General features: G+C 72.6%; 56 protein-coding genes, 1 tRNA gene and 1 pseudogene (1 of these 58 only partly in view). 29 read left to right on the forward strand and 29 right to left on the reverse strand.

Annotated features, from left to right (window positions below; translation table 11 throughout):
* Positions 1 to 429 precede the first annotated feature (429 nt).
* Positions 430 to 873 carry a DUF4240 domain-containing protein gene (locus ACIP64_RS06035; RefSeq protein ID WP_401582413.1) on the reverse strand — a complete coding sequence of 148 codons (444 nt, stop codon included), beginning with the start codon at positions 871 to 873 and terminating at the stop codon, positions 430 to 432.
* Positions 874 to 1,070: 197 nt separating this feature from the next.
* On the opposite strand from ACIP64_RS06035, the gene ACIP64_RS06040 reads away from it, so the two are divergent.
* From ACIP64_RS06040 to ACIP64_RS06050, 3 genes are all read left to right on the forward strand, one after another.
* Positions 1,071 to 1,490, forward strand: a complete 420-nt coding sequence (locus tag ACIP64_RS06040; protein WP_401582415.1) for a hypothetical protein — start codon at positions 1,071 to 1,073, stop codon at positions 1,488 to 1,490.
* 177 nt (positions 1,491 to 1,667) lie between these two features.
* On the forward strand, positions 1,668 to 2,195 hold the full coding sequence (locus ACIP64_RS06045) for a hypothetical protein (protein WP_401582416.1): 528 nt from the start codon (positions 1,668 to 1,670) through the stop codon (positions 2,193 to 2,195).
* Positions 2,196 to 2,235: 40 nt separating this feature from the next.
* Positions 2,236 to 2,553 carry a hypothetical protein gene (locus ACIP64_RS06050; protein ID WP_401582418.1) on the forward strand — a complete coding sequence of 106 codons (318 nt, stop codon included), beginning with the start codon at positions 2,236 to 2,238 and terminating at the stop codon, positions 2,551 to 2,553.
* A 159-nt stretch (positions 2,554 to 2,712) separates the two neighbouring features.
* Here ACIP64_RS06050 and ACIP64_RS06055 read toward each other — a convergent pair whose 3' ends face one another.
* Positions 2,713 to 3,291, reverse strand: a complete 579-nt coding sequence (locus ACIP64_RS06055) for a DUF6461 domain-containing protein (protein WP_401582420.1) — start codon at positions 3,289 to 3,291, stop codon at positions 2,713 to 2,715.
* Between the two features lie 28 nt (positions 3,292 to 3,319).
* On the reverse strand, positions 3,320 to 4,123 hold the full coding sequence (locus ACIP64_RS06060) for an SMI1/KNR4 family protein (RefSeq protein ID WP_401582421.1): 804 nt from the start codon (positions 4,121 to 4,123) through the stop codon (positions 3,320 to 3,322).
* Between the two features lie 199 nt (positions 4,124 to 4,322).
* Between ACIP64_RS06060 and ACIP64_RS06065 the strand changes: the two genes are divergently transcribed.
* Both ACIP64_RS06065 and ACIP64_RS06070 read left to right on the forward strand, forming a co-directional pair.
* Complete coding sequence (locus ACIP64_RS06065) at positions 4,323 to 4,826, forward strand: hypothetical protein (protein ID WP_401582423.1); 504 nt, start codon at positions 4,323 to 4,325, stop codon at positions 4,824 to 4,826.
* Positions 4,827 to 5,028: 202 nt separating this feature from the next.
* Positions 5,029 to 6,006, forward strand: coding sequence for a helix-turn-helix domain-containing protein (locus tag ACIP64_RS06070; protein WP_401582424.1), 978 nt, complete (start codon positions 5,029 to 5,031; stop codon positions 6,004 to 6,006).
* Between the two features lie 43 nt (positions 6,007 to 6,049).
* Here the strand turns inward: ACIP64_RS06070 and ACIP64_RS06075 are convergent, their stop codons facing one another.
* The 3 genes from ACIP64_RS06075 to ACIP64_RS06085 form a co-directional block, all read right to left on the reverse strand.
* Positions 6,050 to 6,826, reverse strand: coding sequence for a DUF427 domain-containing protein (locus ACIP64_RS06075; RefSeq protein ID WP_401582425.1), 777 nt, complete (start codon positions 6,824 to 6,826; stop codon positions 6,050 to 6,052).
* 58 nt (positions 6,827 to 6,884) lie between these two features.
* Positions 6,885 to 7,322, reverse strand: a complete 438-nt coding sequence (locus tag ACIP64_RS06080; RefSeq protein WP_360916652.1) for a VOC family protein — start codon at positions 7,320 to 7,322, stop codon at positions 6,885 to 6,887.
* A gap of 160 nt (positions 7,323 to 7,482) precedes the next feature.
* Positions 7,483 to 8,445 (reverse strand): TIGR03619 family F420-dependent LLM class oxidoreductase, encoded by a 963-nt coding sequence (locus ACIP64_RS06085; protein ID WP_401582427.1) that lies wholly within the window; start codon positions 8,443 to 8,445, stop codon positions 7,483 to 7,485.
* 127 nt (positions 8,446 to 8,572) lie between these two features.
* On the opposite strand from ACIP64_RS06085, the gene ACIP64_RS06090 reads away from it, so the two are divergent.
* The 8 genes from ACIP64_RS06090 (at position 8,573) to ACIP64_RS06125 (ending at position 12,846) form a co-directional block, all read left to right on the forward strand.
* Positions 8,573 to 9,139 carry a helix-turn-helix domain-containing protein gene (locus tag ACIP64_RS06090; protein ID WP_401582429.1) on the forward strand — a complete coding sequence of 189 codons (567 nt, stop codon included), beginning with the start codon at positions 8,573 to 8,575 and terminating at the stop codon, positions 9,137 to 9,139.
* Positions 9,140 to 9,235: 96 nt separating this feature from the next.
* Positions 9,236 to 9,310 (forward strand) — tRNA-Trp (locus ACIP64_RS06095).
* 97 nt (positions 9,311 to 9,407) lie between these two features.
* Complete coding sequence (locus tag ACIP64_RS06100; protein ID WP_401582431.1) at positions 9,408 to 9,722, forward strand: hypothetical protein; 315 nt, start codon at positions 9,408 to 9,410, stop codon at positions 9,720 to 9,722.
* A 33-nt stretch (positions 9,723 to 9,755) separates the two neighbouring features.
* On the forward strand, positions 9,756 to 10,226 hold the full coding sequence (locus tag ACIP64_RS06105; protein WP_401582432.1) for an NUDIX hydrolase: 471 nt from the start codon (positions 9,756 to 9,758) through the stop codon (positions 10,224 to 10,226).
* 121 nt (positions 10,227 to 10,347) lie between these two features.
* Positions 10,348 to 10,926 (forward strand): RNA polymerase sigma factor, encoded by a 579-nt coding sequence (locus tag ACIP64_RS06110; protein ID WP_401582434.1) that lies wholly within the window; start codon positions 10,348 to 10,350, stop codon positions 10,924 to 10,926.
* Positions 10,923 to 11,492 carry a hypothetical protein gene (locus ACIP64_RS06115; RefSeq protein WP_401582436.1) on the forward strand — a complete coding sequence of 190 codons (570 nt, stop codon included), beginning with the start codon at positions 10,923 to 10,925 and terminating at the stop codon, positions 11,490 to 11,492. Before ACIP64_RS06110 ends, ACIP64_RS06115 begins: the two co-directional genes overlap by 4 nt.
* Positions 11,493 to 11,870: 378 nt before the next feature.
* On the forward strand, positions 11,871 to 12,143 hold the full coding sequence (locus ACIP64_RS06120; protein WP_401582437.1) for a hypothetical protein: 273 nt from the start codon (positions 11,871 to 11,873) through the stop codon (positions 12,141 to 12,143).
* Between the two features lie 112 nt (positions 12,144 to 12,255).
* Complete coding sequence (locus ACIP64_RS06125) at positions 12,256 to 12,846, forward strand: hypothetical protein (protein ID WP_401582439.1); 591 nt, start codon at positions 12,256 to 12,258, stop codon at positions 12,844 to 12,846.
* 51 nt (positions 12,847 to 12,897) lie between these two features.
* On the opposite strand, the gene ACIP64_RS06130 is transcribed toward ACIP64_RS06125, so the two are convergent.
* Complete coding sequence (locus ACIP64_RS06130) at positions 12,898 to 13,797, reverse strand: LysR family transcriptional regulator (RefSeq protein ID WP_401582440.1); 900 nt, start codon at positions 13,795 to 13,797, stop codon at positions 12,898 to 12,900.
* Positions 13,798 to 13,912: 115 nt separating this feature from the next.
* Here ACIP64_RS06130 and ACIP64_RS06135 point away from each other — a divergent pair, with 115 nt between their 5' ends.
* Together ACIP64_RS06135 and ACIP64_RS06140 are read left to right on the forward strand one after the other, a co-directional pair.
* On the forward strand, positions 13,913 to 14,944 hold the full coding sequence (locus ACIP64_RS06135; protein WP_401582441.1) for a DUF4331 family protein: 1,032 nt from the start codon (positions 13,913 to 13,915) through the stop codon (positions 14,942 to 14,944).
* Between the two features lie 104 nt (positions 14,945 to 15,048).
* Positions 15,049 to 15,621 (forward strand): GNAT family N-acetyltransferase, encoded by a 573-nt coding sequence (locus ACIP64_RS06140; RefSeq protein ID WP_401582443.1) that lies wholly within the window; start codon positions 15,049 to 15,051, stop codon positions 15,619 to 15,621.
* Between the two features lie 213 nt (positions 15,622 to 15,834).
* Here the strand turns inward: ACIP64_RS06140 and ACIP64_RS06145 are convergent, their stop codons facing one another.
* Positions 15,835 to 16,122, reverse strand: a complete 288-nt coding sequence (locus ACIP64_RS06145; RefSeq protein WP_401582445.1) for a hypothetical protein — start codon at positions 16,120 to 16,122, stop codon at positions 15,835 to 15,837.
* Between the two features lie 292 nt (positions 16,123 to 16,414).
* Here ACIP64_RS06145 and ACIP64_RS06150 point away from each other — a divergent pair, with 292 nt between their 5' ends.
* The 3 genes from ACIP64_RS06150 to ACIP64_RS06160 all read left to right on the forward strand — a co-directional run bounded on the left by ACIP64_RS06150 (position 16,415) and on the right by ACIP64_RS06160 (position 20,763).
* The gene (locus tag ACIP64_RS06150; protein ID WP_401582447.1) at positions 16,415 to 16,558 is read left to right on the forward strand and encodes a hypothetical protein; all 144 of its coding nucleotides are present in this window, start codon (positions 16,415 to 16,417) and stop codon (positions 16,556 to 16,558) included.
* Positions 16,559 to 16,697: 139 nt separating this feature from the next.
* Complete coding sequence (locus tag ACIP64_RS06155) at positions 16,698 to 18,803, forward strand: restriction endonuclease (protein ID WP_401582448.1); 2,106 nt, start codon at positions 16,698 to 16,700, stop codon at positions 18,801 to 18,803.
* 223 nt (positions 18,804 to 19,026) lie between these two features.
* Positions 19,027 to 20,763, forward strand: coding sequence for a substrate-binding domain-containing protein (locus tag ACIP64_RS06160; RefSeq protein ID WP_401582449.1), 1,737 nt, complete (start codon positions 19,027 to 19,029; stop codon positions 20,761 to 20,763).
* A 17-nt stretch (positions 20,764 to 20,780) separates the two neighbouring features.
* Here ACIP64_RS06160 and ACIP64_RS06165 read toward each other — a convergent pair.
* Positions 20,781 to 23,593: pseudogene (locus ACIP64_RS06165) on the reverse strand (ATP-binding protein).
* A 297-nt stretch (positions 23,594 to 23,890) separates the two neighbouring features.
* Between ACIP64_RS06165 and ACIP64_RS06170 the strand changes: the two are divergent.
* The gene (locus ACIP64_RS06170; protein ID WP_401582451.1) at positions 23,891 to 25,090 is read left to right on the forward strand and encodes an epoxide hydrolase family protein; all 1,200 of its coding nucleotides are present in this window, start codon (positions 23,891 to 23,893) and stop codon (positions 25,088 to 25,090) included.
* Positions 25,091 to 25,162: 72 nt separating this feature from the next.
* Here the strand turns inward: ACIP64_RS06170 and ACIP64_RS06175 are convergent, their stop codons facing one another.
* Positions 25,163 to 26,260 (reverse strand): ricin-type beta-trefoil lectin domain protein, encoded by a 1,098-nt coding sequence (locus tag ACIP64_RS06175; RefSeq protein ID WP_401582452.1) that lies wholly within the window; start codon positions 26,258 to 26,260, stop codon positions 25,163 to 25,165.
* A 456-nt stretch (positions 26,261 to 26,716) separates the two neighbouring features.
* Here ACIP64_RS06175 and ACIP64_RS06180 point away from each other — a divergent pair, with 456 nt between their 5' ends.
* Positions 26,717 to 26,911: a hypothetical protein gene (locus ACIP64_RS06180; protein WP_401582453.1), complete on the forward strand. Its 195-nt coding sequence runs from the start codon at positions 26,717 to 26,719 to the stop codon at positions 26,909 to 26,911.
* On the opposite strand, the gene ACIP64_RS06185 is transcribed toward ACIP64_RS06180, so the two are convergent.
* The 3 genes from ACIP64_RS06185 to ACIP64_RS06195 all read right to left on the reverse strand — a co-directional run bounded on the left by ACIP64_RS06185 (position 26,886) and on the right by ACIP64_RS06195 (position 29,998).
* A complete protein-coding gene (locus ACIP64_RS06185) occupies positions 26,886 to 27,506 on the reverse strand; it encodes a helix-turn-helix domain-containing protein (RefSeq protein ID WP_401582455.1) in 621 nt (206 codons plus the stop codon). The genes ACIP64_RS06180 and ACIP64_RS06185 overlap by 26 nt on opposite strands.
* A 67-nt stretch (positions 27,507 to 27,573) precedes the next feature.
* Positions 27,574 to 29,211: an alkaline phosphatase D family protein gene (locus tag ACIP64_RS06190; protein WP_401582456.1), complete on the reverse strand. Its 1,638-nt coding sequence runs from the start codon at positions 29,209 to 29,211 to the stop codon at positions 27,574 to 27,576.
* 115 nt (positions 29,212 to 29,326) lie between these two features.
* The gene (locus ACIP64_RS06195; protein ID WP_401582457.1) at positions 29,327 to 29,998 is read right to left on the reverse strand and encodes an HNH endonuclease family protein; all 672 of its coding nucleotides are present in this window, start codon (positions 29,996 to 29,998) and stop codon (positions 29,327 to 29,329) included.
* A gap of 559 nt (positions 29,999 to 30,557) precedes the next feature.
* Between ACIP64_RS06195 and ACIP64_RS06200 the strand changes: the two genes are divergently transcribed.
* Positions 30,558 to 31,139: a TMEM165/GDT1 family protein gene (locus ACIP64_RS06200; RefSeq protein ID WP_360916597.1), complete on the forward strand. Its 582-nt coding sequence runs from the start codon at positions 30,558 to 30,560 to the stop codon at positions 31,137 to 31,139.
* A gap of 19 nt (positions 31,140 to 31,158) precedes the next feature.
* Here the strand turns inward: ACIP64_RS06200 and ACIP64_RS06205 are convergent, their stop codons facing one another.
* Complete coding sequence (locus ACIP64_RS06205) at positions 31,159 to 32,127, reverse strand: SDR family oxidoreductase (protein ID WP_401582459.1); 969 nt, start codon at positions 32,125 to 32,127, stop codon at positions 31,159 to 31,161.
* A 115-nt stretch (positions 32,128 to 32,242) separates the two neighbouring features.
* On the opposite strand from ACIP64_RS06205, the gene ACIP64_RS06210 reads away from it, so the two are divergent.
* Positions 32,243 to 32,923, forward strand: coding sequence for a TetR/AcrR family transcriptional regulator (locus tag ACIP64_RS06210; protein WP_401582460.1), 681 nt, complete (start codon positions 32,243 to 32,245; stop codon positions 32,921 to 32,923).
* A gap of 280 nt (positions 32,924 to 33,203) precedes the next feature.
* Here ACIP64_RS06210 and ACIP64_RS06215 read toward each other — a convergent pair whose 3' ends face one another.
* The 5 genes from ACIP64_RS06215 to ACIP64_RS06235 form a co-directional block, all read right to left on the reverse strand.
* A complete protein-coding gene (locus ACIP64_RS06215) occupies positions 33,204 to 33,938 on the reverse strand; it encodes a Mut7-C RNAse domain-containing protein (protein ID WP_401582462.1) in 735 nt (244 codons plus the stop codon).
* Positions 33,939 to 34,003: 65 nt separating this feature from the next.
* Positions 34,004 to 34,663, reverse strand: a complete 660-nt coding sequence (locus tag ACIP64_RS06220; protein ID WP_401582463.1) for an HAD-IA family hydrolase — start codon at positions 34,661 to 34,663, stop codon at positions 34,004 to 34,006.
* A 115-nt stretch (positions 34,664 to 34,778) separates the two neighbouring features.
* Positions 34,779 to 35,726, reverse strand: coding sequence for an SDR family NAD(P)-dependent oxidoreductase (locus ACIP64_RS06225; protein WP_401582464.1), 948 nt, complete (start codon positions 35,724 to 35,726; stop codon positions 34,779 to 34,781).
* Between the two features lie 665 nt (positions 35,727 to 36,391).
* Positions 36,392 to 36,958 carry a hypothetical protein gene (locus ACIP64_RS06230; RefSeq protein WP_401582466.1) on the reverse strand — a complete coding sequence of 189 codons (567 nt, stop codon included), beginning with the start codon at positions 36,956 to 36,958 and terminating at the stop codon, positions 36,392 to 36,394.
* A 55-nt stretch (positions 36,959 to 37,013) separates the two neighbouring features.
* Positions 37,014 to 37,895: a peptidoglycan-binding protein gene (locus ACIP64_RS06235; RefSeq protein WP_401582467.1), complete on the reverse strand. Its 882-nt coding sequence runs from the start codon at positions 37,893 to 37,895 to the stop codon at positions 37,014 to 37,016.
* A gap of 186 nt (positions 37,896 to 38,081) precedes the next feature.
* Here ACIP64_RS06235 and ACIP64_RS06240 point away from each other — a divergent pair, with 186 nt between their 5' ends.
* A complete protein-coding gene (locus ACIP64_RS06240) occupies positions 38,082 to 40,163 on the forward strand; it encodes an MFS transporter (protein ID WP_401582468.1) in 2,082 nt (693 codons plus the stop codon).
* 10 nt (positions 40,164 to 40,173) lie between these two features.
* Here the strand turns inward: ACIP64_RS06240 and ACIP64_RS06245 are convergent, their stop codons facing one another.
* From ACIP64_RS06245 to ACIP64_RS06255, 3 genes are all read right to left on the reverse strand, one after another.
* Positions 40,174 to 40,686, reverse strand: a complete 513-nt coding sequence (locus ACIP64_RS06245; RefSeq protein ID WP_401582469.1) for a hypothetical protein — start codon at positions 40,684 to 40,686, stop codon at positions 40,174 to 40,176.
* On the reverse strand, positions 40,683 to 41,138 hold the full coding sequence (locus tag ACIP64_RS06250) for a hypothetical protein (RefSeq protein ID WP_401582470.1): 456 nt from the start codon (positions 41,136 to 41,138) through the stop codon (positions 40,683 to 40,685). Before ACIP64_RS06250 ends, ACIP64_RS06245 begins: the two co-directional genes overlap by 4 nt.
* A gap of 100 nt (positions 41,139 to 41,238) precedes the next feature.
* Positions 41,239 to 41,559 (reverse strand): antibiotic biosynthesis monooxygenase, encoded by a 321-nt coding sequence (locus ACIP64_RS06255; protein WP_360906524.1) that lies wholly within the window; start codon positions 41,557 to 41,559, stop codon positions 41,239 to 41,241.
* Positions 41,560 to 41,656: 97 nt separating this feature from the next.
* Here ACIP64_RS06255 and ACIP64_RS06260 point away from each other — a divergent pair, with 97 nt between their 5' ends.
* Positions 41,657 to 41,923, forward strand: coding sequence for a DUF2087 domain-containing protein (locus ACIP64_RS06260; protein ID WP_401582472.1), 267 nt, complete (start codon positions 41,657 to 41,659; stop codon positions 41,921 to 41,923).
* On the opposite strand, the gene ACIP64_RS06265 is transcribed toward ACIP64_RS06260, so the two are convergent.
* On the reverse strand, positions 41,920 to 42,543 hold the full coding sequence (locus tag ACIP64_RS06265; RefSeq protein WP_401582473.1) for a hypothetical protein: 624 nt from the start codon (positions 42,541 to 42,543) through the stop codon (positions 41,920 to 41,922). The two genes, ACIP64_RS06260 and ACIP64_RS06265, sit on opposite strands and share 4 nt — an antisense overlap.
* A 106-nt stretch (positions 42,544 to 42,649) precedes the next feature.
* Entirely contained in the window at positions 42,650 to 43,321 is a 672-nt protein-coding gene (locus ACIP64_RS06270; protein ID WP_401582475.1) for a DedA family protein, read from the reverse strand.
* A gap of 536 nt (positions 43,322 to 43,857) precedes the next feature.
* On the opposite strand from ACIP64_RS06270, the gene ACIP64_RS06275 reads away from it, so the two are divergent.
* The 3 genes from ACIP64_RS06275 to ACIP64_RS06285 all read left to right on the forward strand — a co-directional run bounded on the left by ACIP64_RS06275 (position 43,858) and on the right by ACIP64_RS06285 (position 47,544).
* Entirely contained in the window at positions 43,858 to 45,279 is a 1,422-nt protein-coding gene (locus ACIP64_RS06275) for a family 2B encapsulin nanocompartment shell protein (protein ID WP_401582477.1), read from the forward strand.
* Positions 45,280 to 45,439: 160 nt separating this feature from the next.
* Positions 45,440 to 46,210 (forward strand): DUF4097 family beta strand repeat-containing protein, encoded by a 771-nt coding sequence (locus ACIP64_RS06280; protein WP_401582479.1) that lies wholly within the window; start codon positions 45,440 to 45,442, stop codon positions 46,208 to 46,210.
* Positions 46,211 to 46,299: 89 nt separating this feature from the next.
* Positions 46,300 to 47,544, forward strand: coding sequence for a hypothetical protein (locus ACIP64_RS06285; RefSeq protein WP_401582480.1), 1,245 nt, complete (start codon positions 46,300 to 46,302; stop codon positions 47,542 to 47,544).
* Positions 47,545 to 48,133: 589 nt separating this feature from the next.
* Here the strand turns inward: ACIP64_RS06285 and ACIP64_RS06290 are convergent.
* Both ACIP64_RS06290 and ACIP64_RS06295 read right to left on the reverse strand, forming a co-directional pair.
* A complete protein-coding gene (locus tag ACIP64_RS06290) occupies positions 48,134 to 48,343 on the reverse strand; it encodes a zinc ribbon domain-containing protein (RefSeq protein WP_401582482.1) in 210 nt (69 codons plus the stop codon).
* A 40-nt stretch (positions 48,344 to 48,383) separates the two neighbouring features.
* Positions 48,384 to 49,043: an O-methyltransferase gene (locus ACIP64_RS06295; protein WP_401582483.1), complete on the reverse strand. Its 660-nt coding sequence runs from the start codon at positions 49,041 to 49,043 to the stop codon at positions 48,384 to 48,386.
* A 23-nt stretch (positions 49,044 to 49,066) separates the two neighbouring features.
* On the opposite strand from ACIP64_RS06295, the gene ACIP64_RS06300 reads away from it, so the two are divergent.
* Positions 49,067 to 49,702 (forward strand): nucleoside/nucleotide kinase family protein, encoded by a 636-nt coding sequence (locus tag ACIP64_RS06300; RefSeq protein WP_401582485.1) that lies wholly within the window; start codon positions 49,067 to 49,069, stop codon positions 49,700 to 49,702.
* Between the two features lie 118 nt (positions 49,703 to 49,820).
* On the opposite strand, the gene ACIP64_RS06305 is transcribed toward ACIP64_RS06300, so the two are convergent.
* The 3 genes from ACIP64_RS06305 to ACIP64_RS06315 are packed head-to-tail and all read right to left on the reverse strand — an operon-like array spanning position 49,821 to position 54,267.
* The gene (locus ACIP64_RS06305) at positions 49,821 to 50,645 is read right to left on the reverse strand and encodes an HAD family hydrolase (protein ID WP_360906544.1); all 825 of its coding nucleotides are present in this window, start codon (positions 50,643 to 50,645) and stop codon (positions 49,821 to 49,823) included.
* The gene (locus ACIP64_RS06310) at positions 50,642 to 53,071 is read right to left on the reverse strand and encodes a phosphoribosyltransferase (RefSeq protein WP_401582487.1); all 2,430 of its coding nucleotides are present in this window, start codon (positions 53,069 to 53,071) and stop codon (positions 50,642 to 50,644) included. The genes ACIP64_RS06305 and ACIP64_RS06310 overlap by 4 nt, the downstream gene beginning before the upstream one ends.
* 29 nt (positions 53,072 to 53,100) lie before the next feature.
* Positions 53,101 to 54,267 carry an HpcH/HpaI aldolase/citrate lyase family protein gene (locus tag ACIP64_RS06315; protein WP_401582488.1) on the reverse strand — a complete coding sequence of 389 codons (1,167 nt, stop codon included), beginning with the start codon at positions 54,265 to 54,267 and terminating at the stop codon, positions 53,101 to 53,103.
* A gap of 215 nt (positions 54,268 to 54,482) precedes the next feature.
* Here ACIP64_RS06315 and ACIP64_RS06320 point away from each other — a divergent pair, with 215 nt between their 5' ends.
* A protein-coding gene (locus ACIP64_RS06320; protein WP_401582489.1) for a TerD family protein crosses the window boundary here: on the forward strand, positions 54,483 to 54,660 show its start. 755 nt of this gene lie beyond the right edge of the window; only the first 178 of its 933 coding nucleotides appear in the window; the start codon lies at positions 54,483 to 54,485; its stop codon lies off the right edge, out of view.

Below are 54,660 nucleotides of genomic sequence, written 5' to 3' on the forward strand. Positions count from 1 at the left end.
CACCACTCCTCCCGGCCTGACTCAACGAGCCAGACCCCTGAAGGGGGTCAACTTTCAAGCGTCGCTACCGGTCCACTTTTCAGCCGTCGCCGACATACGGGACTGGCCGTCTGCCGAATGCGAGTCGACGATGCGCACTCGTCGCTCTGAAGGGGCTGCAGACTTGCAGCCCAGTGACACATGAATGGCGGACCGGTTCAACCCCATCTAGGCGCCCACCCGGTCGTGGCTGACATCACCGGATGACTTCAACGCGGGGGGGGGATGGCCACAGAAGCAGGCAGGAAGAGACCAGCCATAGGCCGCCCGTGTTGGCACCTCCCTACAGGGCAAACGAAGCCCGGCCCGAACTTACAGGCAGGTGACGGCGGCTGGCGTCCAACTGCACGGCTGGCCGGCCCCCGTGGGTTTGCGCAGCAGAGCCGGGTTCTATGAACGGGCCCAGCCCTTGGTGTTGGAGTAGGACTCATAGGAGTAGCGCGTCCGGCGACCCCACTCCTCGCCGGTGAGGTGCTCGTACGCCCGATCTGGAACGTATAGCAAGCTTTCGGCCCAGACGTTGCCAGTGGCGAAGGGCTCGAACGCTGCCGGATCCCGAAGGACGCGGTCGTACGTGCCTCGGCCGGCAGCAACGACGGCGGCCCGGGTGTACAGGAAGGCGTCGCCCGACACGTTGTGCCCATACTCCCTGCGATCCAGCCGGTACAGCGCCCACGACAACTGTTCTGCGAACTGTTTGACTGTCGCCAAAGGACCCTCGACCAGGCGTGACGTCAGAGCTGCCACGAGTTGCTCGGCGTCCGGGTCCGGCGTCCCCGGCTTGCAGTCCTCGATCAACTGCCAGAAGGCGTTCTCATCCACGATCCAGAGCATGACGGATGGGTCTGACAGGAGGGCGGCCTGCCACAGCCGTGCCACATCGAGCGGTCAGCCACGGTCGACCACCGGTCCCAGGCCCGACGCACGTGCCTGGTCGGCCAAGCCCGTCCCGCCCGGCGTCGGGTGATGCTTGACGACTGCCCCGGACGATCACGAAGCGATGCTCTGAGTACCGTTGTACGGTGCCCCCCGTGAACGAAGAGAACGAGTGGGGGCTGCGGCCTCTCAGCCCAAGCGAGGCCGCCCGCCTTCGGGAACTCGCCAAGGCGGTAGGGGAGGATCTGGGCCAGTTCGGGCTCGCTCTGTACAACCATGAGGCGCCGGATTGGGAGACGGCGGCCGGCGGGCTGGAAATCGAAGTGGACGCCTTCGACGATGCCGCAGGAGGGATCTGGCTCAGCTGGGCGGTACATCCTGCGCTCCGCCGTGCGAGCCGAGAGGCTTATCAAACCGGGAGTCCGAACATTTCCGTGATCAGAGCTGCGGGAAACGTTCACGAACGAATGGCTCCGGCGATCCTGTCCATGCTGCAAGCGCTCGGATACGTCGCCGAGAACAGTGACGACGACTATCGCCCCTTTGCGGTCAAGGTTCTCTCCGGACCCCGTTGATCCCACGGCGGTGCCCTCGGCGTGCCCCGTCGAGCGGGGAATCCACAGGTCGCGCCGCAGGCTGCCCCGGCTCGCTCGTAATGCGGTGGTCGGCCACTACCGCAGCGGACATGATGACGTCAGCCATGCGGTGACCGCCATGGCGAGCGGTGTTCATGTGATCCGTCAGGAGATGTCGTGACCGAGCCCGACTTCGCGGCGGCTGCCCTGCGTGCTGCATTGTCCATCGACCGCACCGGCGCCCCCGGCCGGCGTGGGGCCGCCCTGCTCCTGCTTGGTTACGCCTGCGACGCGACGGTGTCCGAACTGGTCGCACTCGATGTCGCCGACCTGACCCCCGCAAGCTCAGGCCTGGCAGTGAAGATCCGCCGACAGGACGGGGCGCGAGACGACCTGATGTCCCTGTCGCCGAACCGCGCCGACCCCACGAACTGCGTGGTGGCAGCCGTACAGGAACTGCTCTGCAGTCTGCGGGCGGCGGGCCGGACCGCGGGACCGCTGTTCGTGCGGACCGACGGGTACGCATGGGTCAACAAGAGCCCGGCTCAAGGCAAGCGCCCGGCCTACGACCCGACCGGTCGGCTCACGGCTGGTGCCGCCGCGAACATAGCCATCCGTATCGGCCGGGCATCCGGCATCGAGTTCACCTGCGATTGGACAAGGGACCGTCTGCGCCTGTGCTTCTCCACCGCCACTGCTTCGTGACTGTCTGACGTCGCACGCGACGTCAGACGTCATCACGGGCATGACGGGAACACAGCAAGATCAGCTGTCACGGCTGTGGGACGACTTCAGAAGATTGCGGTTCCCCGCGGGGTTCATCGGTCGTGAGCCCGAGGGCGAGTGCACGGCGTTGATGGACACCATGGTCGCAGGTTGCGTCTCCGTGGCATTGGAGCGCCACCTGGACGACCGACGCCGGGATGATCTTCATCATCGCATCACGGTCCTGAGGAGGATCCTCCCGTCCATCGCTGACGACGAGTACGCGACCCAGTACTTCAGCCACTTGCTTGAAGTGGCCGTGCTGGCGGCCGAACTCGACAACGCCCGGGGCCGATAGTCGCGCGAGTGCGTGCCGCATCCTGGGGCCCGCCACGGAGGATGAAGGTGCGTCGCCGTCGCGCTGCACCGCCGAACTGGGCATCCCAGTCGTTCTCGCCTTCCGCGATCTGCCCGCAGCCGTCGGCCGGGCGTACACGGCGCCGCGTGCCGGCCGACGCTAGAAGGGGGCGAAGCTGACGGCGGCGAGAGGGCCGTGCTCCACGACCTCGCGCGGCAATGTCAAGCCGAAGTGGCGTTCGCCCATCTCGAGGATCTTGATTTCCGCGTTCACATCGGGTACGGCACTCCCGTCGGGCAGCAGCAGTCCCACCTCCTGCATGGCCGGCACCAGTCGACCCGGATCGTCCCCGCCGAGTTGGTCGGCTTCGACACCCGGTTCGAAGTCGCCGATGATGCGCCCGTCCTCGGCATAGAGGAACCAACGGGGCGGCCCACCACTGTTGAGGTACACGACCGCCTCGGTCCCCCGAGCGACATCGCGGAGGGTTCTTCGCTCCATACCCTCGTCGCTCCAGTGCTCCAGCGCGAACGCCCACCCACCGCACGTGCCCAGCCGGGCCACCAGTCCCTTCCCGTACGACCATTCCATCGCCTCGTCGGCGGTGAGTCCTTCGCGGATCGTGCCGGGATCGCCCCCCATCCTGCGGACCAGTTCGGCAATTCCCAACCCTCGCGCAAAGGTCAGGCAGTAGGTGTCAAAGGCCTCTGAAATCCATTGGATTCCGCCTTCGGTCACAGGGACTCCTCCGTACGTAAGATGCGTTTCAGTGATCATCGGACCCGCGGCGCTCGTCTTCGCGCCCCTGGCACGCGGGGCTGCAGCGGTTGAGTGCCTCGTCCCAGACGTCCCCGCCGTCCGCCCAGGTCCACAGCCATCTCCGCAGTGAGGCGGTCGCGTGCCTCAGGCCGTCGTGCGCATCCTCGTCCCAGTGGGGTACCCAGCCGTCGTTGTCGTAGAGCAGCACGGGGTTGCCGACCGCGGCAAGTGAGAGGTGCCACTCCATCGTGCAGCCGCCGTAGGCGAGGTGCAGCCACGATGCGGGCACTCCACGCGTACGGTTGCGCTCACGGACACCGACCGCGCTCGGCCAGTCCGTCAGGTGTCCTGGGGCCCTGTTGCCGTCGGTCAGTGAGGCCAGGCCGGAGTCGGGGCCGAAACCTCCGTCGGCCACCTCGGTGTAGACGCGCCGTAGCAGTCCGGGAAGGCGGCGCCCGATTCTGCGCTCTGCCTCCTCGACGTCCGCAACGGATATCGGCGGAAACAGCGGGCCGCGGGGAGCGTCCGCGTAGTAGCCGGTCACCTCCGCGACGTCGGACTTGAGCTGGACCGTCCCATCACTGCTGTACGACCTGAAGACGTCCTGGAGCTGCTCCACGTGCGCACTGCCGTAGCGCACCGCTATCCAACTCACCGGAAGGTCAGCCGTATCGAATCGACGACCCGGATCGCACGCCCGGGCGCGCAGCTTCTCGATCAGCGCGTCGTCGTTCTCCTCCCCCTCGACGCTCAAGTCAGCGAGAAACTCCTGCTTGAGCGGTACGGGGCCATCGTCCGAACGGGGGATCATGTGCGGGAGCCTAGTGTCGAGCTCTGACATGCCTTGGCACGCCGCCGGCGGCCACTGGCTTTGTCGGCGTGCCGCATTGGGCGGTCAGCCGCGGCCAATGACGACTTGCCGCGGTCGCCTGTCGACGGTTCGAAACCGTCGACGTCTGGGATCAAGAAGTTCCTCCGCACAAACAGCTGTGCTTCTTCAGACTGTGTGCATGACCATGCAGAGCGGGCCCTTCAGCAGCGTGCCCCTGCCCACCTTGTTCCCTCACGCCGAGGCGGCGGAACACCTGCGCATGCGACATGCGGCCGCAGCCCTCGATGGCGAACGGCCATCGGGGAACGAGCCGAAGTGGGAATGGTTTCCCCAGCACATCACCTGTCCCGGGGAAGACGTCCGCCGCGGCGTACCCGAGATCCTGCTCACGGAGATCTCCCTGTACGACAAGGAGGCCGACTGGCTGGAGCTCGCACTCGACATCGAATGGACCGTCGAGGGCAACCTGAACGTCTGCGCCGCTCTGAGCGTGGCCTGCTGGTGCGCCGAGAACCACAACGCTCATTTCATCAATCAGCGCAATCTCGCCATTGACCACCACACATCACTGGGTTCTGCGTTCGAAGCAGGGGTTGGCCGACTGATCGAGTGGCTCGCAGAACCATGGGACCCGGAAGTCTGGAGATTTCGTTCAGGGCTCCCCCCGCGCCGGGTCTCCTGATCAGGGGTTGCCGGAAGGCTTGCTCGGGCGTCCCACCCCCTCTTGCCCTGAACCCCCGGCGGCCCGCCGGCGCACCGCAAGGGCGAGAGCGGAAATAAAGGTGCATAATGCAGCAAAATCTGCGAAATGGGCCACTGGGCGCAGTACCGTGGAAGTCTGCCCCGCTACGCAGGCTCCGCGACCGGTTCAGGAGGGCGCTCGCATGGCATATCTACTCGACGCCGCGTCGCTCGCTCCCGGTGATCGCGCGGATGCGATCCGTGAATTCTCGTGGTCCGTCAACGGCCGCATAGAGGTGGAGCTTCCGCAGAACCCGAATCGCCAGCGGGCCCACGTGACCACCAGCGCGCTGGGGTCGGTGAAGATCTCGCAGATCGGCTGGAACGTGGCCCGCCTTCGGCGCACTGGTGCCCCGGTGGACGAGGACATGGTGCCGCAGATTCTCGTCTCCATCCAGGAATCGGGGGTGACCCAGTTCGAGCAGGGGGGCAGGCAAGGACTGATAAAGGCCGGGGATCTCACGGTGCTCGACAATGCGAAGCCCTACGAGGTCTTCTTCCGCGGCTCCGTACATGCGGTTCTCGTGCGCGTTCCCAGGCAGGTCCTTGGGCTGCGGCCGTCCCTGCTCGACCGGATCACAGCCGTACCGCTCAGTTCGGAGCGCCCGGTCGTGGGCGCGACCGCGGCGTTCTTCACCCGGCTGGCCCGTCAGGCCGCGGCCGGCGAAGCCGAGACCGCCCTGTTCACGGAGCCCTCGGTCGACCTGATCAGGGCCGTGGTCACCGTGGTCATGGACCGGGACGACCTGGCCAGGGCGCCCTTGAACAACACACTGCTCGAGCGTGTCCAGGAGTACGTCCGCCTCCATCTGGCGGACCCCGACCTGACCGCCGAGCGCATCGCCGCCGAGCACGACGTCTCCGTACGCTGGCTCTACCTGACCCTGTCCCGGGCGGGAATCACCCTCGGTGAATGGATCAGGACGCAGCGCCTCGAAGAATGCAGGAGGGAACTGGTCTCGCCGGTGCATCAGTTCATGACGATCGAAGCCATCGCCCACCGGTGGGGGTTCGCCAGCCCGGCCCACTTCAGCCGCGTTTTCAAGGCGGCGTACGGAGTGAGCCCCCGCGAGCTGCGTTCGCAGCACGCAGCGGCGGGAGCGGAACTTCACCGGGGATAGTGCCTGCCCGCCCGAGAGTTTCCGGCGGCGGGCACGCATGCCGTCACGTCAACAGCCCGGAGGGCCTCGGCAGCAGTTCTCCGTCGACGTACAGATCAACGCGCTCGTTGAGGAACGCGACCATGCCGGCGATGCGGTTGGCCTGGAATGTCGGCAGGTCGTAGGCCCATGCGATGTCCTCGTGCGGGGCGGCCTCGCCGTCGAACGACCAGTAGCCGCTCGTCGTCCCCTTGTAAGGGCAGCGGGTCACCGTGCCGGAGGGGCGCAGCCTGGTGAAGTCGACGGAGAGACGGTCGAGGTAGTACCGCGTCGGCAGGCCGGTCTCGAACACCTTGACGCAGCGCGGCGCTTCCGCCAGCACGACGCCCTCCAGTTCCACGCGGACGCTGCTGGAGGAGCGGAGCGCGTCCACACGGGAGTAGGGGCTCCGGGGGTGGACGAAGACCGGCTCGTCCTCCTCGAACCAGGAGTCGAGCGCGTCCCACTCGAAGCGGACGGTTCCGTGCAGGGCCTCGGGAGCGCCGTCCTCCCACACCCACGCCGCGCCCTCTCGGACCTCTGCTCCCACCTTGAGGGTGTGGCGCCGTGCGGGTCCGGCGCCGTGCGGCTCGCTGTGTCCTTCGTCGACGAGTTCCGCGTCGACCATGTCGCGGACCGGGATGCTGAACTGGGGATAGGCGGGCCACTCCCATACGTAGAGTGCGCGCCGCGTGTCGAAGGCGACGCGGCCTCCCAGCGTCCCCCTGATACGGCGGGGGACGGGCTCGACATGCCCGACCGGCGCGATCAGGCTCGGGTGCCGGACATTCTCCGTGGTCATCGTGAGTACCTCGATCAGTGGTGGCCGCTCGGCGGGGGCAGGGGTACGGGCCGGTGGGTCAGCCGGCATGGAGACCTCGGAGCAGGCCGGTGGACTGACCCACCTCGATCAGGTAGCCGTCCGGATCGCGCAGGTAGCAGCGGAGTTCCGCACCGCGGTCGAGGGGCTCCGTGAGGAAGTGAGCGCCCTTGGCGACCGCATGGGCGTGGAAGGCGGCCATGTCGGCGACGCGGACATTGAGAAAGCTCGACACCCGCTCGGTGCTCTGCGGCACTTCAAGAGTGACGCCGGGTTTGTCGGGTGTAGGGCCGCCCCCGGGATTCATGATGATCCAGCTGTTGGCCACCTTCACGATCGCCGGGTTCTCCTCCATCACGACCTCGCCGCCGAACACGTCGGCGTAGAAGGTCCGTGACCTCTCCACGTCACGTACGGTCAGGAAGTGCGTGACAAGGAGTCCTTGTTGCGGGGCGGGCAGATCGCCATGAGCCGTCATGGTCCGTCATCCTCACTGTGCAGAACGCGTGATCGCAGAGGCCGCCGCTGTGGCTGCGAACCGGCGGCTGCCTCCTCCGGCACCCGCCGCACCAAAGAGACCGATCACCCCCGGCGTATGTGACACCCGCCGGACCGGCGGCCGACGGTACCCACGCGCTTCAGGGCGCGAAGGCGCCGAGGCGGTCGGCCGCCTCGATCACCTCGCCGAGCAGCTCCAGCCACGGGTCCACGTCCGCGGCCTGCAGGCCCACGCCGAGCCCGAGGCCCTGGCCGCCGGCCAGGTACACCTGGGTCACGCCGGTCTCGCGGGCGGCCACGAGGTCCTCCGCGATCTGCCGGGGCGATCCGCCGAGGAAGGGCCGGCCCTCCCCCATCGGCTCGCGGGTGACCGGGGTCGGCCACGGCACCTGGTTGACCACCATGAGGTCCGCCGGGTCACGGCCCGCCTCCCGGGCGGCGTCATGGAACGTGGAGACGATGCCGCGCAGTTCCTCCACCGAGGAGGTGATCGGGATCAGGCCGTCCGCGATCCGGCCGGCGCGCTTGACGGCGGCCGGCGCGTTCGCGGCCAGCAGCACCGGAATGCGGGCCTGGACGGGCTTGGGGTTCACCTGCGACGGCGCGATCCGGTAGAACTCGCCGTCGTGCCGGACCGGGTCCGGGCCCCATGCGGCCCGCATCGCCGTGATGAACTCCTCGGTACGGGCGCCCTTGCGGCCGACCGGCACGTTCGCCGTCTCGAACTCGTAGTGCTGCCAGCCCTGCCCCAGACCGGCGACGACCCTGCCGCCGCTGAACCGGTCCAGGGTGGCGAGCCGGCGGGCGAGCATCACGGGCACGTGCAGCGGCGCCACGAGGATCGCGGTGCCCAGCTTGATCCGCTCCGTCACGGCGGCGATGTGGCTCAGCGTCTCCAGCGGCTCGTACGTCGAGCCGTAGAACTCCGGCAGCATCTGGGGTTCGCCGCCCGTCCACAGCACGATCTTGTCGAGCGGGCGCAGCAGGCGCTCGAACGTCCACAGGGCGGCGTAACCGAGCCGTTCGGCCTCGACGGCGACCTTGACGATCGTCTCGGGCGAGGTCTGCGGCCCGGCGGTGGGCAGTGCGAGACCGAGTTCCATGGGTCCTCCAACGTGTGGAATGCACAGGCGGGTCGACGGGGAGCCGCCGCGTGAGCGCAGCGCCGCGGACGCCGCCCGGATCTGCCGGCTGTCCTGCCGGACCGGCCTTTTCTCGTATAGTAGACCTGTGTCCAACATAGTAGATCCCCTGGTCGTTCAGATCGCCGCTCGCATCCGCGGTGAACGGGAGCGGCGCCGATGGACCCTGGCGCAGCTCGCGGACGCTTCCGGCGTGTCCCGCGCCATGATCAACCGGGTCGAACGCGCCGAGAGCAGCCCCACCGCCGTCGTGCTCGGCAAGCTCGCCGCCGCCTTCCAGGTCCCGCTCTCCGCCCTGCTCATCCCGGCCGAGGCCGCAGGGGTGCACCGGATCGCCGACGCCGCGGAATGGCACGATCCCGCCACCGGCTATCGCCGGCGCCAGATCACCGGACCGCGATTCCCCGCGGACATCGCCGAGGTCCACCTGCCGCCCGGCGCCCGGGTGCCGTATCCGGCCGCGTCCCTGGCGTTCCAGCGGGAGGCCGTCTGGGTCCTCGAAGGCCGGCTGACCTTCCACGAGGGCGACGTGGTGCACGAACTCGGCCCGGGCGACTCGATCGAGGTCGCCGAGCCCGTGGCGTGCGTCTTCGCCAACACCAGCGATGCCGAGTGCCGCTACGCGGTCGTCCTCGCCCGCGTCGACAGGCCGTGACCTCTGTCCGGGCCGATGCCGGGTCACTGAGCGTGCCGGACCGCGGGCGGTGGGTCGTCAACGCCGGCGGCACGAAGGCTAGGATCGCCCCCGGGCGAAGCCGTAGCGCAGAGGCAGTCGCGCGCGGTCTCCAAAATCGCGAGGACGCCGGTTCGAATCCGGTCGGCTTCGCCCGCCTGGTCCGACATCCCTCCTGGAAGGGCACGGCTGTGGCGTACGCAGTGGGCGTCTTCGACGACGCCTCGCGGCTGACGGCCCCCGCAGCCCCGTGACCGCCGAACTGCCGCTCTTCGCGGAGGTCTTTCCCGAGTCGGCCGCCGACATCCTGCGCCTGCTGGAGCCGGACGGCGGGGTCCTCACTGAGCAGATCCCGACCCTGCGGTTCTACGGCGCATGCGACTGCACACCCGCATGCCGCACCCTCCTGACGGCACCGAAGGGCTCACCCACCCCCTGCCTCTGTGCGTTGGACGAGGACGACGAGGTGGTGATCCTGCTCGGCATCGACCCGACTGAGACGGTCGTCGTCAACGTCGAGGTCCTGGACGGAAGGGACCTGGGCGACGCCGCACCGCGCCCCTGACCGGGAACGAAGCCCTGTGCGAGGCTGGGACGCATGGCCCGCGTCGACTACTTCAACGACCCGAACGCCCCCGAGGCGAACAGCATCGTCCCGTCGGTCACGGCCGTCGCCCTCAACGGCGCCGGGGAGATCCTCCTCATCCGCAGGACCGACAACAACCTGTGGGCACTGCCGGGCGGCGGGATCGACATCGGGGAGTCCGCGGCGGCCGCGGCCGTACGCGAGACGAGAGAAGAGACCGGGTTCGACGTCGAAGTGACCGGCCTGGTCGGCATCTACACCGACCCGGCGCACGTCATGGCCTACGACGACGGCGAGGTGCGCCAGCAGTTCTCGATCTGCTTCCACGCCCGCATCACCGGCGGCGGACTCCGCACCAGCAGCGAGAGCAGGGAAGTGGCCTTCGTCCACCCGGGCTTGCTGGACGGGCTGGACATCCACCCGTCCATGCGGCTGCGGATCGACCACGGACTGGCCCGTCGCGACGCGCCCTGGATCGGCTGACCGCCGCCCACGGTTCCGGGCGGTCCCGCCCCGAAGCCGGCGGACCGAGTTCGCCGGGGGCGGTAAGAATCCTTGCCCGGCCGTACATCTCCTGATTGACGGACGACATCACGGAGGTGCAGTGAAGCGACGACGGACAACCGTCGACGACGCCGCCCGGGACCAGGCGCTGGAGGCCCTCTACACGGCGCATGCCGACCGCGTGCTCGGATACCTGCGGCACCGCACGGACCGGGAGACGGCCGAGGAGATCCTCTCGGAGACCTTCGTGCTGGCCTGGCACAAGTACGGCGCCGTTCCCGACGACGCACTGCCGTGGCTGCTCGCCTCGGCCCGGCGGCTGCTGGCCAACCGGGTGCGGTCCGACCGGCGGTACCTCGCGGCGACCGCGCGCATGGCGGCGTTGGCCGACCGGCCCGGGAGCGAGGAGATCGGGGACGCGATCGGGACCCGCTCCGAAGTGGGCGCCGCGCTGCTGACGCTCTCCGAGACAGACCGTGAGGCGCTGTTGCTGAGCGCCTGGTACGACCTGACGGCGCGCCAGGCGGCCGCGGTCATGGGCTGCACGGCCGCCGCCTTCGCCGTACGCCTGCACCGCGCGCGGAAACGCTTCAGGGCCGCGCTGACCGAGGCGGACCCCGCAACGCCTGTCCCCGGTACTCGCCGGCACCCTCACTTCGCCCGGCAGGAGTCGGTATGAAGAAGACCCCGGGCACGACCCGGCACGCGCCCGATCTCGCCGCCGTCCGGGCCGTGCGCCCCGACGACGGCACCGACGGCTGGGCGGAGTCCGCCGCGGGCCGCCGCGTCCTGCACGACGTCCTGCGACGCGCCGCCGAGGAGCCGTCCCCCGCGCGCGGTCCCCGGAGCCGACGCCGCCTGTTCCTGGTCGCCGGTGTAGCCGCCGCACTGCTCGGGGGCGCCAGTACGGCGGCCGTCGCGACGCTCGGGCCGTGGGGGCAGGACGGGACCAGGGTCATGTGCGCCCGTACATTGACGGCCGAGGCGGACCTCAGTGAACCGCCGCCGGGGTTCGAGAAGGACTTCGATCCGCACGACCCCACGCGTACCTGCGCGGCGGCCTGGGGCACGATGTGGCAGGGCAGGCCGCAGCCGGCCCGGTTCGCGGCGTGCTGGTTCCCGATCTCTCCGCCCGCCCCCGGCGGGCGTGTGCGCGGCGCGCCGGTCGTCTATCCGGCGGACGGCTACCCCACGGACCGGGCGGCCTGCGCGGCCATCGGCTCCACACCCGTGGCGAGCGGTTGAGGACGGCCGGCACACCGCCCCTGCCTTCGTCGGCCGGCCGCCGGGAGCGGCAGGTCCGCGGGGCCGCCGGCCGGTGCCGTCACGGAGGCGGCCTCGTGTACTCCGGCCGCGAAGACGGTCCGTCCGGGGCCCGCCGCGCGCAGCAGGGCAGCAGGGCAGCAGGGCAGCCGACGATGCCGACTCGGCGCGGAAATCGTCAGGTTCCGGTGCGTCGGCGGTCCCCTGGCGTTGTGCCGGATGGGCCGCTGCCGGGCCGGAGTGCGCGTGGCAGTGGGCTGTTCTAGTGTCGGAGGAAGGAGGGGTGGTGCTGCCGAGCCGCGCTCGTCCTACCGCTCGGCGCCTCGAATCCCCGACCAGCCCGGAGAGCAGGTGCCTCCCATGCGTATGTCGGCCCGCTTCGCCGGTGTCCTCACCGGTCTGACCCTCGCACTCGGCGGCGGCGCCTTCGCCGTCCCCGTCGCCCACGCGGACATCCCGGCCTGCACGAACATGGTCCGGCAGACCGGCGTCGAGGTCACGGACGCCGTCAGAACGGCCTGCACCCAAGGTGTGCACGGCGACCTGAGGGGGTGCGTGAACGCGCTGACCGGGGCCGGCGTGCCGGGCGGCGCCGCGACCGGTGCCTGCCGCGCGGCGGCCAACCCCCCGTGACGGGATCGCGGTCGGTGACAGGCCCCTGGATCAGGGTGGGTTGACCGGCCCCCGGGCATCGTGGGCGCGATGCGGTGGCCCGGGCATTCGGGGGCATGCGACGGTTCGGTCCATGGGCAACTCGGCGGCATATCCCGTCCTCCGGACCACCGACGCGACCGCGGCGTTCGCGCAGGCCTCTCGCCTGCGCGCGCTGCTGGCCGAATGCGAGGACGAGGTAGGGCTCTTCGCCCAACTGCGGACGGTCGCGGACCTGCGGCGGATGGCTGCGGTCCTGCCCGAGGCCGCCTTCGAGTACACCGGCAAGCGCAGCGGCCCGGCCGGCGAGGCAGCCCTGCTCGGTATCGAGGTGACGGCGGCGGACGACCCCGCACTGGAGCGGCATCTGCCGTTCGATCTCATGGTGGACGTTCCCGGAGGAGGTGTGGAGGAGCGCTTCGCCGCGGTTCTCGGCCGCGGGACGGCGGCCATCAGCTGGCGCGGCATGTGGCCGGACGATCCGGAGACCGGTCGCCACGGGTCCTTGAAGTACGACGGCGTCCAGGTGGTGTTCCACGGCAACAACCCCCAGTTGGGCCCTCCTTGGGCCGCTGACCACACCGTCCACGTCCATGTGGACAGGCTCGGTGACCTGGCCCGGGCCCGGAAGCTCGCCGCACACATCGGCGGCCAGGTCCTGGGTGGGCCACTGCTCGGATGGTGACGAACCGTGACCCCCGGCACGTTCGGTGGACCACGTCGCCGATGCCGCCGGTCAGGCGCGGGCCGCGATGTGGAGCAGTTCCTCGACCGCGCCGGTCAGCGGGCGGTCCTCGGGCCATACGGCGCGCAGCCGGCGCCGCAGGTCGGCCCCCGTCACCGGGACCTCGACGATGCGGCCCTCGGCCAGGTCGTCCCGGACGCTGATCGCGCTGAGCACGGCGGGACCGGCGTTTTCGGCCACGGCCCTGCGGATCGCGGCGTTGGCGTCCAGCACCATCAGGGGCCGGACCGGCTCGACTCCCGCGCCGGCGAGCACGCGCTCGATGGTCTCCCGTGTGCCGGAGCCCACTTCGCGGACGATCAGGCGGGTGCGGGCCAGTTCGGCCAGGTCCACCGGCTCCTGCCGCCGTGCCCAGGCGTGCTGCGGCGCGACCACGACGGCCAGCCGGTCGGCGCCCACCTGCCGGGAGCCCAGCCCGGAGGGCACCGTGGGCGCCTCGAGGAAACCCAGGCCGATACGGCCACTTGCCGCGAGCGCGGCGACCTGTTCGGAGTTGGTCACTTTGAGGCTGACGCAGACGTCGGGCGACCGCCGCTGAAGCGTGCCGATCCAGCGCGGTACGAAGTGCTCGGCCAGCGTCATGCTGGCCGCCAGGTGCAGGTCGAGGGCGTGGTCCCCGCGCAGCGCGGCAACGCCCACCATCATCGAGTCGACTTCGGCCAGCACCCGCCCCGCCCACTGGCACACCGCCTTGCCCTCGGTGGTCAGCGCGGACCCGCGGGTGTCGCGGCTCACCAGCGTCAGCCCCAGGCGCCGTTCGAGCAGGGTCAGGCGCTTGCTCGCGGCCGGCTGGCTGATCCCCATCCGCTCGGCGGCCCGGCCCAGACTGCCGAGTTCGGCGACCAGCGTCAGCAGCAGGAGACTGCCCAGGTCGGGAGGCGCATCGCTCATAACCTCAGTTTATGAGGGCATTCCCCATTGGGCAGTACCGGGCAGCCGCCCGCCCCGCGAGGATGGCGCAGTAGGGAAAACGCCGAAGAAAAACCGAGAGAATCAAGGACCGACCATGTCGCATCATCTCGACACTCCGCTGGCGGCCCAGAACGGTCAGCTGTTCATCGACGACCTGTATGTCTTTCCCGGTGAGCGCAGCACGGTATTCGTCATGGACGTCAATTCCGACATCACCGGTGTCTACGCCCAGCCGGGATTCCACCCGGAAGCGCGTTACGAATTCAAGGTGCATTTCGACGGCGCCGATTTCGAGACCCTGACCTACCGGGTCTCCTTCGGCGAGCCCGACGAGGACGACCGGCAGACCCTGCGGCTGCACGTCCTGACCGGGGACGCGGCGCGCGAGGACTCCGCCGACGGCGACCTGGTCCTGGAGGGCCGCACCGGTGGGACGGCCGCCGCGGACGGCATCCGCGTCTGGGCCGGGCGCATCTCCGACTCCTTCTACATCGACCTGTCCCTGCTGGCCGTCGTCAACGGCGCGGTGGCGAAGGGGTCGGCGGTGGACCTCTCCGACTGGCGTCCGGGCGAGGCGCGGAACAGCTTCACCGGCACCACCGTGGAATCGATTGTGCTCGAAGTGCCGCACGAGGACGCGCGGCTGCGTCCCGGGGCGCGTACGGGCGTCTGGTGCGCGACCAAGCTGGCCACCGACGCCGGGGGGTGGCGGCAGATCAACCGCGGCGGGCACCCGATGATGTGGCCCATCTTCTGGCCCGGCGACACCGACTTCAGCAACCCCGCCAACACCCGGCACCCCTCCGAGGATCTCGCCGCCGCCGGCGACGTCGTCGCGGGCCAGGTCGCGGCCGTCGTCGCGGCCACCGGGACCAGCGGCGACCCGGAGGGCTACGGCCGGACCGTGGCGCGGGAGTTGTTCCCCGACGTGCTGCCCTACGTCGTCGGAACGCCCGCGACCTACGGCTTCGCCACCCGCAACGGCCGTACCCCGGCCGACAACGCGCCCGAGGCGATGCTGTCCCTGGTGACCAACACGGCGGTGCCGTCGGGACTCAGGCCGTCCGTCTCCGAGCACCTGCGGACCGACCGCTTCCCCTACGTCGTGCCCGTGGCACGGTCGTAGCCGGCCCGGCCGTCCTCCCCTCCGCGGCGCATGCGTCGCGGAGGGCTTCCGCGGCAGGCGATATCGCGTTGCCGGCCCCGGCCGGGCCGCGAGAGCATCCGCGCATGGAGGAGCCTGCCGAAAGCCTCAATGCCGACCGGGTCGAACTGCGCCGGTGGCGCGGGAGCGATCTCGACGCCCTGCACCGGGCGATCGACGAATCCCTCGACCATCTCCTGCCGTGGATGCCCTGGGCGGCAGACCACGGCAGACCGCAGACCGCCGCGTTCCTGGCCCGGGTCCACGACGAGTGGGAGAGCCGGCAGACCTTCGCCTACGCGATCACATCGGGCGCGACCGTGATCGGCGGTTGCGGGCTGCACCGCCGTATCGGTGCGGGCGGCCTCGAGATCGGCTACTGGATTCACCCCCGGTGGACGGGACAGGGCCTCGCCACGGCCGCCGCGGCCGCCCTCGTCCGCGAGGGCTTCCGGCTGACGGGCATCGACCGCATCGAGATCCACCACGACGCGGCCAACCGCGCCAGTGGCGCCGTCGCGCGCCGCCTGGGTTTCACCGAGGTCGAGCGCTTCCCCGTGCCGGAGGGGCCTGCCGCCCCGGGTGAGGTGGGGGTCGACGTCATCTGGCGGACGACGGCGGACGCACGGCACGTCGGCCGGCAACTCGGCCTCCAGTGACCGGGCTGACCGCTGTCGCGGCGGACCCGTACCGCGTAGCGGCGCACGGGTCGCGTCGCCGGCAATGGGTTGCTCCGCAGGCGCGCTCCTGTCCTGCCGTGGGTCAGGCACCCTCGGCCGCGGGGGGGGACCGCCGCAAGACCTCGCGGAACGTGCTGCCGGGCCCCGGGGCGTCGCGGGGATCGTGCCCGTCACAACGCCCCCCGCCCGGTCTCAGTCCGTCAGGGCGTAGAGGACGGCCCCGACCAGGAGCCAGACGAGGTAGACGGCCACGACGACCCCGGTCATGGCGAGTGCCTTGAGCGGTGTCGAGAACTGCTTCCTGGCGATCGAGGTGTTGGCCGCGACGCCCAGGAAGCCGATGCCCGCGCCCAGGGCTCCGCCGATGAACAGGCCCAGCGGCAGCACCGACAGCAGCCACTGCCACCATGTGAGCCCGCGGAACTTCGACCAGACATCGGTCTTGCCGAGATCCGGCGCGGCACCCTTGACCCGCTGCATGTGACGGCCCCTCCCCCACTGTTCGAGGGCCGTAGTGTGCCACAGACATATGTCGGTCCGGGTACCGCGGAAAACCACCTGCGGCGCCGGCACACCGCACGCGACCATCAGGGGATCCCCGCCCGCCGCCGCGTGACGCCCACGACAGGACCTCGCGATGATCTACGACCTTCTCCTCGTCGACCCTCGCCGCCGCCCTGGCGGCCGTACTGGACGTGCCGGTGAGCGGGGTGGACTTGGGGCACGAGGACGGTGACGGGGCGCCGCACGGCTCCTGTCGGCCCTGTCCGAGGTGGACGACGTCTTCGCCGCGTCGACCGTGGACGACCCCGGGCACGTCCTCGTCCGTGAGCTGGCAGGTCACGACGGCGACCGGGTCGAGCGCGGCTGGTGGTGGTACCGGCGCCCGGACCCGTTGCCGTGGCGGGACGCCTGATGCCGCGCGGGAGGCAGAAGCGGGTGTCCGGCCCATGGGAGTGAGGCCGGATACCGACTAGGGTGTCCGATTGTTGCCGGTGGGGAGCCGGCGGACGGTTGCGGGTGGGACGACGGTGTCCCGGGGGAGGACCAGCGGCATGAGTCGTCGTTCCAGCGGGTTGGCCGGCATCTGGGCCGAGGCGCAGCGCCAGCAGCAGCGGCAGCGCGAGGCGCAGCTGCGTTCGCAGGTGCAGCGCCAGAGGGATGCGGAGCGGCAGCAGCGCGCCTACGAGCGGGACATGGCGCGCGGGCATCGTGAGCAGCAGGCGGCGTACCGGCGGCACCGCGAGGCGGACGCACACCGGCGGACCGAGGAACTGGACGCGCGGGTCGCGTCCCTGGCGGGCCTGCTGGCTTCCGGCTGCCGGGCCCCGGCGTTCCGGTCGGCCTCGCTCACCCGGCCGGAGCAGGTCGAGGCGTTCGCTCCGGGCCCCCTGGCCCTCCCTCTCCCGATGCCGGACCCGAACCAGTACCAGGCCCAGGGCGGTTGGGGACTGACGGCGCACCGCCGTGACCGGGCGCAGGACGAGGCGCGGGCCCGGTTCGAGCGCGACTGGCACGCCGCCCAGGCCGCCGAGGCCGAGCGGCAGCGCCAACTGGCGGCGTACCGGCAGCAGTACGACCAGTGGGCGGCCGCCCAGCTGGGGGAGATACGCCGGCACAACACCGCGATGGCTCAGATGGCCACGGCACTGCGCAACGGGGATCCCGAGGCGGCCGTGGAGTACTTCTCCGCGGCGCTGTACGCGTCCTCGGCGTGGCCCGAGGCGATGCCGCGGCAGTTGTCCGCCGCCTACGACCCGGCCGGACGGCAGCTGGTCGTGAACTGGGAGCTGCCGAAGTACGGCATCGTCCCGGAGGCGAAGTCGGTGCGCTACATGCCGTCCACGGACCAGGACAAAGAGACGGCCCGCCCGGTCGCCCAGCGGCGGGCGCTGTACCGCGACGTGCTGGCGCAGTGCGTGCTGCTGGTGCTGCGCGAGCTCTTCGCGGCCGACGAGTTCGGGGCGCTGGAGTCGGTGGCGCTGAACGGCTTCGTGGACGACCACGACCCGGCGACGGGCCGGCGCGCCGAGCTCGTCCTGGCGACGGTCATGGCCGCGCGCCCGGCCTTCACCGCGCTCGACCTGGAGCAGGTGAACGCGGTGGACTGCCTCGTGGACGGCCTTCGCGGGCAGCTGTCGGCGCGCCCCGACCAGCGCACCGCGGTGCGGCCGGGCCGGGTGCCCGGCGACGTCGGCGGGGACGTCGTCTCGCACGGCGGGGACGACGAGCCGGACCTGTACACCATGGATCCGATCGCCTTCGAGTCGCTGGTCGCGGACCTGTTCCGGGCGATGGGCATGCGCGCGGTGACGACGCAGCGCTCGAACGACGGCGGTGTCGACGTCGAGGCCGACGATCCCGCCCCGATACGGGGCGGGAAGATCGTCGTGCAGGTGAAGCGCTACCGCAGCACGGTGCCGCCGACCGCCGTCCGCGACCTGTACGGCACCGTGCAGGACGCCGGCGCCAACAAGGGCGTGCTCGTCACCACCTCCGGGTTCGGCCCGGGGTCCCGTACGTTTGCCAACGGCAAGCCGCTGGAGCTGGTGTCCGGGGGCGAACTGGTCGACCTGCTGCACCGCCACGGCCTGCGCGGCAGGCTGGGCGACGGCGCGCCCGCGCAGCGGCCGGCCCGCACGCCTCCTCCCGCGGCGCCGGAGGTGGAGCGGCCCGCCGACCACAACGTCCTGGGGATGTCGTGGTCCGGCGCTGTCGCCCTGGACATCTGCGCGCTCGTCTGCCAGGGCTCCCGGGTGCTGAGCGACGACCACTTCGTCTTCTACAACAACCCCCGGACGCCGGAGGGTTCGGTCCGCTCGGTCGAGGAGGCCGCCCCCGACAAGGCGGCGATCCGGGTCGCCTTCGACGCGCTGCCGGAGCGGGCCGACCGGCTGGTCCTGGTGGCGGCGGTCGATCCCGTCGCCAATGCCGACGCCGACCTGTCGGGTTTCACCGATGCGGGCATCCGGCTCCTGGACTCCTCGGGCGCCGAACTCGACCGCCTGGAGGTGTCCGACGGCCGCCCCGGCGAGACCGCGCTGGTCCTCGGCTCGTTCCGCCGCCGCGCCACCGGCGACTGGGACTTCGTCATCGGCGGCAAGGGCTACCCGGGCGGCCTGGAGGCACTGGTCCAGGAGTACGGCATCGAGGTGGCGTAGCGAGCTGCCGGTGGTGCCCGCGCCGGCCGTACCGGCCGCGGGCGGCTCCCGGGGGCTCAATTGCGTTCCGGCGGGGGCGCGTTCGTTCGTCCTTCACCTTTCCTTCGGCCGTGGTTGCCGCAGGCCGCGCATCCTTGCGCGGATGCGGCCGGGACCCTGGGGAGGCGGTGCCGGATGTCGCGCGGGCACGGGCAACCGTGCTCCAGAACGAAGAGGGCGGACGATGGCACGGTCGAACCGGGCGGCAGTACGGAGCAGTTCCTCGCAGGCGCGGGTCAGGCGCGGGTTGAGGGGCACGGCCGCCACGGCGACCGCGGTGTTCGTCGTCGCTCTCGCCGGCACCTCACCCGCCGAGGCCGACTCCGCCGCGCCGGTCTCCGGGGCCGGTTCGACGTGGGCGCAGAACACGATCGACCTGTGGCGGGCCGGGGCCGCCCGGCACGACGTCCGGGTCGCCTACAGCGCGACGGGCTCCGCCGACGGACGGAAGCAGTTCCGTGACGGTACGGCCGACTTCGCGGTCACGGAACTGCCGTACGGCACGGACGCCGACGACACGCCGCCCACCAGGCCCTACGCCTATGTCCCCGTCGTGGCGGGCGGAATCGGCTTCACGTACAACCTGCGTGTCGACGGCAAGCGCATCACCGACCTGAGGCTGTCCAGCGCGACCGTGACGGGGATCTTCACCAGGACCATCACCCGGTGGAACGATCCCGCGATCCGCGCCGACAACCCGGGCATCACGCTGCCGGACCTCGCGATCACCCCGGTCGTCCGGTCCGACGACGCCGCCACCACGGCGGGGCTGACCCAGTGGCTGGACCACGAGCAGCCCGCGGCGTGGAGCGCCTACTGCGCGGCGGCCGGACGCGGTGCGGACTGCGGCACGACCGCGCTCTTCCCGACCGTGCCGGGTGACGTGGCCCTGGCGGGCTCGAACGGCGTGACCGGCTATGTCGCCCTGCCCGCGAACAACGGCTCCATCACCTACGCGGAGTCGAGCTACACGCTGGCCACGAACCTCACGACGGCCAGGCTGCTGAACGTCTCGGGCTACTACACCACCCCCACGGTCGGCGCCGTCGCGGTGGGCCTGTCCACGGCCACGACCGGCCCCTCCGGCATCGTCGACGCCACCGCCGCGTACACCAATCCGGACCCCCGGGCCTACCCGCTCCCCCTCGTGGGCCATCTGATCGTCCCGACCGCGGCCGACGACCGGTTCACGGCCTCGCAGGGGCAGGAGCTCGGCGCGTTCGGCTTCCACGGCCTGTGCCACCAGCAGGACGCCGCGCGCATGGGCAACGCCCCGCTGCCCCCCGGGCTGGTGCGTGCCGGTCTCGACACGGTGCGCCGCATTCCGGGTTCCTCGCTCGACCGGGACCAGGTGTCGGACTGCGTCGCCGCGGCCGCGGTCGTGCTCCAGAACGCGCCCCAGCCGCGGGCGTGCGACCGCATGGGCGGCCCGCCGTGCGACGACAGCGCGCCGGGGCACCGGATGGCGACGATCTCGACGACCCTCGAACCCGGGGCGCTGCTGCTCTCCGTCGCGGGCGACCCGCACGTGGAGCTGCCGACCCCGGTGCTCGACGCGTCGGGCGAGTTCCTGCACACCACGGGGCAGTTGGCGCCGGTCACGGTCACCGACACCCGGCCCGGCGACATCGGCTGGACGGTCACCGCCCAGGCGGGCGACTTCGCCGACCTGGCCGGCAACACCATCGACGCGAACCACCTGACCTGGACCCCCACCGTCCTCAACCACGGCAACGTCCGGACCGTCACGGCGGGCGACCGGATCGCGCCCGGGGACGGCACCGGCCTGAAGGACATCCGGACCCTGGCCACCGGCGTCGGCCCCGGCACCGCGGACCTCGGGGCCGGGCTCGCCCTGGACGCCCCGACGTCCACGCCGCCCGGCACGTACACCGCGGTCCTGACCCTGACCCTCATCTGACACCGCGCGCCGGCCCCTCACGGCGGGGAGAGCACCGAGCGGAGCTGTCTGCGGGAGCTGACTCCGAGCTTGGCGAACACGTTCCCGAGGTGCCACTCCACCGTGCGCGGGCTGATGAACAACCGCGCGCCGATCTCACTGTTGGTGTGCCCGTCCCTGGCCAGCCCGGCGACCTGGGACTCCTGGCCGGTGAGTTCGGTCGCGGTGTCGGCCGCCCGCTTCCGTACGGTCTCTCCCGTCGCCAGAAGCTCGCGGCGGGCGCGTTCGGCGAAGCCGTCCGCCCCGAACGCGCCGAACGCCTCGTAGGCGGTGCGCAGTTGGGTACGGCTCTCCTGGCGGCGGTTCCGTCGGCGCAGCCATTCGCCGTACAGCAGACGCGCGCGGGCCAGGTGCACGGCGATCCGGCAGCGCGCGAGGCGGTCGATCGCCTCCCGGTAGAGCGCGTCGGCGGCCCGGTCGTCGCTCAGCAGGGCGCGTGAGCAGGCCTCGACACCGAGCGCCCACTCGGTGCCGCCGGCGCGGGTGCGCGCCGAGAGGCTTTCGAGCGCCGGCGCGGCGAGCTCCGGCCGCCCGCTGCGGGCGGCCGCCTCGATCAGCTCGACCAGGGCCCACCCGTGGAAACCCGGCTCCTCGTACCGGCAGACGTGCGTCGCGGCGTCCAGGGCGGCGTCGTAGTGGCCGAGGCCGTTCTCGAGGACCGCGGTGGCGTACTCGGCGAGACTGAGCACGCGTCCCTCACCGCGGGCGGCCACCTCCTCGGCGGTGGCCCGGATGAGTTCCCGCGCCGGGGCCTCGTGGGCGCGCCAGGCGGCGAGCACCAGTGAGGTGTACATCATGGGGACGCCGCCGACGGCCTCCGAGATCGCCGTCGCCTCGTCGATCAGGGCCTGCGCGGTGTCGAACCCGCCGGCGAACACGTGGAAGCACGCCAGGTACGTCAGCGACATCGGGAGGACGGCGAGCGCCCCCGCCTCACGGGCGATGTCCACCGCGCCCGTGGCGAGTTCCCGCCACGCGTCGTCGTCCCACAGCTCGGGCGCGAGCGGTTCCGGGGTCACCCGGCACGCGAGCCACAGCCACCGCCTGTCCGGGTCCGTGGCACCCGCCCCCTGCTCCTGCCGGACGACGCGCAGCGTGTGCCGGACGGCGTCGGCGCCGGCGGCGTGGCCGTCGACGACCAGGCGGGCCACGCTGTCCAGGAGGACGTCGACCACCCGTGGCGGCGAGGGCGGCGGCGGCCCCGCGCGCACCGCCTCGGCCACCTCGCGCAGCCCGGGTCCCGTACTCAGCCGGCCCGCGAACATCGCCGCACCGAACGCCTCCAGCAGGGTGTCCCGGGCCAGGACGGCGTCGAGCGGCGCGAGCCGACGCGCGGCGTCGAGCAGCAGCCCGGGGGCATCGCCGCCACGTTCCTGCGAGAACACCAGCCGGGCCCGCAGCCGCTCCAGCCGGGCCCGCTGGAGGACGTCCAGCGGGCCTGCCTCCGCGACCGCCAGGAGGTCGTGCGCCTGGTCGGCCCCGCCGGCGTCGATGGCGGCCTGGGCGGCCGACAGCGCGCGGGCGACACGCCGGGCGGGACCCGGCGTCAGCTCCGCCGCCCGTCCCAGGAACGAGGCGGCCGCGGCGGCTCCGCCCCTTCGCTGCGCCCGGCCCGCCGAGCGCTCCAGATCGGAGGCGACGCTCTCCTCGGGCCGGACCGCCGCGTGCGCGCGGTGCCACGCCCTGCGATCGGGATCGAGGTGGGGATCGGTGGCCTCGGCCAGGGCACGATGCGCCGTACGGCGATTCGGCGCGGGGGTCCTTCGATAGACCGCGGAGCGGACCAAGGGGTGGTGGAAGCGCACCCGTGCGCCGAATTCCACGAGCCCCGCGGCCTCGGCGGCGGCCCCGGCGCGGCGTCCGCCGGTATCCCCTGCAGCCCCGCCGCGCGCCACAGCAGACCCGCGTCCCCGGTCGGCTCGGCCGCGGCGGTCAGCAGCAGCCGCCGGCTGTCCGGCGGCAGGGAGCGGAACCGCTGGTGGAAGCAGCCTTCGATGCTGCCGGCCACGGGGCGCCCCTCGGGAAGCCAGAATCCGCCCGCCAGCTCGGCAGGACTCAGTGCGGCGGGAAGCTGCAGCAGCGCCATCGGGTTGCCGTGCGCCTCGGCGACGATCCGGTCCCGGACCAGTGGGTCCAGGGGCACGTTCACGACCGAGGTGAGCAGGGCCCGTGCGTCGCGCTCACTGAGACCGCCGAGGCGCAGTTCCGGCAGGCCGGCCAGGGCACGGTCGCCCTCGGGTTCCCGCACCGCGAGGACCAGGGCGACCGGTTCGGCCATCAGCCGCCTCGCGGCGAACGCCAGGGCCTGCCCGGACGCGTCGTCCAGCCACTGCGCGTCGTCGACGAGACAGGCCAGCGGCCGGTCCTCGGCGGCACGCGCGAGCAGGCCCAGCACGGCCAGGCCCACCAGGAACCGCTGCGGCGGCGCCGCTTCCCCCTCCCCACCCTCCTGGCTCTCCTGCTCCCGCAGACCGAACACAACGGACAGGGCGTTCCGCTGCGGTCCGGGCAGCTCGTGAAGCCGGTCCAGCAAGGGTGCGCAGAGCTGGTGGAGGCTCGCGAACGGAAGCTCCATCTCCGACTCGACGCCCGCCACAGAGACGGTGAGGAACCCGGCGGCCCGCCGGGCGGCATGGTCCAGCAGGGCGGTCTTGCCGATCCCCGCCGCGCCACGGAGCACCAGTACGGCGCTGCTGCCCGCGGCGGCGGTGGTCAGCACTCGCTCCAGTGCGGCCAGCTCCGGATCCCGGCCGTGAAGTGCGACCTGCGTGTCGACAGCGGGTGCGCCCATGGATCGACTTCCTGATCCGCTCCTGGTGCGTTGGACAGCCGGTGGGGCGGGGGGACCGGATCCGGCGCGGTCGGCACTGCGCCGCGCCCCGCCGGCCGGGCTGCCCGCCCGAGGGCCGCCCATTTCATGCATTTTATCCCTTTGGGCATGTCATCGACCGTCGGGACCCCGGGGATCCCCGGGGTGTGCGGCCCCGGGGACGAACCCCGGGGGTTCCCCTGGGGCGACCCCGATCCGCCCGGTCCATCGTGGACGGGCCGGCGGCACCGAGCCGCCGACGACAGCGAGGAGAAGCACATGCCGGTGACCCCCGAAGAGACAACGATCCGCCCGTTCACGTTCGAGTTCCCCGACTCGGTGCTCGAGGACCTGCGGGCGCGGATCGTGGCGACGCGCTGGCCCGAGAGGGAGACCGTCGCGGACCAGTCGCAGGGCACGCAGCTCGCGACGATGCAGGAACTCGCACGCTACTGGGCCACCGAGTACGACTGGCGCAAGGTCGAGGCGAAGCTCAAGGCCGTGCCGCATTTCGTGACCGAGATCGACGGGCTGGACATCCACTTCATCCACGTCCGCTCCCGGCACGAGAACGCCCTGCCGCTGATCGTCACGCACGGGTGGCCCGGCTCGGTCGTCGAGCAGCTGAAGATCATCGAGCCGCTCACCGACCCCACCGCGCACGGCGGCGACGCCTCCGACGCCTTCCACGTGGTGATCCCGTCGATGCCCGGCTACGGCTTCTCGGGCAAGCCGACCGCGAAGGGCTGGGGTCCCGAGCGCATCGCGAGCGCCTGGGGCGAACTGATGAAGCGCCTGGGCTACACCAAGTACGCCGCGCAGGGCGGCGACTGGGGCGCGGTGGTCACCGACCTCATGGGTGTGCAGGAGCCCGAGGGCCTGGTCGGTATCCACACCAACATGCCCAAGGTGATCCCGCCCGCCATCGAGGCGGCGATCCTGGCCGGCAACCCGCTGCCGTCCGACGTCGTCCTGGCCGACGACGAGGAGAAGGCCGCCGTCGAGCAGCTGGACTTCGTGTACCGGCACGTCTACTACGCCTACATGATGGGCTCGCGCCCGCAGTCGCTGACCGCGCTCGCGGATTCGCCGGTCGGCCTGGCCGCCTTCCTGCTCGATCACGACGCGGCCAGCCTGGCCCTGATCTCCCGGGCCTTCGACGGAGTGACCGAGGGCCTGTCCCGGGACGACGTCCTGGACAACATCACGCTCTTCTGGCTGACGAACACCGCGATCTCGGCGGCCCGTCTCTACGCGGAGAACACCACCCCGTTCTTCGGCGCCAAGGGCGTCAAGCTGCCGGTCGCCGTCAGCGTCTTCCCCGACGAGCTCTACCAGGCGCCCAGGAGCTGGGCCGAGCAGGCCTACCCCAACCTCGTCCACTACAACCGGCTGCCCAAGGGCGGTCACTTCGCCGCATGGGAGCAGCCGGAGCTCTTCGTGGACGAGGTCCGCACGGGCCTTCGGTCGCTGCGCTAGTCGATCGGACGCTTCCCGAAGACCTCACCACAGCGTCGTGGCGGGGCCCTCGGGGGCCGGTGCGCGTACGGCTCAGTGGGCGGTGAAGCGCTGGCCGGCGGAGCTGTCGCAGGTCCGCAGTTGCAGCCTGGTGCCGTTGACACCCGGGGTGACCGCGAGGGCGACGCACTTGCCGGCCTGGATGTTGACCAGCCGGTGCGCGGAGTCGAACCGGAACTGCTGGGCTCCGGTGCCGTTGCAGTCGGCGAGCTGGATCCCCGCGCCGTCGTCCCGCGAGCCGCCGACGACGTCCAGGCACCGGCCCACGGACCGGATGCTCGTGTCCGGCTTGAGCCGCCAGGTCTGCTGGGGGCTCCCCGTGCAGTCCCACAGCTGGACCGGCGTGTTGTTCGGGGTGCTGTTGTCGATGCAGCGGCCGGAGGCGGGGTTGAGGATCGCCCCGTCCGGAACGGTGTCGTGGACCGGGGCACCGGTCGCCGAGGCGGTCGGCGAGGCAGTCGACGCCGGCTGGTGCGCGGTGCCGTCCGGCTTTCCGCCGCTCCGCTCCGGGGACGGGGTGACGCCGGCGCTGTCGCGGGCGCTCGCGCTGCTTCCCGGTTCCTGCCGCGGCCTGGTCGTGGCGGAGGGCGACCGCGAGGCGGACGGACTCACGGGGGCGGCGGCCTCCGCGGGCGCCTGCCCGCCCGAGCCGGCGACGGACGCCGCGCCCCGGCTGTCCCCCTGGACGGCGCGCACGGCGAACGGGACGCACGCGAGAACGGCCGCGGCCAGGACCGCGACGACGAGGACGGTACGGCGGGACCGGCGGCGGCGGGCGTCCTGCGCCACCTCGTCGGCGGGGCCTGCCACCTGGGCCGATGCCGCGTCCGCGGCCTCCCCTGCCGCCAGGCGCGGCGCGAACGCGAGCCCCGCCGCGAAGCCGTCGGCGAACGTGGACCCGGACTCCCCCGAGGGGTCCGCGGCCTCCTCGGGGATCTCCGCGGCCCGCCGGGACCGCTCCGTCACGGTCCGGCCCTCGTTCCAGTCCGCGGGCGTCGCACTCGTACTGGCGGCTGCCTGGGCGATAGCGGTCGTCCTCTGCGTCCGGCGGGGCAGCGGCGCGGAACCGGCGGACGGGGTCGCCCGGGTCTCGTCGGCTGCCGCCGTCCCGTCGTTGGGAGAAGCCGTCATTGCGTCCTTCCAGGATCAGAAGTGGCGGGAAGAAGCCCGGCCGCACGAAAAGGGGATCCGCCGCCTCGTCCGTCCTGGGCCCCCCGCGCCGGCGAACTGGCCGGCCGCGGGCGGCCGGACGGCATTCGAGGACCCCTTCTTCTGCCTGGGGAACGCAGATACGGCGAGCGGCGCCAGCCCGTGCTGCGCCTTGTGCCTTGGAGTACGGCGCCTCGGGGAGCGCCGTACGGACCCTAGCATTCGACGCCTGCTGACACGGTGTGGGAGAGCGCACACGCGGATGGCCGGCGAGCACCTGTTGACGGCCTGTTGACGAACCGCAGCGGTGGCTTGGGTGACCGGTCCCCGAACGCTTCGGCACCGCCCCCGGTCCGGATGCCACGGTGTGGACGGGAGCCGCCCACGTGTCACACCATTCCGGGCGGGATGTCACAGGCCGCGCATACCGTCACCGGCATGGCGACCAGACCTTCCGGCCAGTGGTGTGACGGCGTTGCCCAGGAGGCGCGCGAGCTCGCGGCCGGGACGATCGACCCGGAGTGCGCGTACCTCGACCTGGCCTTCGCGGAGCACGGGATCGACGTCCCCGCCCTCGCCGCGCACAGCGGCGTCGGACGGTACGAGATCAGCGACCGGTGGCGCGCGTGGTGACGCCGGACGAGGCGCCCGCGCGCGGGGCGGCGCGCACCTGCATGCGCTCGCCCCGGCGGCCGAACAGGCTGAGGATCTCCACGGGGTGGTCGCCGGCGCTGCCGAACCAGTGCGGCGTGCGGGTGTCGAACTCGGCCGCCTCGCCGGCGCCGAGCACGGCGTCGCGGCCGTCCAGGACCAGGCGCAGCCGCCCCGCCAGGACGTAGAGCCACTCGTGCCCCTCGTGGACGCGCGGGTCCGGCTCGCGCTGGGCGGCGGGGATGATCACCTTCCAGGCCTGGAGGGCGCCCTGCCGGCCGGTCAGGGGGACGACGGTCCTGCCGTTGACCCGGCGCGGGGTCAGGGGCCCCTGGTGGTCGCCGGACGCGGGGGCGCCGATCAGTTCGTCGAGCGGCACACGGTGTGCCCGGGCGATGGGCAGCAGCAGTTCGAGGTTCGGGCGGCGCCCGCCGGTCTCCAGCCGGGACAGCGTGCTCCGGGAGATGCCGGTGGCCTCGGACAGCGCGGCCAGGGTGACGCCCCGCCGGGTGCGCAGGCGCTTGAGCCGGGGGCCGACCGCGGCGAGGGTGTCGGCGATCGCGGGGGCGTGGTCCACGCCCCCATTCCACCGTGCCTGTCCCGGGGTCGGCAATCCCCCGTTGCCGTCGGGCCGTTCAGTCCGTTCAGTTGGCGAGTCGGGTGTCCAGCACCGTCTCCAGCCGTGCCTTGGGCTCCTTGTCCCGCGTCTGGTCCAGCCGCAGGTGCGCGGTGCGTCCGCGCAGGGTCAGTGTCATCAACTGGTTGCCGAACCAGGGGCCGCCGAGTTTGCGCCAGGTCAGCGAGGTCGCGCCGGCGCGCCCGTGGCGGGTCAGGAGGCGGCCGACGAGGCGGGCGGGGCGGGTCCAGGCGAGGCGGAAGGCCAGGCGCATGAAGCCGGGGATCGTGTTGTGCACGGGTGAGCAGGTCAGCTGGAGGATGCGCGCGGGCAGCGGGGCGCCGGGCCGGTGGGCCTCGGCGGTGTAGGCGTGGTGGACGTCGCCGGACAGCACGCAGATGGTGGCGGGGGCGTCGGGGTGGTCCGCGGCGGCGGTGAGCATGCCGGCAAGGTCGTCGAAGGAGTCGGGGAACGCGGGCCAGTGCTCCAGATCGCCCGCGCGGCGCAGGCGTTCGCCGCGGTGGCGCCAGCGGTGGCCGCGGTTGCCGCGGACGAGGGCGGAGCTCCAGACCTCGACGTCGTGCACGGCGTGCGGGAGCAGCCAGGGCAGCGAGGTGCCGATGAGAAGGTGGTCGAACGCGCCGTCCGGGTGCGTCTGCTCGCGCAGCCAGTCGAGTTCGCCCGGGTCGAGCATGGCGCGGCGTTCCTCGGCGAGGACCCGGGCGGCACGGGAGTCGACCATGAGCAGCCGCGTGCGGCCGAGGTCGCGGCGGTAGCTCCAGCGGTTGTGCGCGGGGTCGGCGTCGGCACGGGCGGCGAAGGCGCGGAGCACCTCGGTGCCGTCGTCGTCGGCCCGTATCGCGGCGAGGAGTTTGTCGCCCGCGAGTTCGGCGGGGCTGAGGTTGCCCAGGTGCTGGTGGACCCAGTACGAGGCGAGGCCGCCGACGATGCGCTCCTGCCACCACGCGGTGCCGCGCATCCCCTCGCGCCAGGTGTGGGAGGTGTTCCAGTCGTCGATGACGTCGTGGTCGTCGAAGATCATGCAACTGGGCACGGTGGACAGCAGCCAGCGGATGTCGGGGTCGAGCCAGGACTCGTAGTAGAGGCGGGTGTACTCCTCGTAGTCGGCGACCTGGTCCCAGGGCGGTTCGCCGAGGTCGCGGCGCCCGGCGAGCCAGGCGCGGGTGGCGGCGGAGGTCTCGTCGGCGTAGATCTGGTCGCCGAGCAGGACGAGGAGGCCGGGGCGGGGCGCGGTGCCCTCGGCTATGTGGTGGGCGAGGGTGTCGAGCGCGTCGGGTCCGATGGGGTCGGGCTCGTCGGGCGGCGGCGCGGCCCAGCGGCAGGAGCCGAAGGCGACGCGGAGTTCGCCGCCCTCGCCGGCGGGGGTGTCGATGGTGCTGGGCGGGTACGGGTAGGAGGACGCGGGCAGCGGCCAGACCTCGTGGCCGTCGAGCAGCACCCGGTAGGGGGTGCTGGTGCCGGGGCGCAGCCCGGTGACGGTGACGATGGCGTAGTGGTGCCCGGCGATCTGCCAGGTGCGTTCGCTGCCGGCGGAGCCGTCGTCGCAGCGGATCTCGGCGGTGGCGGGGCGGTCGGCCTCCAGCCAGACGGTCGCGGTGTCCTCGTCCACGTATCTGAGCAGTGGGCCCAGGCGCAGCTCTGCCATGCGGTCGGCCTTCCCTCCGTCGTCACTGGGTACGGACGTCGGAGGGAAGGCGCGGGTTCCCGGTCGCGGTCCCGGCGGCCGGAAGGTGGGGGGACGACGGCCGGGGGCGGGTGGGTCAGCAGCCGTTGAGGACGCTGGTGAGCTTGTTCTTCTCGGCGGTGTCGACGGACAGGCCGTAGTAGTACTTCACCTGGACCCAGGCGCGGACGTAGGTGCAGGCGTAGGCGGTGCGCGACGGCATCCACGTGGCCGGGTCCTGGTCGCCCTTGGACTGGTTCACGTTGTCGGTGACGGCGATGAGCTGCGGGCGGGTGAGGTCGTTGGCGAAGGACTGGCGCCGGGCGGTGGTCCAGGCGGAGGCGCCGGAGTCCCAGGCCTCGGCGAGCGGCACGAGGTGGTCGATGTCCAGGTCGGAGGCGGCGGTCCAGGTGGCGCCGTCGTAGACGGAGTACCAGCTGCCGCTGGTGGCCGAGCAGGAGGAGTTGGTGACCACGCCGCTGCCGTCGCGCTTGAGGACGGTCTCGCGGGTGTCGCAGGCGCCGCTGATGGTGATCCAGTGCGGGAAGAGGTCGCGGTTGTAGCCGGTGCGGTTCTCGGTGGCGACCTTGAGCGAGGCCAGGTAGCTGCGGGCGGTGGCGGCGCTGACGGGCGTGGGGAGCGCGGCCTGGGCGGCGGGGCCGTTGAGGGTGCCGAGGGTGGCGAACAGGCTGGTGAGAGCGGCGAGCAGACCCAGGGATCGACGCGCGTAGACACCGCGGCGCGAAAGGGCGAGGCGTATCCGGGACATGGGGGAACTCCCTTGGACGTGGGGGTGTTCGGCCGGTGGAGCCGTCGGCCATCCTTGTGTCGCGACGTTGCGTGGGGGCGTGCGACAGGTAACAGCCTGCCGACATGGACACGTCATGTCGAGGGTTGTGGCGCGCCGGGATTCCCCTCTCAGCCGGATGTGGCGTCGGTCACAGCGCCCGCGGACCGGGACCGCCGCTCCGCCCAGCCAACTCCCCTGCCAAGTGGGCCCCTTGGCGCCGCGGCCCCTGCCGGACCGCGCCGGAGCGCACCGCCCGGCGGCCGGTAGACTGGGAGCAGCAGAAGGGGAGTAGCTCCTCGCCGGACCGTCGACATACTGCCCGTCCGTCGCCCGTCCACCACCCGGTGGAATGTGCTCGCGCACAACGGATGACGGCCAGGCCGGCGCCCGGAGCCCGGTACACGCGTCGTCGTCGCCCACGGGGCGCGACAGCGGACCGGGCCAGCGAGACCTTCGGCCGCAGTGTCAGACGCTGCCGTGCCGAAGCGACCCCTTGACCGGAGTTCCTGGCGCGGCCCGAACCCAGAGGAACCGTCCGTTGTTCAGCCTCACCGTCGCCGCCATCACCTTCGGCGTCATCTTCCTGGCCGAGTTGCCCGACAAGACCGCTCTCGCCGGCCTGATGCTCGGCACGCGCTACCGGGCCTCGTACGTCTTCTGCGGCGTGGCCGCAGCCTTCCTGGTCCACGTGGCGCTGGCCATCGCCGCCGGCAGCGTGCTGACGCTGCTCCCCCACCGCTGGGTGCAGGGGGTGGTGGGCCTGCTCTTCCTCGCGGGCGCGGCCGTGCTGCTGTTCAAGAAGGACGACGACGAGGAGGAGGTCAAGGCCCCGGCCGACCAGAGCTTCTGGAAGGTCTCGGGCGCCGGCTTCATGCTGATCCTGGTCGCCGAGTTCGGTGATCTCACGCAGATCATGACGGCCAACCTCGCCGCCCGCTACGACGACCCGGTCGCCGTCGGACTCGGCGCCGTGCTGGGCCTGTGGGCCGTCGGCGCGATCGGCATCCTGGGCGGCCGCACCCTCATGAAGCACGTTCCCCTGCGGCTGATCACCAAGGTCGCGGCGGCCGTGATGGTGGCGCTGGCGGGCTTCAGCCTGTACGAGGCGTTCGCCGGCTGAGTCCCGCGCCGCCCCGGCCTCATTTCCCGGAGCGGTCCCGGGCCACGGCGGTCCCGGCGGCCGGGGCGGGCAGGGCGACCCCGGTCAGCCGCTCGGCCTCGGCCCACAGCCGGGCGTTGACCGCGGGGTCCTGGGCCCGGCGCGTGATGCGGGCGGGGGCGGTGGGGCCGACCAGGCCCAGGCGCGCGCCCGGTCCGTAGTAGCCGCCCGCGACCGCGTCGGGGCTGGTCGCCGCGTACAGCAGCGGTTCGGTCCCCGGCTCGACGCCCTGCGAGGGCAGCAGCGAATTGAAGGCCCGGAGCACCGGGTTCGGCCGGTACGGCGTCTCGCGCCCCAGGCTCGCCCCGGCGGTCTGCAGATTGGTGCGCGTGTAGCCGGGGTGGGCCGCGGTGCTCAGCAGGTGCCAGCCGCGCTCGGCCGCGACGCGGGCCAGCTGGACGCTCATGATCAGGTCGGCGAGCTTGGACTGGCCGTAGGAGCGGAAGGGGTGGTAGCGGCGGCGCTCCCACTGGAGGTCGTCGAAGGCGATGCGGCCGAAGTTGGCGGTACCGCTGCTCATCGTGGCCACGCGGGGCGCGGGCGCGGCGAGCAGTGCGGGCAGCAGGCGCAGGGTGAGCGCGAAGGGGCCGAGGAAGTTGCTGCCCATCTGCAGCTCGAAGCCGTCCGCGGTGGTCATCCGGGTGGGCGGGGACATCACTCCGGCGTTGTTGACCAGCAGGTCGAGCGGGGTGCCGTCGGCCGCGATCGCCTCGGCGAAGGCCTCGACGGAGGCGAGGTCGGCCAGGTCGACGCGGCGCACCTCCAGCCGGGCCTGCGGATGCCGGGCGAGGATCTCGGCGCGGGCCTGTTCGCCCTTGGCGGGCGTGCGCACGGCCAGGACCACGCGGGCGCCCGCCGCGGCGAGCCGGCGGGCGGCTTCCTTGCCGGTGCCGCTGTTGGCTCCGGTGACGACGGCGAAGGTGCCGGAGCGGTCGGGGACGACGTACATGGGAACTCCCTGGGCATGGACGGGCGGAGCATCAACAGACCGGTGGTCTGTTGAATGCGAAGTTAGCAGACCTCCGGTCTGATAACAACAGACCAGGGGTCTGTAGGATGTGGCCATGGCAACGACGTTTCAGCGCGCGCGCAATGAGGAGCAGCGCGCGGTGCGCAGGAAGGCGATCCTCGACACCACGGCGGCGATGCTGACCGAGATGCCGGTCGCGGAAGTGAGCCTCAACGAGCTCAGCCGCCGCGTGGGACTGGCGAAGTCCAATGTGCTGCGCTACTTCGAGTCCCGCGAGGCCGTCCTGCTGGAACTGCTCGACACCGCCGCCCGCGACTGGCTGGAGCACCTCGGCACCGCGCTGGACGAGGCGGTCGACCCGGGCGCCGGCACCGCCGAGCGCGCCGACCTGCTCGCCGCCGCGCTCGCCGACTCCCTGGCGGCCCGGCCCGTACTGTGCGACCTGGTCAGCGCGCAGGCCGCGGTCCTCGAACGCAACGTCTCCGCACAGGTCGCCGCCGACTACAAGCGCGCCGCGATCGCCAATGTGGACGCGTTCGCCGGGCGGGTCCGCGCGCACCTGCCGGACCTCGGCGAGCAGGGCGCGCTGCGCTTCGCCGCCGCGACGGTCATGGTCACCGGCGCCGTCTGGACGCACGCGCACCCCTCACCGGGGATGCTCGCCGCCTACGAGGCCGATCCGTCGCTGGCCGCGCTGCGCCTGGAGTTCCCCACCACCCTGCGGGACATGCTCCAGGTGGTCCTGTCGGGCCTGCTGGCGCGCGCGGCGCGCTGAGGCCGGCGGGCGCCGCGCGGCGCGCCAAGACGTCGTGGCCCCACGCCGCGGCCCTGCCCCGGACACTCCGGCACCACGCGCAGCAGGCGGTCAGGCGGGGGCGGTACACCACGCGGCTCCGACCGTCGGCGGAGGGCGGCACGCGCCGCGCAGCGCATGAGGACGTCACGGCCCCACGCCGCAAGCCCCGCCCCGGCCACTCCGGCACCACGCGCCGCAGGCGGTCAGGCGGGGCCGGTACGCCGTGCGGCTCCGGCCGTTCGCGGAAGGCGGCACGCCGTCAGGCGGCCGGGCGCCCGAACTCGCTCAGCGCGTCCTCGACGATCGCCTCCAGGCGGGCGTGGTGGGCACCGCGCCAGTACAGCCGGCGGCAGGCGGTGCAGCGCGCGAAGACGTCGTAGGTGCGGCGGGTGCCCTGTTCCAGGTGCTCCAGGACGGCGTGCTTGTCCGCGTCCTCCAGTTGCCCGTTGCACGCGGTGCAGCGCGTCCACGGGGTCAGCTCCGGGGCGAACCGGCTGAGCACGTCGCGCAGTTGCTCCTCCGGCCGGTCGCTGTAGACGTACGCGCCCGCCCACAGCTCGCGCCGCCGCAGCAGCCCGCGGTCCCGGGAGAGCAGCACGCGCCGCTCGGCGGCCGACCGCCGTGCCAGCGCCGGGTCCCCGATGTCCTCGCTCTCGTACGCGGCATCGACGCCGAGCAGCCGCAGCCGCCGCGCCAGCGTGCCCAGGTGCACGTCGAGCAGGAAGCGCAGGGGCGCGCCCGGCACCGCCTGCGGCCGGGTGACGGGGCGGACCTCCACGTGCTCCCCGGCGCGCGGCACGTGCGAGAACGGCGCCTCGCGGCCGTCGACGACCAGGCTGCCCACCTCGGTGAGCGGCACCCCCAGCGACTCCACCACATGCCCGAGCGAGGACACCCCGTCGGTGACCACACTCGTCCGTCCCTCACGCCGCGGGGCCGCGGCGAAGAGCCGCAGCCCGGAGGCGAAACTGATCCCGATCTCCGGCCCGCTCACCCCGCCAGCATGTCACCGTGCCGCACGGATCACACGCAGGTTTTCCGGCCGCGTCTCCCGGGACGTCAGCCGATGCGCAGGACGAGGCCGCCCTCCGGGGCGGTCTCGACGCGGACCTGCTCCAGGGAGTCCACGTGCACGGTGGGCGCGTGCACGGCGGCACGCGGGCCGACGCCGACCACGCGCATGCCCGCGGCCTTGGCAGCGGCGATACCGACCTCGGAGTCCTCGAAGACCACGCAGTCCTCCGGGCCGAACCCGAGTTCCGCGGCGCCCTTGAGGAAGCCCTCGGGGTCCGGCTTGCTGGCGCTGACGCGCTCGGCGGTGATCATGACGTCGGGCAGCCGCAGCCCGGCGGCCCCCATGCGGGCGCGGGCCAGGGCGTCGTCCGCCGAGGTGACCAGGGCGTGCGGGAGGTCCCGCAGCGCGGCCATGAAGCCCGGGGCGCCGGCGATCGGCACGACGCCCTCGACGTCGGCGGTCTCCTCGGCCAGCAGACGCTTGTTGTCGGCGAGGTTCTCGGCCATGGGGCGCTCCGGGAGCAGCACGGCCATCGTCGCGTAGCCCTGGCGGCCGTGGACCACGCGCATCACGGCGTCGCCCTCCAGCCCGTGCTCCGCCGCCCAGCGGCGCCACGTGCGCTCGACGACCGCGTCGGAGTTCACCAGGGTCCCGTCCATGTCCAGCAGCAGCGCGCGGGCGGGGACAGCGGTGGACGGCGACATGAAAGGCTCCCTCGGAAGAACAGGACAAGTGGCCCGCCCGCCGGTCAGGGGAAACGGGCGGAACCACTTTGTTCCTACACGATACAAAACCGTGAGGGCATCGCGCCAGGGGGCCTCAGGTACGGGCCGGCGAAACCGCGTCCACCGACATCTCCCACAGCCGCACGGCCGCCTCCGGGTCCAGCGCGTGCGCCGCGACCCCACCCGACACACCGGGCCGGTACGGCAGCGCCTCGTTGGCGTCCTCGAAGTAGCGGCCGCCCACTCCGTCCAGCGCCGGCCAGGTAGCGACGAGCACGGACGTGGCCGCGCCCTGTTCGCGGCTCTTGAAGGTATAACCCCCGTTGGCGACCGCGTTGTCCAGGGCCTCCTTGCTCATGTGGCGGCTCAGCCCCGTCTCCAGGATCGCGCCGGGGTGCACGGCGTTGACAGTGACGCCGTCGTCCGCCCAGCGGCGCTGCGCCTCGACCGCGAAGAGCACATTGGCCGTCTTGGAGCGGGCGTACGCCACAGACGGGTCGTACGCCTGCCGCAGGAAGTGCGGGTCCTCGAAGTCCACACCGGAACGCAGGTGCCCCACCGAGCTCAACGCCACCACGCGGGCGCCGCCGGCCGCCGCGAGCGCCGGGTGGAGGCCGGTCGTCAGCGCGAAGTGGCCGTAGTGGTTGGTCGCGAACTGCAACTCCCAGCCGGAGGGCGTCCGGGTCTCCGGCGTCATCATCACGCCCGCGTTGTTGACCAGCAGATGCAGCGGCCCCTGCCAGGCGGAGGTGAACTCCGCCACGGACGCGAGGTCGGCCAGGTCCAGCCGTACGACACGCACGCGGGCGCCGGCGGCCGACGCGCGGATGTCCTCCGCCGCCCGCTCGCCCGCCGCGGTGTCGCGGACCGCCAGCGTCACCTCCGCGCCGGCCCCGGCCAGCGCCCGGGCGGTCTCGACGCCGATGCCGGAGGCCGCGCCCGTGACGACCGCCCTGCGGCCGGTCAGGTCGGTGCCGGCGAGGACCTCGGCGGCGGTCGAACGGCCGTCGAAGGGCGTGGTGATGCGGGGTGCCTCTGTCATGGGGGGTGCCTTTCCAGGATGCGCGGGGGGCGTCCTTCGCGTCCCGGCCGCGCTCTCCAGGCAACCACCGCGGGCGGCCCGTGGGGCCGGGCAACGGGGTCCTGCCAGGCCCCCTCCGGGCTGCGGGGGATTTCCCCCTGGGCTTTCCCCGCCCTCCCGCCCGTGTGCCCTGTGAAGTCAGGGCGCCCCGACGCCAGTTGTTGGGGGGCCGGGTTCGGGGCCTCCGGGGCTGCCATTCTGGACAGCACATTTAGGTGCCTCAGGAACTCTCGGCTGCGCGCCCCGGGTCACGCACCCAAATATGCTCCAGTGTCCAGAACGCCACCCCTCCAACCCCGCCCCCTCAGGTCTCGTATCGCGCCTGATCCCCGGTAGGTGGTGTGAAACGGCACCGTGCTCGGGCACCCGTAGGCGCCACGCCAACGACCTGCTCCGCCGTCACCGCCCACAGACACCCCATCGGCCGTCAGTCGCCCCAGCCGACCCGGGAGGGGGTGTGGCGGGGTGCCCCCGCAGGCGACGAGCGGCGACCGCGGTACACGAATTGCAGGGGCAAACCGCGAGCGCCGAGGAGGTACCCCGGCGCGGCACCGACCTCCACAACGCACGCAGCGGGGCCCGCACTTACCGTGCCGGGTACTCGGGAGGGAGGGTGGGGGAAAAACCTAGACCCGGTCCACGTACTGCACCAGGCCGTACGTGAAGTGCGCCACGCACGCACCCCCCTCCCCGGGGTCGGTAAAGGCCAGCCGCCACCTCGTCGGCGCGTCGCCCTCGAGAGGCGTCGCCGGCGCGAACGCGTGGGCCAGTTCGTCGACCGTGCAGGACCACGGTTCGATCTCGGCCGCCGTGGCGGGCCGGGGGCCCGTCTCACCGGGGGCGCGCACCAGCCATTCGTTCCACACCGCGCTGCCGCCGGGCGCGCACAGCACCTCGAAGCGCAGGGTCGGCCACAGCGGCACGGGCCACAGGGACGCGGGGCAGAGCAGGTCGCCGACGCGGCGCTGGGCGACCGACTCGGGCGGGCCGAGTACGGCGCGGTAGCGCCGCTCCCCGCGCGGGAACCCGCTGGCGTGGCCCCAGGCCTGCCAGCGGCGGTTGGCCTCCCGCATGTCGGTGCGGCTCACGCCGAGCGTGCGCAGTGCCTCCTCGACCAGTTCGGGCCGGTGGTCGGCCATCCGGCGCAGCAGTACGAGCTGGAAGCCCAGCGGTCCGAAGTCGTCGATCGCCACGGGAGAGATCCTGCCAGTCCCGCGCGGCGGGGTACGCGCCGGGGCGCATGCCGGGCTAGCGGGTCGCCTCCTCCAGGGCCTTGCGGGTGTTGGGGCCGTAGACGCCCTCCGGGTCGCCCTGGACGTGGTGGAAGAACTGGAAGCGGGAGACCGCGTGGCTCACGCCCTGGTCGTACTCGCCGTCGGCGTCGCGGTAGTAGAGGCCGGCCTGGCGCAGGCGGTTCTGGAGGTCGACGACCGCGGGCCCGGTGTCGCCGGGGCGGAGCGTGGCGGGCGCGGAGGGGGGCGTGCTGGTGGGCGGCGCGGACTGCGTGCCGGTGGCCGGGGCGGACACGGAGGCGGTGGCGGAGGCCGGGGCCGACGGCCGGGAGGGCGTCGCCGTGGCACTGGGCTGGTACTTCTCGGCCGAGCTCAGCCCCTTCGTGGCGGCCAGGGCGGACGGGGTCTCGCTCGGGGTGGCGGACGCGGACGCGCTCGCCGCGGGGGTCGGCCGGGCGCTGGGCGGCAGTTCGAGCGCGGGCTCGGAGGCGCCCCGGTCCGGCACGGCCTCGGTGCGCTCCGGGCCCTGGTTCAGTTGTGCGGTGAGGACGACGGCGCCGACGGCGAGGACGACCGCGCCGGCCGCGGCGCACGCGATCACCGCCGCCCGGCGCGACCTGGCGGCGCGGCGGTGTCCGGCCCGGCCGGCCGCGGCGGGCAGGTACGGCTCGAGTTCGCGCGAGGCCGTCGACAGCGGCACGGGCAGCCGGTCGGAGGACGAGACCGTGCCGAGGTCGATGAAGTCGGTTTCCTCCTCGGCGGCTTCGCGCAGCGCTTCGGGCAGCGGGCCGGGGTCGCCGCCGTTCTCGCCGGGGTCCGGCCCCGGAACGTACGGCCGCACGCGCAGCGATTCGTACTCGTACTCGTCCTCCGGAGAACCCGGCCCCTGCGACGCCACCGGCGCCCCCTCCCGACGTCCTGACAGTCGCAGTGATTATGCAGACACGGCGACCCGGTCGCGCAGCCGCCTCGGGCTCCGCCGGTCGTACAAAGTGCGCGAATGATGTGCAATGGGTGTGAATCTTTGTGAAGAAGTGACGGCTACGCGGTAACCGGCACGCATCAGGTGCCCGAGCGGAGCGACATGGCGCAGGACGACATCGACGGCATGGACGACACCGGCGACGCCGAGGGCGCCGCGGCCCCCGATGGACCGGCCGCGGCCGGTCCCGTCGAGATCGGCGACCGGCGGGCCGTGCGCCTGGCCATCGGCGCGCTCGCCCTCGGCCTGCTGCTGGCCGCCCTGGACCAGACGATCGTGTCCACCGCGCTGCCGACCATCGTCAGCGACCTCGGCGGCCTGGACCATCTGTCCTGGGTGGTGACCGCCTACCTGCTGGCGTCGACCGCGGCGACCCCGCTGTGGGGCAAGCTGGGCGACATGTACGGCCGGAAGAAGCTCTTCCAGGCCGTCATCGTGATCTTCCTGATCGGCTCCGCGCTGTGCGGACTGTCCCACAGCATGGGCGAGCTGATCACCTTCCGCGCCTTGCAGGGCCTGGGCGGCGGCGGCCTGATCGCGTTGTCGATGGCGATCGTCGGCGACATCGTCCCGCCCCGCGAACGGGGGCGCTACCAGGGCGTCTTCGGTGCGGTGTTCGGCGCCAGCAGCGTGCTGGGCCCACTGCTCGGCGGGCTGTTCGTGGACACCCTGAGCTGGCGCTGGGTCTTCTACGTCAATCTGCCGATCGGGCTGGTCGCGCTCGCCGTGATCGCCACCGTGCTGCACATCCCGGTCCACCGCACCTCGCACCGCATCGACTACTGGGGCATGGCGGTGGTGGCGGCCGCGGCGACCTGCCTGGTGCTCGTGACCTCGCTCGGCGGCAGCACCTGGGCCTGGGACTCCTGGCGGATCATCGGGCTCGCGGTGCTGGGCGTGCTGCTCGTCGCGGTGTTCGTGCTGATCGAGCGGCGGGCGGAGGAAGCGGTGCTGCCGCCGCGGCTGTTCCGGATCCGCACCTTCTGGCTCTGCTCGGTGATCTCCTTCGTCGTCGGCTTCGCGATGTTCGGCGCGCTGACCTTCCTGCCGACGTTCCTCCAGGTCGTCCACGGCTACTCGCCGACCTGGTCCGGCGTGCACATGATCCCGATGGTGGTCGGCATGCTGGTGGCGTCCACGGGCTCCGGCCAGATCGTCTCGCGCACCGGGCACTACAAGGTCTTCCCGATCACCGGGACCGCCGTCACCATCGTGGGCCTGTTCCTGCTGCACCGGCTGGACGAGCACACCGAGGTCTGGGTGCTCAGCACCTTCCTGCTGGTGTTCGGCCTCGGGCTGGGCCTGGTCATGCAGGTGCTGATCCTCGCCGTGCAGAACGCCGTCGGCTACCAGGACCTGGGCACCGCCACCTCGGGGGCGACCTTCTTCCGCTCCATCGGCGCCTCGTTCGGCGTCTCCATCTTCGGCACGATCTTCACCACCAGCCTGGCCCGCGAGATCACCGCCGCGCTCTCCGGCCGCACACTGCCGCCCGGCTTCGATCCCGCGGTCGTGCAGGCCGATCCGCGCGGGGTCGGCGCGCTCCCGGCGGACCTGCGCGGGCCGGTACTGCACGCGTACTCCACCTCCATCACCGGGATCTTCCTGTGGGCGGTGCCGGTGTGCGCGGTCGCCTTCGTGCTGGCCTGGTTCCTCAAGGAGGAGCCGCTGCGGCGGTCGGTCACCGTGCCCGACGCCAGCGAGACCATCGGCACCAATCCCGTCAGCCGCTCCTCGCTCGACGAGATCGCCCGCTGCCTGAGCGTCCTCGGCGGCCGCCAGGCCGCCCGCGACCTGTACATCCGCATCACCCGGCTGGCCGGGCTCGACCTGCACCCGGCCTCCAGCTGGCTGCTGCTCTACCTGGCCCGGGCCCGCAGCGCCGACCCCGCGGACCTGGCCGGCCGGACGACCGTCCCGGCGGAGGCCCTCGACCGCGCGGCCCACGAGGTCGAGGAGCAGGGACTGGCCGTACGCGAGGGGAGCGCGCTGGCGCTCACCGAACGCGGCCAGGAGGTCGCCGCGCTGCTGACCGAGGCGCGCCGCAAGCTCCTCGCCGACCTGCTCGGCGACTGGAACCCCGAACGCCACGACGACCTGGCGGCCCTGCTCACCCGGCTGACCGGCGAGCTGTGCGGCCAGGACCAGGACCGCCCGGGGCACGATCCCCGCCGGGCCGCGTGACGGGGCGCCGTCACCGGCCCTCGGCGAAGGCGGCGAGGGCGACGAAGTCCCGCTCGCGCAGGCCGGCCCGCGGGTCGACGTGGTGCAGCAGCGCGGCACCTGCGTGGTGGGCGGCGACGTAGTCGGTGTCCGCGGCGCTCTGCTCGTCGTCCACCCAGGCGAACGGGCGTCCGGCGGCGTGCGCCACCAGCGTCCGGGTCTTCCAGTGGACGAGGTCCGGACCGTGACCGAACAGCACGTCGGTGAAGTCGACGTACGGCAGCGGCGGCAGCCCGAGGACCGGGCCGATCCAGGTGTTCGCCTCGGCCATCCAGGTGGTCGCCCACCACAGCTCGTAGCCGAGCGCGAGCAGCGCCGGTCCGTGGGCCGGGTCGAGCCACACGCGCAGCGGTCCCGTCGCCAGGCCCACCGGCGGCACCCGCAGCGTGGTGTACCCGTCCGGGCGGCCTCCCTCGGCCGCGTACGGGTTGAGCGGCCCGTCCACGTCCAGGTAGAGCAGGGGCCTGGGCGAGGGCGCCCTCACCGGCTGGGCGGCGCGGCTGCGGAGGCCGCCGCGCTGCCGTGGAACTTCTTGTGGATCCACAGGCGTTCGCCGCCGAGCTCCACCTTCGCGTACGTGCCGCTGAGCGGGCCGATGCGGGTCCCGAGGGGCAGGCGAGCCACCACGCGGTTCGGCCGCACCGTCCCCCACCGACCCATGGCGAGCGTCACCACCGCCCGGTCGGTCACCAGCACGACGCGCCGCGTCGTCGCCAGGAGCGCCACCACCAGCGCGATCAGCAGCCACGGCAGCCCGAGCCACGGCGCCTCGCCGGCCAGGCGGCGCGCCACGATCCCCAGCACGACCGCGCCGGCGAACATCCACATCGGCGCCCACGGATTGATCCCGCCCTGGGCCACGAAGACCTGCCGGACGGACTCCCCCGCTTCCAGGAATCCCCGCGACCGCTCTTCCGCCTTCTGCAACACCCTCATGCCTGGCTCCCCCTTCTGACCCACCCGTACGGCACCGACCCGGCTCCGTGATCCGCCGCCGGGCCCGGGCGGTCATGGGCACGGCGACGGTACCGGCCCCTCAGGACTGCTTGGGGGCGGCCTGCTGGACGACCTCGAAGGACCACAGCGTCGAGCCGGTCGCCGCGGGCTGCGGGCGGCCCTCTCCGCCGCCCTGGTGGGCCTCGCGCATGGAGCCGGACATCCAGTTCGCGAAGTCCTCCTCACTGCGCCAGCGCGTGTAGACCAGGTACTGGTCGGTGCCCTCCAGGGGGCGCAGGAGCTCGAACCACTCGAAGCCGTCGGAGTTCTCCACGGCGCCGGCGCGCGCGGCGAAGCGCTTCTCCAGGACCTCGCGCTGCTCCGCCGGAACGGTGAGGGCGTTGATCTTCACGATGCTCATGCCCTCATCGTGCCAGCCGGAATTCAGGTGCCGGATCCGGGGCGGGCGTGTCAGGCTGCGCAGTGGTCGGCGAATCGTCCGTACGAAGGAGGCTGCCGTGTCCGAGACCGGTGCGCACGCCGTGTCCGCCCTGTTCCGCGGCGGCCGGCTGACCGTGATCCCCCGCCGCACGGCCCGCCGCGAGCAGGTGCTGCGGCACCTGGCCGAGACGCTCTTCCGGCCCGGCCGCGGCTATGCCGAGACCGAGGTCAACGAGGCCCTGCGCACGGTGCACGACGACTGCGCGGCCCTACGCCGGTACCTGGTCGACGACGGCTGGCTGGAACGCTCCGCGGACGGCACGGTCTACCGCAGGATCCGCTAAGGCTCGGCCCGCGCCCCGCGCCGCAGGGGCGGGCCGGCGAGCCAGACGCTCACGGCGATGATCCACAGGCCGGCCAGGCACAGGCCGATGAAGCCGGCGAACGGGATGAACATCAGCACGCCCAGGACGAAAGCGATCCACCCCAGCCAGTGCGGCAGCGGGCCGGAGGAGCGGGCCGTGCTGAGTCCGGCCGCGAGCAGCATCACGCCCACCCCGCCGAGGAACGGCATGAACAGGTCGCCGCTGAGCACGTTGAGGGCCTGGAGCGCGCCGCCGCCGACCATCTGCTCGCCGGCGGCCTCGATGAGGCAGAGGGTGAGCCCGGCGCTGATCCAGAAGCCGAGGGCGCCGAGCGCGCCGCCGGCGAGGGCGATGTCGGGCAGCCAGCCGGACCGGTCGGTCGTGGCGAGGGCGCGGCGCAGGCTCCCGGCGAAGAACACGAGGAAGATCCCGGCGACCAGGAGCAGGTACAGGCCGACGCCCTGGGCGGTGTCGTGCCGGGTGTAGAAGAGGCGGACCGTGAAGCCGGAGCTGCCGACGCGGGGCGTGTCCCCCTGGAGGGCGAAGGCGATGGCGCCGAGGATCACGGCCACGAGGCCGTTGAGGGGCCCGAAGCGCATCGGGGGCCTCCGTCCGTGCGTCCGTGCTGCTGCCGCCCCCGGCACCGGCGATGCCCGTAATGATGTTTGCACGGGTGCCAGGGGGCCGCCATCGGCGGACGGGGCCTCAGCGGGCCTCCGCGACCGCCGCCCGGTCGGGGCCGGCCGTGGCCTGCGCGGGCAGGGTGACGGGCACGACGGTGTGGGTGCGGCGCTCGCGCTGGAAGACGTACGCGGCGATGGAGCCGGAGCCGATGAGGGCGACGGCGGAGGTGGCGGTGCCGAGCCAGCCGGCGCCGAGCCACTGGCCGCCCGCGTAGCCGAGGCCGACGCTGTACGCGGCCCAGACCAGGCTCGCCAGCGCGGACCAGGGAAGGAACTCCCGGACCCTGCGGTGCGAGGCTCCGGCGGTGAGGCTGACCACGGAGCGGCCGGCCGGTGCGAAGCGGGCCAGGACGACGAGCGCGCCGCCGCCGCGGGCCAGGACGGCGCCGAGGACCTCCTGGGCGCTGGACAGCCGGCGGGAGTTGGCGACCCGGTGGTCGAGCCAGTCGCCGCCGCGCCAGGCCAGCCGGTAGGCGGCCAGGTCGCCGAGGGTGGAGGCGGTGGCGGCGCACAGCAGCAGGACGACGATGTCGAGGATGCCGTTGGCGCCTCCGACAGCGGTGCCGGCGGTGGCGGCCGAGATGAGCAGCACGCCGCTGGGCATCACAGGCACGAAGACGTCGAGCACGATGGACGCGGCGACCAGCGCGTAGATCCACGGTGAGTCGAACAGCGAGCCCGCTCCGGTCAGCACCGCGTTCTCCTCTCTCCCTCTGGTGCGCGGCGCCCTCCGGGGTGTGTGGCGGTCTCGCGCAGAAGCGGTTCTTCTGCGACCCGCCCTCAGCCGTACAGCGTACGCCAGAGAGGCGTCGAGGATCCCCTCGGGGGCGCGTGACGTTTTCCTCATCATCGATGGCGGGCTGTGGGAATAGCACGCGAATTACTGGGGAGTCACCGAGGTCGCCCTGCGATCGGCCCGTTCCGCGCGCCCGCCGCGCGGCCGTGACCTCAGCCGATGCGGCATCGCCCGGCACCGCCCCGCCCGCGGCGGCGATCCGGCACCCAAGGAGCCGCGCAGTGGCGGAAGTCCACAGATCTACCCAAGTCACCCATTCCGGATTCTCATCCATTCGAGTGAGTGCAGGCGGCTCCGTCCCCTGGGTAGCTTCGGTGAGGACAGCGGCCGAGGGCAGGGGGGCTCCCACCACACACGTCGTTTCGCGGTGAATTGTTTGCATAAGCCACGCATGTGACTGCGTGGGCCACGAGGGCGCAAGGGAAGGACCATTCATGACGGTTGAGCCGGGTGTCGCGTCGGAGTCGGCGACAGGGAACGGACAGTCCCAGCAGAGTCTGAGCACCGCCGCGGCGCGGAATTTGGCGACGACCACCAAATCCACGCCGCAGATGCAGGGAATCACCTCGCGCTGGCTGCTGAAGGTACTGCCGTGGGTCCAGGCGGCGGGCGGCGCGTACCGGGTCAACCGCCGGCTGAGCTACTCGGTCGGTGACGGGCGTGTCGACTTCGTCCAGACCGGCTCCGAGGTGCGGGTGATCCCGGCGGAGCTCGGCGAACTGCCCCTGCTGCGCGGATTCGACGACAGCGCCGTCCTCGCGGCGCTCGCCGGCCAGTTCGAGCAACGGGAGTTCGCGCCCGGAGAGGTGATCGTCTCCGCCGGGCAGCCGGCCGACCACGTCTTCCTGGTCGCACACGGAAAGATCAACAAGCTGGCGCCCACCAAGTGGGACGGCCAGGGCGTGGTCGGCACCATCGCCGACGGCGACCACTTCGGCTCCGAGGGGCTGGCCGCGGCCGACGCCACCTGGGACTGGACCGCCAAGGCCGCCACCACCGTGACCGCCCTCGCCCTGCCGCGCCAGGCCTTCCAGGCCCTGATGCAGCAGTCCGACGGACTGCGCGAGCACGTCGCCGGCTTCGTCAGCGGCACCCAGCAGGCACAGAACAAGTACGGCGAGAAGGCCATCGCCCTCGCCTCCGGCCACATCGGCGAGCACGAACTGCCCGGCACGTTCGTGGACTACGAACTCTCCCCGCGCGAGTACGAGTTGAGCGTCGCCCAGACCGTGCTGCGGGTGCACAGCCGCGTCGCCGACCTGTACAACCAGCCCTACAACCAGGTCGAGCAGCAGCTGAAGCTCACCATCGAGGCGCTGCGCGAGCGCCAGGAGCACGAACTCATCAACAACCAGGAGTTCGGGCTCCTGAACAACGCCGACTACCGGCAGCGCATCACGACCCACTCCGGACCGCCCACCCCCGACGACCTGGACGAGCTGATCAGCCGCCGCCGCGGGGCCCAGTACCTGCTGGCGCACCCGAGGGCCATCGCCGCCATCGGCCGGGAGTTCAACAGCCGCGGCCTCGTGCCGCACACCGTCGACCTGCACGGCAACCACGTGCCCTCCTGGCGCGGTCTGCCGATCCTGCCCTGCAACAAGATCCCCGTCACGAAGGAGAACACCACCTCGATCCTGGTGCTGCGCACCGGCGAGGACAACCAGGGCGTGATCGGCCTGCACCAGACGGGACTCCCGGACGAGTACGAGCCGGGTCTGTCCGTCCGCTTCATGGGCATCGACGAGAAGGCGATCATCTCCTACCTCGTCAGCGCCTACTACTCGGCGGCCGTCCTCGTGCCCGACGCCCTCGGCGTCCTGGAGAACGTCGAGATCGCCCGCCGCGGGGAGTAGGCGGCGGTGCGCGTGCTCGCGGCGGACGGCGGCCCCACGCGGCCCACCGTCCGCCGCGAGCGCGGCCGTTGACCCCCGCTCCCGCGGGGGGTTTGCCCCACCCCGCAACCGGTGGGCGGCCTGATTCCGGCTCCGCCGCGCTCTCCGTACCGTCCTTGACATGACGAAACGCAACGGCACCCTCAGGACCCTGACCGCCGCCGCCGGTGCGGTGGCACTCGCCATGACGGCCTCCGCCTGTGCGGACGCCTCCGACGACACCCGCCCGGAACAGCACGACTTCGCGCTCTCCGGCAGCCGGCTGACCATCGACGCCGCGGACAGCGCGGTCGTGGTCAGGCCCGCGGACGTCAAGACCATCAAGGTCACCCGCTGGTTCGACGGCTGGTCCGTGCTCGGCGACACCCCGAAGGCCACCTGGTCGCTGGACGGCCACACCCTGAAGTTCCGGGTCGACTGCCACGGCTTCATGGACAACTGCTCCGCCCGGCACGAAGTGCTGGTGCCGCGCGGCGTGACCGTGACCGTGACCAACGGCGACGGCCGCGTCGAGGCCAGCGGCTTCAGCACCCCGCTCACCCTCACCACCAAGGACGGCTCGGTCCGGGTCCGGGACGTGACCGGTCCCCTGGAGCTGTCCACCGGTGACGGCCGCATCGAGGCGACCGGCCTGGCCTCCCGCCGGGTCACCGCGCACACCTCGGACGGCTCGCTGACCCTGGCGTTCGAGCAGGCCCCCGACAGCGTCGAGGCCACCAGCGGCGACGGCGCGGTGCGGGTGTCCCTGCCCAAGCAGGCCTACCGGGTCAGCGCGCGCTCCGGCGACGGACACGTCCGCGTCGCCGTACCGCGCGACGACAGCAGCCCCCGCACGGTCACCGTCCGCACCTCCGACGGATCGGTGAACGTCGTCGAGGCGCCCGCCGGCTGACGCAACCGACCGGCCCGTGTATTCGTCCCTGCCGGGTGGGAGACTGGAGCGGACAACCACCGGCGGCGGACTTGCGGGAGAGGGCGACTGTGACGACGGCACGCTCGTGGTGGCGGCGCGGGGACAATCTGCGCGCCGACGCCCAGGCCGCGAAGGACGCCGCCGCCCAGGCCTTCTACGAGCTCGACACGGCCCAGCGCGACCTCGTGATCTCCATAGAGACGGTCACCGCCGTGGACGACACCCCGGCCGCCCGCCGGGCCGTGGCGGACTTCCGGGCACTGGGCGAGCGCATCGACGAGGTCAGCGCCGGCTACATCGCCGCCGTCGACGCCTACGACCTGGACCACGACGAACTGGACGCCTCGACGGCGGCCCGCGCCCGCACCGAGCTGACCCGGGCCAAGGACGAGCTGACCCGGGCCAGAACGGACCTCGACACCTTCGCCCGGAACCTCACGCCGCTGCTGGAGAAGGCCGAGACCCAGCTCGCCCGCCTCGCCCCGGCGGTCGAGCGCGCCCGGCAGGCCCTGCTGGGCGCCTCCAACGCGCTGGACGCGGTACGCGCCTCCGGGCTGCGCGCGGACGACCTGGCCGCCCGGCTGGCCGCGCTCGGCCCGGAACTGACCAAGCTCAACCAGGGCGCGGGCCGGCACGGCGTCCAGGAGACCATCCGCCGCGCCGACGAGGTCCTCCGCACGGCGGAGGGCATCCGCGCCGAGGCCGAACGGCTCCCCGAGCGGGCCCGCGAGATCGACAAGCGCCTGGTGTCGCTGCGCACCCGTACGCAGGCGCTGGCCACCCGCACCGAGGGCGTCACACCGGTCCTCAGCGAGCTGCGGCGGCGGTTCTCCATGGCCTGCTGGGAGGACCTCCAGCAGGTCCCGCAGCGGGCCGCCGAGGCGGTCGGCCACGCCGAACAGAAACTCTCCGAGGCCACCAAGGCCCGCGAGGAGCAGCGCTGGCCGGACGCGACGGCCCTGCTGGCAACCGTCCGGGCGCAGCTCGACGACGCCGACGCGGCCGTCTCCGCCGCCGGGGACCGCCTGCGGCGGCTCAACGAGGTCAGCAAGGACCCGCAGGGCGAGATCGAACGCACCCGGTTCGCCCTCCGCGACGCCCAGCGCCTCGCCATGCAGGGGCGCACGACGCCGGAACCGCGGCACGCCCGCCCCCTCGACGACGCGGTGGCCCGCGTGGATCGGGCGGTCGCCGGGCTGGAGGGGCGGCACCCCGACTGGTGGCACTTCCTCCAGGAGATGGCCGCGGTGCGGGATGCGGCGGCGCGGGTCGTCGCGGCGATCCGCGAGGACCGCGCGGCGGGCCGTCCCTGAGGCCTCCGGCCTCGTGCCCCAGGTTCTTTCCCCTCCCTCCCGCCCGTGTGCCCTGTGAAGTCAGGGCGCCCCGACGCCAGTTGTTGGGGGGCCGGGTTCGGGGCCTCCGGGGCTGCCATTCTGGACAGCACATTTAGGTGCCTCAGGAACTCTCGGCTGCGCGCCCCGGGTTGTGCACCCAAATATGCTCCAGTGTCCAGAACGCCACCCCTACGACCCCGCCCCCTCCGTAGTTGCAAGCGCCTGATCCCCGGTGGTGGTCTGAAGCGGCACCGTGCTCGGGCACCCGTAGGCGCAGCGCCGGCAAGTGCGCAGCCGTCACCGCCAACAGACACCCCACCGGCCGTCAGTCGCCCCAACGACCCCGGGAGGGGGTGCGCCGGGGTCCGCCCGCAGGGGACGAGCGGAGACCGCGGTGCGCAGCATGTTGGCGTAGACCGCGAGCGCCGTGGGGGTCCCCCCGGCCGAAGGTTGGGGGAGGACTCCGGAGCGGCGCCGACCCCCACAACGCACGCAGCGCGGGGCCCGCACTTACCGCGCCGGGCACACGGGAGGGAGGGCGGGGAAAAAACCTGGACCCGGACGGCGGTCAGGCGCAGCAACCGCCGCCGCAGCAACCGCCTCCCGCGGACGGCGCGGCCGCAGCCGACGCCGTCCCCCCGACGGCGACAGCCGAAAGCAGCTTGACCGTGTCGTCGTGCCCGTCAGGGCACTCCGCCGGTGAGGAGGACTCGGCCATCGGCCGGTTCAGCTCGAAGGTGGTGCCGCAGGACCGGCAGCGGTATTCGTATCGGGGCATGAGCACAGGTTAGCCAGAGGACAGGGCCCAGCGCCCAGCGTCAGCGCTTGCGCGCCAGCGTCAGCCCGTCGGCGACCGTCAGAAGCAGCGCCTCGACGCGCAGGTCGGCCGCGACGTGGTCGTTGAACTCGCGGATGGCCGCGGCGGCGCCGCCCGCCGCGGGGTCGGCCACGCGGCCGTGGTACAGGGTGTTGTCGGCCGCGAGGACGCCGCCCGGCCGCATGCGGGGGACGAGTTCCTCCCAGTAGGCGACGTAGTTCTCCTTGTCGGCGTCCAGGTAGACAAGGTCGATGGCGGGTTCCTGGGGCAGTGCCCGGAGCGTGTCGAGGGCGGGTGCGATGCGCAGGTCGATGCGGTCCTCCACCTCCGCCTTGGCCCATGCCTCGCGGGCGACGGCGGTCCACTCCTCGGAGATGTCGCAGGCGAGCAGGCGTCCTCCGGCGGGCAGGGCCTGCGCCATGGAGAGGGCGGAGAAGCCGGTGAAGGTGCCGACCTCCACGACGTTGCGGGCGCCGAGCAGGCGGACCAGGAAGGCCAGCAGGGGGCCCTGCTCCTGGGCGGACTGCATGCCGGCCGCGCCGCCGAAGCGCTGGTGGGTGATCTCGACCAGCTCGCGCTGGACGGCGTCCAGGGGCGGGTTGTGGTCCAGTACGTAGGCGTAGAGCTCGGGGGTGAGCGGGGGATTCTTGGTCTCGTTCACGACTGCTCCTTAAGGTGGCGGGCATGTACGTGGATGACGCCGTCGCCTTGGTGCCCAGCATGCCAGGAAGGCGTGTGCTGCTGGGCGTTGCCGGAGCCCCCGCCGCGGGCAAGTCGACCCTGGCCAGGTCGCTGGTGGACGGGGTGAACGCGCGGCTCGGGGCGGACACGGCCGTGCACGTCCCGATGGACGGCTTCCACCTCTCCAACGTCCAGCTGGACCGGCTGGGGCTGCGCGGCCGCAAGGGCGCGCCGGAGACCTTCGACGTGGACGGCTACGTCCATCTGCTGCGTCGGCTGCGCGCGGCGCAGGGCCGCACGGTCTACGCGCCGGACTTCGACCGGGCGCTGGACGAGCCGGTGGCGGCGGGGATCGCGGTGCCGGCCGATGCCCGGCTGGTGGTGACCGAGGGGAACTACCTCGCCGACGACGGCCCCGGCTGGCACGAGGTGCGGGATCTGCTGGACGAGTTGTGGTTCCTGGAGACCGAACGGGCGGTGCGCGAGGAGCGGCTGCTCGTACGGCATGTGACGGGAGGTCGCACCGAGGACGAGGCACGCGCCTTCATCGAGGCCAGCGAACGCCCGAACGCGCTGCGCGTCGAGGCGACGCGCAGCGCGGCCACCCGCGTGCTGAGGCTCAGCGACGGGACACGCTGAGCAATCGACGTGCGGGGCCGTCCGGCCGGAGCCGGCGTCCGGCATGTGACGGGGGGCGCACCGAGGACGAGGCACGCGCCCTTCATCCAGGCCGGCGAACGGCCGCACGTGCTGCGGCTCAGCGACGGGACACGCTGAGCATCCGGCGCAGCATCTCCTCGCCCGCCGCCGCGCCGGCGAGGGTGAGCGCGTCGATGTGCGGGGCGGTCCAGCCGGAGTCGGCGAGTTCGCCGTGGCCCGGGCGCCAGCCGGTGTGCGCGGCGAGCAGCAGGTCGGCGTCGAGGAGGGAGTCGCCGGCGGCCAGGACGTGCTCGGCGCCGGTGCGGCGGACGACCTCGGCCAGGGCGGCGGACTTGGTGAGCGGGCGGGGCACGGCGTAGATCTTGCGGCCCTGGAGCGACACCGTCCAGCCCCGCTCCTCGGCCCACTCGGCGAATTCCTTCACCCAGTTCTCGGGCAGCAGGGAGCGCTCGACGACGAGGTAGACGAACAGGTCCTCGGCCACCCGCTCCTTGCGCAGCCAGGACTCGTCGCCGGTGCGCGCCAGGTGCGCCCGCACCTCGTCCAGGGGCGCGCAGCCCTCGGCGAGGCGGCGGCGCATCTCGGCGTTCCAGTCGTGGTCGGTGTGGCCCTTGACGAGGATGTGCCCGCCGTTGGCGCAGATCGCGTAACGCGGCACGGGGCCGGGCAGGTTGATCCGCCGGTACTGCTTGCGGGTGCGCGTGGTCGCGGGGACGAACTCGGCGACCGCGGCCAGCTTCTGGAGCAGGGCGGCGGCGGTCTCGGTCATGAAGGACAGCGGCCGTCCCTCGTGGACCTCCACGCACAGCAGGCGGGGCGCGTCCTCGTCGGGCACGGTCAGCGCGAGCGCCGACGGGGAGTAGACGAGGGTGCGGTCGAGGTCGCTCGCGACGAGCGTGCGCTGGTCCGGACGCTGCTTCACTGGGCCGTCACGGCCTTTCCGTTGGTACCGGTCGCGCCCCGGGTGAAGCGCGGGTGGATCAGCCCGACGCACGAGTACGGCAGGTCGTCCACCTCCTCCACCGGGACGCCCCGCTGCTCGGCGAGCAGCCGGATGTGGGCCAGGTCTGCGCCTGCCCCGCGGCGGGCGAGCACCCGCCAGGGCACGCGGCGCAGCAGGACCCGGGTGGTCTCGCCGACGCCGGGCTTGACCAGGTTGACGTCCCCGATGCCGTACTCCTCGCTGATCCGCTCGACGGCCTTCCAGCCCTCCCAGGTGGGGGCGCGGTCGGCGGCCTGGAGTTCCTTGAGGTCGCGGGCGACGTCCTCGGCCACGTCGCCGAAGCGGGCGGCGACCGTGTCGAGGAAGAGGGTGGAGACGTCCGACCCGGCCAGTTCGCGGTAGAACTTCGCGCCGTGGAAGTCGTCCGGGCCGATCAGGTCGGAGCGCAGCACGGTGCGGGAGATCAGGCCGGAGACGGTGGAGTTGAGGCATGCGGACGGGATGAGGAAGTCGTCCCGGGTGCCGTAGGTGCGCACGCAGGAGCCGGGGTCGGCGAGCACCGCGATCTCCGGGTCGAAGTCCCCGAAGGGGGCGACGGCCTCGGCCAGTTCGCGGGTGATCGCGCCCTTGCCGGTCCAGCCGTCCACGAAGACCACCCGTGCCGGGTCGTGGTGCTCGGCCAGCCAGCGCAGCGCGGTGGTGTCGATCCCGCGGCCGCGCACGATGGAGACCGCGTAGTGCGGCAGGTCCAGGCCGTGGGCGTGCCGGGCCCAGCGGCGCATCAGCACGCCGACGGGCGTGCCCGCGCGGGCCAGCGACACCAGTACCGCGTCCGGGCCGCGCTCGGCGAGCACCAGGTCGGTGACGGCGCCGACGGCGCGGGCGATCCGGCCCGCGGACTGCTCCAGGGCGTCCCGGAACAGCTCCTGGTACTCCGCGCTCGGCTGGTACTCCTCGGGCAGCGACTCCGCGTAGTGCGCGCCGCCGCTCTGGATGGCCTCCTCGCGCTCCTCGGTCGGGGCCTCCAGCTCCACGTCCGACAGGTCCTTGAGCAGCCAGCCGACCTCCTCGGGGGCGTACGAGGAGAACGCGGGGCCGCGCAGCGGCTCCGGGAGCCCCGGGGAGGTGCGGGGTTCGTAACTGGGGACCACGGCGAGCAGCAGCCTTTCTGTGTGTTCCGCGAGCCGGGCGAGCAGCCCGTCCGGGGCGTGCAGCGCGGGGGTGTCCGCCGCGCTGTCCACGACCGCGACGATCGTGTCGAAGCCGGCGCCGGCGACGTTGTACGCGTAGCGCTCGCCGGGGCCGTCGGCGGGCGCGTCGTGGTCGGGGAAGACGATCCGGGTGCGGATCGCGTACCCGGGGTCGTCGACGGCGAGCACGGGCGAGCGGGTGGTGGTGGAGAAGCGGACCTCCGCGTGCGGCAGCGCCTCCTGGAGGGCCAGGGCGAGGCGCAGCGGGGCGTACATCAGCTCCTCGTTGCCCAGCACCAGGACGCGCCGGCTGCCTGCCGTATCTCCGGCCAGTGAGGCCGCCATCGCCGGGAGGGCGGCCTCCAGGCGGGCGCGGTGGGCGGGGGTGAAGCCGTGCCGGCCGCCGTCGGGCACGCCGGCAGGCCAGTCCAGGGGCACGCGCTCCGGCCGCGGGCGGGCGCGGTCGGGTGCCGGGTGGGCGGGGGCGGCCTCGGCGGCGGCGACGTGACTGTCCTGCTCGGCGACCAGGGCCCGGCCCCGCTCCAGCACGTCCTCGGGGAGGTCGACGCCGCCGGTGGCGAGGGCGATCAGGTCGACGGCGGCGCCCAGTTCCGCGGCGACGGCGGTGAGCCGTTCGCGGTCGGCGGGCGAGCGCATGTCGACCAGCGCCACCACCACGTACCGGTCCCGCGGGTAGCGGGTGTGCAGCGCGCGGACGGTGTTGAGCACGGTGCGCCCGGTGGAGAACTCGTCGTCGACGAGGACCAGCGGCCCGTCCCCCGCCAGCAGCGCGGGGTCCTCGGGCAGCAGGAGGTGGGAGGTGGCGTGGCTGTGCTCCTCCTCGAAGCCCCCGACCGGGGTCGTGCCGGGCACCGGGCGCCGGGTGGAGTGCAGGTAGGGGGCGGTGCCGAGGCCGTCGGCGACGGCGTGGCCGAGGCCGGTCGCGGTCTCCGCGTAGCCGAGGACGACCGCGCGCGCCGCGCCGTCCGCCCCGAGCAGGTCGCGCACGCGCACGCCGAGCCCGTGCCCGGCCGCGTAGACGGCCTCGGGCCGCTGCGGGACGTGCTTGCCCAGCACGTTGGAGACGAGCAGGTGCGCGCGCTTGGGGTTGCGGCGCAGGGCGAGGCCCAGCAGACCGCTCAGGCCCTCGCCGCGCAGGGCGATGCCGAGGCGGTCGGCGACCCACTGCCCGGACCAGACGGGTTCTGCTGCCATGGGGAGGGACCTTTCCCGGTGGGTGCCGGTCATGACGGCACGCACGCGGCGAGGAGTTCCACGAAGTTGGTCTCCGCCCGCGCCACGCCGAAGACCTCGGCACGCCGCACGGTGCGCTCGGCCCAGGCGCGGTGCGGCTTCACCTCGTTCATCTTGTTGGTGTAGGCCGACCGCAGGACGCCACCGCCGCTGCGGTCCTCGTGGAGGATGTCCACGGCGTCGGTCCACTCCTCGTGGGAGACGACGTTCAGCGCGTGCACGGGCTGCACGTGCGAGGGGTGGATGCAGGTCTTGCCCTGGAGCCCGTTGGTGCGGTCGAGCTCGATCTCGCGGAGCAGGCCGTCCATGTCGCGCTGGATGAGGGCGTCGCGCAGGTCGACGGCCTCGGGCACGAAGGGGCTCTGCCGCAGCAGCGGCTTGAACATGCGCTCGGAGTGCCGGAAGTACTCCCACACCGGGCCGGTGATCGTGAAGCCGGTCCCGTCGGCACGGCCGAAGACGTTGACGACGTCGGCGATGACGGAGGCCACGATGCGGACGTCGTAGGCGGTCATGTCGGGCGAGCGGCGCAGCCCGTAGGCGGAGCAGAAGTCGGTGACGCCCAGGCGGAGCGCGAGGACCCGCTCGCGGTACTTGTCGACGGTCCGCGCTATCCCGGTCAGCGTCTCGGTACGCGTCTCCAGGTGCAGCAGCTGCGGCGACTCCAGCACCGGCATCGCGAACAGGCGGCGGCCGCACATGCCCTCGGCGACGGCGAGCGCCTCCAGGAAGGGGACGCCGGACTCCTCGGTGAACTTGGGGAGCACGAACCCGGACAGCAGGCCCGCGGTGTCGCCGAGGCGGCGCACCAGGTCGGTGATCTGCTCCGGGGTGCGGACGCGGATGAACAGCAGCGGCGGGTCGGCGTCCCCGATGCGGGCGGCCAGCGCCCCGAACTGGAGGACCAGGTTCTCCTCACCGGCGGCGACCTCGCGGTCGTCTATCGAGTCCTCCAGGCACAGGACCATGGAGACGACGCCGCGGGCAGCCTGTTTGAGGACGTCCTCGGCCAGGCTGGTGCGGGTGGCAGGGCTGTAGAGGGTGGCTCCCAGGGCGACGGCGAGCGTGGCGGCCGGCGAATCGGCCGTGAACTCGCCTGGCTCGCGGTGGAACAGTTCGTTCCGCACGTCCGGCGCGAGGTGCGCGAAGTGGCGCATGCGTTCCCCCGTGGCAGGTGATGGATGGTGAGGCGGGAAGCGTCCCCCGACGCCGTGGCCGATTATCGTACGTGTGAGGTCACCGGGGTCGTTCCCGTCGCGTATGAAAATCAGGTAACCCCCTCGGGTCTGCGGGATGTCGGCCGGTCCGCCGATGGTGGCGCTCCCCCGCCCCGCGTTGTGGGCGCGGCCCCCGGGAGGGCAGGATGACGGGCATGACGCAGGCGATGGTGAAGGGCTCGAACATCCCCGTACCGGCTTCGGGCGTACGGGCGGTACTGCGCTGGAGCCCGGGCGCGGGGGTACCGGACGTCGACGCGTCGGCGCTGCTGGTCGGGGCGGACGGGCGGGTGCGCTCGGACGAGGACTTCGTCTTCTACAACCAGCCCCGGC

Source organism: Streptomyces sp. NPDC088733, from assembly GCF_044751185.1.
GTDB lineage: Bacteria > Actinomycetota > Actinomycetes > Streptomycetales > Streptomycetaceae > Actinacidiphila.

Coding starts and splice junctions, on each gene's coding strand:
- ACIP64_RS06035 (WP_401582413.1), bottom strand. CDS start 873: ATGCTCTGGATCGTGGATGAGAACGCCTTCTGGCAGTTGATCGAGGAC.
- ACIP64_RS06050 (WP_401582418.1), top strand. CDS start 2,236: ATGACGGGAACACAGCAAGATCAGCTGTCACGGCTGTGGGACGACTTC.
- ACIP64_RS06060 (WP_401582421.1), bottom strand. CDS start 4,123: ATGATCCCCCGTTCGGACGATGGCCCCGTACCGCTCAAGCAGGAGTTT.
- ACIP64_RS06065 (WP_401582423.1), top strand. CDS start 4,323: ATGACCATGCAGAGCGGGCCCTTCAGCAGCGTGCCCCTGCCCACCTTG.
- ACIP64_RS06070 (WP_401582424.1), top strand. CDS start 5,029: ATGGCATATCTACTCGACGCCGCGTCGCTCGCTCCCGGTGATCGCGCG.
- ACIP64_RS06075 (WP_401582425.1), bottom strand. CDS start 6,826: ATGACCACGGAGAATGTCCGGCACCCGAGCCTGATCGCGCCGGTCGGG.
- ACIP64_RS06080 (WP_360916652.1), bottom strand. CDS start 7,322: ATGACGGCTCATGGCGATCTGCCCGCCCCGCAACAAGGACTCCTTGTC.
- ACIP64_RS06085 (WP_401582427.1), bottom strand. CDS start 8,445: ATGGAACTCGGTCTCGCACTGCCCACCGCCGGGCCGCAGACCTCGCCC.
- ACIP64_RS06105 (WP_401582432.1), top strand. CDS start 9,756: ATGGCCCGCGTCGACTACTTCAACGACCCGAACGCCCCCGAGGCGAAC.
- ACIP64_RS06115 (WP_401582436.1), top strand. CDS start 10,923: ATGAAGAAGACCCCGGGCACGACCCGGCACGCGCCCGATCTCGCCGCC.
- ACIP64_RS06120 (WP_401582437.1), top strand. CDS start 11,871: ATGCGTATGTCGGCCCGCTTCGCCGGTGTCCTCACCGGTCTGACCCTC.
- ACIP64_RS06125 (WP_401582439.1), top strand. CDS start 12,256: ATGGGCAACTCGGCGGCATATCCCGTCCTCCGGACCACCGACGCGACC.
- ACIP64_RS06130 (WP_401582440.1), bottom strand. CDS start 13,797: ATGAGCGATGCGCCTCCCGACCTGGGCAGTCTCCTGCTGCTGACGCTG.
- ACIP64_RS06135 (WP_401582441.1), top strand. CDS start 13,913: ATGTCGCATCATCTCGACACTCCGCTGGCGGCCCAGAACGGTCAGCTG.
- ACIP64_RS06140 (WP_401582443.1), top strand. CDS start 15,049: ATGGAGGAGCCTGCCGAAAGCCTCAATGCCGACCGGGTCGAACTGCGC.
- ACIP64_RS06145 (WP_401582445.1), bottom strand. CDS start 16,122: ATGCAGCGGGTCAAGGGTGCCGCGCCGGATCTCGGCAAGACCGATGTC.
- ACIP64_RS06155 (WP_401582448.1), top strand. CDS start 16,698: ATGAGTCGTCGTTCCAGCGGGTTGGCCGGCATCTGGGCCGAGGCGCAG.
- ACIP64_RS06160 (WP_401582449.1), top strand. CDS start 19,027: ATGGCACGGTCGAACCGGGCGGCAGTACGGAGCAGTTCCTCGCAGGCG.
- ACIP64_RS06170 (WP_401582451.1), top strand. CDS start 23,891: ATGCCGGTGACCCCCGAAGAGACAACGATCCGCCCGTTCACGTTCGAG.
- ACIP64_RS06175 (WP_401582452.1), bottom strand. CDS start 26,260: ATGACGGCTTCTCCCAACGACGGGACGGCGGCAGCCGACGAGACCCGG.
- ACIP64_RS06180 (WP_401582453.1), top strand. CDS start 26,717: ATGGCGACCAGACCTTCCGGCCAGTGGTGTGACGGCGTTGCCCAGGAG.
- ACIP64_RS06190 (WP_401582456.1), bottom strand. CDS start 29,211: ATGGCAGAGCTGCGCCTGGGCCCACTGCTCAGATACGTGGACGAGGAC.
- ACIP64_RS06195 (WP_401582457.1), bottom strand. CDS start 29,998: ATGTCCCGGATACGCCTCGCCCTTTCGCGCCGCGGTGTCTACGCGCGT.
- ACIP64_RS06205 (WP_401582459.1), bottom strand. CDS start 32,127: ATGTACGTCGTCCCCGACCGCTCCGGCACCTTCGCCGTCGTCACCGGA.
- ACIP64_RS06210 (WP_401582460.1), top strand. CDS start 32,243: ATGGCAACGACGTTTCAGCGCGCGCGCAATGAGGAGCAGCGCGCGGTG.
- ACIP64_RS06220 (WP_401582463.1), bottom strand. CDS start 34,663: ATGTCGCCGTCCACCGCTGTCCCCGCCCGCGCGCTGCTGCTGGACATG.
- ACIP64_RS06225 (WP_401582464.1), bottom strand. CDS start 35,726: ATGACAGAGGCACCCCGCATCACCACGCCCTTCGACGGCCGTTCGACC.
- ACIP64_RS06240 (WP_401582468.1), top strand. CDS start 38,082: ATGGCGCAGGACGACATCGACGGCATGGACGACACCGGCGACGCCGAG.
- ACIP64_RS06250 (WP_401582470.1), bottom strand. CDS start 41,138: ATGAGGGTGTTGCAGAAGGCGGAAGAGCGGTCGCGGGGATTCCTGGAA.
- ACIP64_RS06255 (WP_360906524.1), bottom strand. CDS start 41,559: ATGAGCATCGTGAAGATCAACGCCCTCACCGTTCCGGCGGAGCAGCGC.
- ACIP64_RS06265 (WP_401582473.1), bottom strand. CDS start 42,543: ATGCGCTTCGGGCCCCTCAACGGCCTCGTGGCCGTGATCCTCGGCGCC.
- ACIP64_RS06275 (WP_401582477.1), top strand. CDS start 43,858: ATGACGGTTGAGCCGGGTGTCGCGTCGGAGTCGGCGACAGGGAACGGA.
- ACIP64_RS06280 (WP_401582479.1), top strand. CDS start 45,440: ATGACGAAACGCAACGGCACCCTCAGGACCCTGACCGCCGCCGCCGGT.
- ACIP64_RS06290 (WP_401582482.1), bottom strand. CDS start 48,343: ATGCCCCGATACGAATACCGCTGCCGGTCCTGCGGCACCACCTTCGAG.
- ACIP64_RS06300 (WP_401582485.1), top strand. CDS start 49,067: ATGTACGTGGATGACGCCGTCGCCTTGGTGCCCAGCATGCCAGGAAGG.
- ACIP64_RS06310 (WP_401582487.1), bottom strand. CDS start 53,071: ATGGCAGCAGAACCCGTCTGGTCCGGGCAGTGGGTCGCCGACCGCCTC.
- ACIP64_RS06315 (WP_401582488.1), bottom strand. CDS start 54,267: ATGCGCCACTTCGCGCACCTCGCGCCGGACGTGCGGAACGAACTGTTC.